This window comes from Paraburkholderia sp. UCT31, from assembly GCF_014397655.1.
Classification (GTDB): domain Bacteria; phylum Pseudomonadota; class Gammaproteobacteria; order Burkholderiales; family Burkholderiaceae; genus Paraburkholderia; species Paraburkholderia tuberum.
The window spans coordinates 113,919-170,749 of record NZ_VZQP01000012.1 but is presented as its reverse complement, the minus strand read 5'-3'; the positions used below and the strand labels follow the sequence as shown (position 1 = coordinate 170,749).

Annotated in this window: 49 protein-coding genes and 3 pseudogenes (2 of these 52 cut by a window edge); 32 read left to right on the top strand and 20 right to left on the bottom strand. The window is 65.1% G+C overall.

Going from position 1 to position 56,831, the window contains the following annotated elements; genetic code table 11:
* From F6X40_RS13105 to F6X40_RS13095, 3 genes are all read left to right on the top strand, one after another.
* Window positions 1-199, top strand: the 3' portion of a protein-coding gene (locus tag F6X40_RS13105; RefSeq protein WP_184059979.1) for a hypothetical protein. Its footprint begins 71 nt before the window's first position; the window shows 199 of its 270 coding nt (coding positions 72-270); its start codon lies off the left edge, out of view; it ends in the stop codon at window positions 197-199.
* A gap of 181 nt (window positions 200-380) precedes the next feature.
* Complete coding sequence (locus F6X40_RS13100; protein ID WP_187628151.1) at window positions 381-1,583, top strand: CpaE family protein; 1,203 nt, start codon at window positions 381-383, stop codon at window positions 1,581-1,583.
* Between the two features lie 291 nt (window positions 1,584-1,874).
* On the top strand, window positions 1,875-3,314 hold the full coding sequence (locus tag F6X40_RS13095; protein ID WP_187628150.1) for a nicotinate phosphoribosyltransferase: 1,440 nt from the start codon (window positions 1,875-1,877) through the stop codon (window positions 3,312-3,314).
* Between the two features lie 127 nt (window positions 3,315-3,441).
* Here F6X40_RS13095 and F6X40_RS13090 read toward each other — a convergent pair.
* Window positions 3,442-3,612: pseudogene (locus F6X40_RS13090) on the bottom strand (LysR family transcriptional regulator); the annotation flags it as partial.
* Between the two features lie 45 nt (window positions 3,613-3,657).
* Between F6X40_RS13090 and F6X40_RS13085 the strand changes: the two are divergent.
* A complete protein-coding gene (locus F6X40_RS13085) occupies window positions 3,658-4,137 on the top strand; it encodes a nuclear transport factor 2 family protein (RefSeq protein ID WP_184035513.1) in 480 nt (159 codons plus the stop codon).
* A gap of 120 nt (window positions 4,138-4,257) precedes the next feature.
* Here F6X40_RS13085 and F6X40_RS13080 read toward each other — a convergent pair whose 3' ends face one another.
* The 3 genes from F6X40_RS13080 to F6X40_RS13070 form a co-directional block, all read right to left on the bottom strand.
* Window positions 4,258-4,695 (bottom strand): GNAT family N-acetyltransferase, encoded by a 438-nt coding sequence (locus F6X40_RS13080; protein ID WP_187628149.1) that lies wholly within the window; start codon window positions 4,693-4,695, stop codon window positions 4,258-4,260.
* A 39-nt stretch (window positions 4,696-4,734) separates the two neighbouring features.
* Window positions 4,735-6,174 (bottom strand): MFS transporter, encoded by a 1,440-nt coding sequence (locus tag F6X40_RS13075; RefSeq protein ID WP_187628148.1) that lies wholly within the window; start codon window positions 6,172-6,174, stop codon window positions 4,735-4,737.
* Between the two features lie 294 nt (window positions 6,175-6,468).
* A complete protein-coding gene (locus tag F6X40_RS13070) occupies window positions 6,469-7,353 on the bottom strand; it encodes an oxaloacetate decarboxylase (protein WP_187628147.1) in 885 nt (294 codons plus the stop codon).
* Between the two features lie 200 nt (window positions 7,354-7,553).
* On the opposite strand from F6X40_RS13070, the gene prpR reads away from it, so the two are divergent.
* The 3 genes from prpR (at window position 7,554) to ahpF (ending at window position 12,058) form a co-directional block, all read left to right on the top strand.
* A complete protein-coding gene (prpR, locus tag F6X40_RS13065) occupies window positions 7,554-9,575 on the top strand; it encodes a propionate catabolism operon regulatory protein PrpR (protein WP_187628146.1) in 2,022 nt (673 codons plus the stop codon).
* A gap of 148 nt (window positions 9,576-9,723) precedes the next feature.
* A complete protein-coding gene (ahpC, locus tag F6X40_RS13060; protein WP_187628145.1) occupies window positions 9,724-10,287 on the top strand; it encodes an alkyl hydroperoxide reductase subunit C in 564 nt (187 codons plus the stop codon).
* 172 nt (window positions 10,288-10,459) lie between these two features.
* The gene (ahpF, locus tag F6X40_RS13055) at window positions 10,460-12,058 is read left to right on the top strand and encodes an alkyl hydroperoxide reductase subunit F (protein WP_187628144.1); all 1,599 of its coding nucleotides are present in this window, start codon (window positions 10,460-10,462) and stop codon (window positions 12,056-12,058) included.
* Window positions 12,059-12,169: 111 nt separating this feature from the next.
* Here ahpF and F6X40_RS13050 read toward each other — a convergent pair whose 3' ends face one another.
* Together F6X40_RS13050 and F6X40_RS13045 are read right to left on the bottom strand one after the other, a co-directional pair.
* A complete protein-coding gene (locus F6X40_RS13050) occupies window positions 12,170-12,583 on the bottom strand; it encodes a DoxX family protein (protein WP_187628143.1) in 414 nt (137 codons plus the stop codon).
* Between the two features lie 97 nt (window positions 12,584-12,680).
* Window positions 12,681-13,406, bottom strand: coding sequence for a pirin family protein (locus F6X40_RS13045; protein ID WP_187628142.1), 726 nt, complete (start codon window positions 13,404-13,406; stop codon window positions 12,681-12,683).
* Window positions 13,407-13,543: 137 nt separating this feature from the next.
* Between F6X40_RS13045 and F6X40_RS13040 the strand changes: the two genes are divergently transcribed.
* A complete protein-coding gene (locus F6X40_RS13040; protein WP_187628141.1) occupies window positions 13,544-14,455 on the top strand; it encodes a LysR family transcriptional regulator in 912 nt (303 codons plus the stop codon).
* Between the two features lie 14 nt (window positions 14,456-14,469).
* Here the strand turns inward: F6X40_RS13040 and F6X40_RS13035 are convergent, their stop codons facing one another.
* A complete protein-coding gene (locus F6X40_RS13035) occupies window positions 14,470-15,486 on the bottom strand; it encodes a 1-aminocyclopropane-1-carboxylate deaminase (protein WP_187628140.1) in 1,017 nt (338 codons plus the stop codon).
* A gap of 140 nt (window positions 15,487-15,626) precedes the next feature.
* Between F6X40_RS13035 and F6X40_RS13030 the strand changes: the two genes are divergently transcribed.
* The 9 genes and pseudogenes from F6X40_RS13030 to F6X40_RS12990 all read left to right on the top strand — a co-directional run bounded on the left by F6X40_RS13030 (window position 15,627) and on the right by F6X40_RS12990 (window position 28,016).
* Complete coding sequence (locus tag F6X40_RS13030; RefSeq protein WP_187628139.1) at window positions 15,627-16,166, top strand: Lrp/AsnC family transcriptional regulator; 540 nt, start codon at window positions 15,627-15,629, stop codon at window positions 16,164-16,166.
* 147 nt (window positions 16,167-16,313) lie between these two features.
* Window positions 16,314-17,072, top strand: coding sequence for a peptide-methionine (S)-S-oxide reductase MsrA (gene msrA, locus F6X40_RS13025; RefSeq protein ID WP_187613551.1), 759 nt, complete (start codon window positions 16,314-16,316; stop codon window positions 17,070-17,072).
* 355 nt (window positions 17,073-17,427) lie between these two features.
* Window positions 17,428-18,327, top strand: coding sequence for a MipA/OmpV family protein (locus F6X40_RS13020; RefSeq protein WP_184062403.1), 900 nt, complete (start codon window positions 17,428-17,430; stop codon window positions 18,325-18,327).
* Between the two features lie 107 nt (window positions 18,328-18,434).
* Window positions 18,435-20,570: pseudogene (katE, locus tag F6X40_RS13015) on the top strand (catalase HPII); the annotation flags it as partial.
* 261 nt (window positions 20,571-20,831) lie between these two features.
* Window positions 20,832-24,416 (top strand): response regulator, encoded by a 3,585-nt coding sequence (locus F6X40_RS13010; RefSeq protein ID WP_187628171.1) that lies wholly within the window; start codon window positions 20,832-20,834, stop codon window positions 24,414-24,416.
* A 34-nt stretch (window positions 24,417-24,450) separates the two neighbouring features.
* Window positions 24,451-25,296, top strand: coding sequence for a CheR family methyltransferase (locus F6X40_RS13005; protein WP_187628137.1), 846 nt, complete (start codon window positions 24,451-24,453; stop codon window positions 25,294-25,296).
* Between the two features lie 10 nt (window positions 25,297-25,306).
* Entirely contained in the window at window positions 25,307-25,951 is a 645-nt protein-coding gene (locus F6X40_RS13000; RefSeq protein WP_187628136.1) for a chemotaxis protein CheB, read from the top strand.
* 9 nt (window positions 25,952-25,960) lie between these two features.
* Window positions 25,961-27,088: a hybrid sensor histidine kinase/response regulator gene (locus F6X40_RS12995; RefSeq protein WP_184062395.1), complete on the top strand. Its 1,128-nt coding sequence runs from the start codon at window positions 25,961-25,963 to the stop codon at window positions 27,086-27,088.
* A gap of 103 nt (window positions 27,089-27,191) precedes the next feature.
* The gene (locus tag F6X40_RS12990; RefSeq protein ID WP_187628135.1) at window positions 27,192-28,016 is read left to right on the top strand and encodes a helix-turn-helix transcriptional regulator; all 825 of its coding nucleotides are present in this window, start codon (window positions 27,192-27,194) and stop codon (window positions 28,014-28,016) included.
* 61 nt (window positions 28,017-28,077) lie between these two features.
* Here the strand turns inward: F6X40_RS12990 and F6X40_RS12985 are convergent, their stop codons facing one another.
* Window positions 28,078-29,019 (bottom strand): LysR family transcriptional regulator, encoded by a 942-nt coding sequence (locus tag F6X40_RS12985; protein WP_187628134.1) that lies wholly within the window; start codon window positions 29,017-29,019, stop codon window positions 28,078-28,080.
* Between the two features lie 192 nt (window positions 29,020-29,211).
* Between F6X40_RS12985 and F6X40_RS12980 the strand changes: the two genes are divergently transcribed.
* The 5 genes from F6X40_RS12980 (at window position 29,212) to F6X40_RS12960 (ending at window position 33,782) form a co-directional block, all read left to right on the top strand.
* Entirely contained in the window at window positions 29,212-30,411 is a 1,200-nt protein-coding gene (locus F6X40_RS12980; protein WP_187628133.1) for an aromatic amino acid transaminase, read from the top strand.
* A 98-nt stretch (window positions 30,412-30,509) separates the two neighbouring features.
* The gene (locus F6X40_RS12975; RefSeq protein WP_187628132.1) at window positions 30,510-31,304 is read left to right on the top strand and encodes a class II aldolase/adducin family protein; all 795 of its coding nucleotides are present in this window, start codon (window positions 30,510-30,512) and stop codon (window positions 31,302-31,304) included.
* A gap of 73 nt (window positions 31,305-31,377) precedes the next feature.
* Window positions 31,378-32,361, top strand: a complete 984-nt coding sequence (locus F6X40_RS12970) for a 2-dehydropantoate 2-reductase (RefSeq protein WP_187628131.1) — start codon at window positions 31,378-31,380, stop codon at window positions 32,359-32,361.
* A gap of 211 nt (window positions 32,362-32,572) precedes the next feature.
* Window positions 32,573-33,352 (top strand): hypothetical protein, encoded by a 780-nt coding sequence (locus F6X40_RS42265; RefSeq protein ID WP_262421451.1) that lies wholly within the window; start codon window positions 32,573-32,575, stop codon window positions 33,350-33,352.
* Window positions 33,353-33,365: 13 nt separating this feature from the next.
* Window positions 33,366-33,782 (top strand): DUF4279 domain-containing protein, encoded by a 417-nt coding sequence (locus F6X40_RS12960; RefSeq protein ID WP_187619227.1) that lies wholly within the window; start codon window positions 33,366-33,368, stop codon window positions 33,780-33,782.
* 59 nt (window positions 33,783-33,841) lie between these two features.
* On the opposite strand, the gene F6X40_RS12955 is transcribed toward F6X40_RS12960, so the two are convergent.
* From F6X40_RS12955 to F6X40_RS12945, 3 genes are all read right to left on the bottom strand, one after another.
* Entirely contained in the window at window positions 33,842-34,036 is a 195-nt protein-coding gene (locus F6X40_RS12955) for a hypothetical protein (RefSeq protein WP_090809820.1), read from the bottom strand.
* A 21-nt stretch (window positions 34,037-34,057) separates the two neighbouring features.
* Complete coding sequence (locus F6X40_RS12950; protein WP_187628130.1) at window positions 34,058-35,794, bottom strand: FAD-dependent oxidoreductase; 1,737 nt, start codon at window positions 35,792-35,794, stop codon at window positions 34,058-34,060.
* A gap of 128 nt (window positions 35,795-35,922) precedes the next feature.
* Window positions 35,923-37,449 (bottom strand): PLP-dependent aminotransferase family protein, encoded by a 1,527-nt coding sequence (locus F6X40_RS12945; RefSeq protein WP_187628129.1) that lies wholly within the window; start codon window positions 37,447-37,449, stop codon window positions 35,923-35,925.
* A gap of 190 nt (window positions 37,450-37,639) precedes the next feature.
* Here F6X40_RS12945 and F6X40_RS12940 point away from each other — a divergent pair, with 190 nt between their 5' ends.
* Together F6X40_RS12940 and F6X40_RS12935 are read left to right on the top strand one after the other, a co-directional pair.
* The gene (locus F6X40_RS12940) at window positions 37,640-38,392 is read left to right on the top strand and encodes an SDR family oxidoreductase (RefSeq protein WP_187628128.1); all 753 of its coding nucleotides are present in this window, start codon (window positions 37,640-37,642) and stop codon (window positions 38,390-38,392) included.
* A gap of 99 nt (window positions 38,393-38,491) precedes the next feature.
* Window positions 38,492-38,728: pseudogene (locus F6X40_RS12935) on the top strand (SDR family NAD(P)-dependent oxidoreductase); the annotation flags it as partial.
* A 95-nt stretch (window positions 38,729-38,823) separates the two neighbouring features.
* On the opposite strand, the gene F6X40_RS12930 reads toward F6X40_RS12935, so the two are convergent.
* Both F6X40_RS12930 and F6X40_RS12925 read right to left on the bottom strand, forming a co-directional pair.
* The gene (locus F6X40_RS12930) at window positions 38,824-40,176 is read right to left on the bottom strand and encodes an epoxide hydrolase family protein (protein WP_184062379.1); all 1,353 of its coding nucleotides are present in this window, start codon (window positions 40,174-40,176) and stop codon (window positions 38,824-38,826) included.
* Window positions 40,177-40,434: 258 nt separating this feature from the next.
* Window positions 40,435-41,472 carry a GlxA family transcriptional regulator gene (locus tag F6X40_RS12925; RefSeq protein WP_187628127.1) on the bottom strand — a complete coding sequence of 346 codons (1,038 nt, stop codon included), beginning with the start codon at window positions 41,470-41,472 and terminating at the stop codon, window positions 40,435-40,437.
* Between the two features lie 106 nt (window positions 41,473-41,578).
* On the opposite strand from F6X40_RS12925, the gene F6X40_RS12920 reads away from it, so the two are divergent.
* The 5 genes from F6X40_RS12920 to F6X40_RS41845 all read left to right on the top strand — a co-directional run bounded on the left by F6X40_RS12920 (window position 41,579) and on the right by F6X40_RS41845 (window position 44,343).
* The gene (locus F6X40_RS12920; protein WP_187628126.1) at window positions 41,579-42,115 is read left to right on the top strand and encodes a tautomerase family protein; all 537 of its coding nucleotides are present in this window, start codon (window positions 41,579-41,581) and stop codon (window positions 42,113-42,115) included.
* Window positions 42,116-42,129: 14 nt separating this feature from the next.
* Entirely contained in the window at window positions 42,130-42,597 is a 468-nt protein-coding gene (locus F6X40_RS12915) for a hypothetical protein (protein WP_187628125.1), read from the top strand.
* Window positions 42,575-42,982: a hypothetical protein gene (locus F6X40_RS12910; protein WP_262421450.1), complete on the top strand. Its 408-nt coding sequence runs from the start codon at window positions 42,575-42,577 to the stop codon at window positions 42,980-42,982. Before F6X40_RS12915 ends, F6X40_RS12910 begins: the two co-directional genes overlap by 23 nt.
* Window positions 42,983-43,030: 48 nt before the next feature.
* Window positions 43,031-44,002 (top strand): alpha/beta fold hydrolase, encoded by a 972-nt coding sequence (locus tag F6X40_RS12905; RefSeq protein ID WP_187628124.1) that lies wholly within the window; start codon window positions 43,031-43,033, stop codon window positions 44,000-44,002.
* Between the two features lie 89 nt (window positions 44,003-44,091).
* A complete protein-coding gene (locus F6X40_RS41845; protein ID WP_222946057.1) occupies window positions 44,092-44,343 on the top strand; it encodes a LysR family transcriptional regulator in 252 nt (83 codons plus the stop codon).
* A 277-nt stretch (window positions 44,344-44,620) separates the two neighbouring features.
* On the opposite strand, the gene F6X40_RS12895 is transcribed toward F6X40_RS41845, so the two are convergent.
* Complete coding sequence (locus F6X40_RS12895) at window positions 44,621-45,322, bottom strand: carboxymuconolactone decarboxylase family protein (protein ID WP_187628168.1); 702 nt, start codon at window positions 45,320-45,322, stop codon at window positions 44,621-44,623.
* Between the two features lie 44 nt (window positions 45,323-45,366).
* Window positions 45,367-45,777 (bottom strand): cupin domain-containing protein, encoded by a 411-nt coding sequence (locus F6X40_RS12890; RefSeq protein WP_187628123.1) that lies wholly within the window; start codon window positions 45,775-45,777, stop codon window positions 45,367-45,369.
* Between the two features lie 114 nt (window positions 45,778-45,891).
* Between F6X40_RS12890 and F6X40_RS12885 the strand changes: the two genes are divergently transcribed.
* The gene (locus F6X40_RS12885) at window positions 45,892-46,797 is read left to right on the top strand and encodes a LysR family transcriptional regulator (protein ID WP_187628122.1); all 906 of its coding nucleotides are present in this window, start codon (window positions 45,892-45,894) and stop codon (window positions 46,795-46,797) included.
* A gap of 64 nt (window positions 46,798-46,861) precedes the next feature.
* On the opposite strand, the gene F6X40_RS12880 is transcribed toward F6X40_RS12885, so the two are convergent.
* Together F6X40_RS12880 and F6X40_RS12875 are read right to left on the bottom strand one after the other, a co-directional pair.
* A complete protein-coding gene (locus tag F6X40_RS12880; RefSeq protein WP_187628121.1) occupies window positions 46,862-48,841 on the bottom strand; it encodes an AI-2E family transporter in 1,980 nt (659 codons plus the stop codon).
* Between the two features lie 142 nt (window positions 48,842-48,983).
* Window positions 48,984-50,264: a DUF445 domain-containing protein gene (locus F6X40_RS12875; RefSeq protein WP_187628120.1), complete on the bottom strand. Its 1,281-nt coding sequence runs from the start codon at window positions 50,262-50,264 to the stop codon at window positions 48,984-48,986.
* Between the two features lie 207 nt (window positions 50,265-50,471).
* On the opposite strand from F6X40_RS12875, the gene F6X40_RS12870 reads away from it, so the two are divergent.
* Complete coding sequence (locus tag F6X40_RS12870; RefSeq protein ID WP_187628119.1) at window positions 50,472-51,677, top strand: exonuclease SbcCD subunit D; 1,206 nt, start codon at window positions 50,472-50,474, stop codon at window positions 51,675-51,677.
* Window positions 51,674-54,295, top strand: coding sequence for an AAA family ATPase (locus F6X40_RS12865; protein ID WP_187628118.1), 2,622 nt, complete (start codon window positions 51,674-51,676; stop codon window positions 54,293-54,295). Before F6X40_RS12870 ends, F6X40_RS12865 begins: the two co-directional genes overlap by 4 nt.
* A 34-nt stretch (window positions 54,296-54,329) precedes the next feature.
* Here the strand turns inward: F6X40_RS12865 and cobJ are convergent, their stop codons facing one another.
* The 3 genes in view from cobJ to F6X40_RS12850 are tightly spaced (each overlapping or abutting the next) and all read right to left on the bottom strand, a layout consistent with a single transcriptional unit that may run on beyond the window.
* Entirely contained in the window at window positions 54,330-56,084 is a 1,755-nt protein-coding gene (gene cobJ / locus F6X40_RS12860) for a precorrin-3B C(17)-methyltransferase (RefSeq protein ID WP_187628167.1), read from the bottom strand.
* A complete protein-coding gene (locus F6X40_RS12855; protein ID WP_184062360.1) occupies window positions 56,081-56,824 on the bottom strand; it encodes a precorrin-2 C(20)-methyltransferase in 744 nt (247 codons plus the stop codon). Before F6X40_RS12855 ends, cobJ begins: the two co-directional genes overlap by 4 nt.
* Window positions 56,825-56,831: the 3' portion of a precorrin-8X methylmutase gene (locus tag F6X40_RS12850; RefSeq protein WP_090809844.1), read on the bottom strand. Its footprint extends 620 nt past the window's final position; only the last 7 of its 627 coding nucleotides appear in the window; the start codon falls outside the window, past its right edge; it ends in the stop codon at window positions 56,825-56,827.

Below are 56,831 nucleotides of genomic sequence, written 5' to 3'. Positions count from 1 at the left end.
GGCATCGCGCGCGCGCTTTTTCGCGCAGGCGGCGGGCTCGTCGGTCGATCTGCTGACGCTCGTCGTCGCCGAGGCGCTCGAGCGCCGAGCGCAAGCCGAGATCCGCCGCGACCTGCTGCGCGACGCGCTGTACGCCATGCCGGTGCGCGCTGAACGCAGCGCGGCGCAGCGGCGCGACGACGATGAAACCGACGTCTGACGCTTGCCGCTCGTCGGCTCGCAGCGACCGCGCAGGAATTCGATAACACCGTTTGCCGGCTCATGGCTTTCACGGAGGAGCGTCGCGGTAAGGAACTCGCGCCGAAGCCTGCGTCGTCAATCGTGAACAGACGACTGGAATAAAAGCCCGCGCATGACGCGCCAAGCGCCGCAGAGCTGCCATGATCGACATCTTCCTGATTGCCGCGAGCATCGAAAACGCGCAGCGAATCGTCGTGCGGCTCGAAGAGAGCGGCGTGCGTTACCGGCTGCACACCGCCTTCGGCCCGGCCCGGCAACTGCCGATGCACGCGCGCGTGGTCCGCGGCGCCGACCTGCTGATCGTCGACGACGCCAATCTGAGCGTCCGCGGACTAGACGGCATCGAGGAAACGCTCGCCTGCGCGCCGACGCTCCATTGCATGCTGGTGACGCCGGCGCCGTCCACCGCGCTGATCGGCGCGGCGCTGCGCGTCGGCGTGCGGCAGGTGCTGTCGTGGCCGCTCGATCGTCAGGCCGTCGTCGATGCGCTTGCGCAGATCGAAGCGCGGCGCCGCGAGCCCGAGCGGCGCCACGCGCGCGTGGTCACGCTGGCGTCGAGCAAGGGCGGTAGCGGCACCACGCTGATCGCGGTCAACCTCGCGTGCGCGCTCGCCGCGCGGCGTGAGCGGCGCGTGCTGCTGATCGACCTGAGCCAGCAATTCGCCGACGCGAGCCTGCTGATGGCGAATCGCCCCCCGCCCATGACGCTCGTCGATCTGTGCTCGCGCAACGAGCAACTCGACCCGGCGCTGTTCGACGCGTGCGCGATGCACGTGTGCCCGAACCTGGATCTGCTCGCCGGCGCCGGCGATCCGTTGAAGGCCGCCGAACTGCTGCCCGGTCAGGTGGACCGGATTCTGACGCTGGCGCGCGAGCGCTACGACGCGGTGCTGATCGACGTCGGCCCGAGCCTGAATCCGTCGACGATCCGCGCGCTCGCGCATAGCGACGCGATCTGCATGGTGGTGCGGCAGAACCCGCTGTACCTGCATGGCGCGCGCCGCATGCTCGATATCTTTCGCGAACTGGGGCATCCGTCCGGCAAGGTGCGGGTCGTCGTCAACCAGTACGACAAGGACGCGCAGATCAATCTGCCGATGCTCGAACGCACGCTCGGCGCGAGGGTCGCGCATCAACTGCCGCGCGACGATCAGCACGTCAACGATGCGCTCAGCCGCGGCGTGCCGCTCGTCGCGTGCGCGCGCGACAGCGGGCTCGCGCAAGGTATCGTGCTGCTCGCGAACATGCTGTGGCCCGCGGGTGCGGAGCGGCGCAGGAGCATGCTCGGCAGGTTGCTCGCGACGTGGCCGAATCTGCCGCCGCAATTGAAGCCGGGGGGCTAGGACGACGTCTACTCGCTGCTCTAGCCCGGTCTTCTGCTGGTGAACCTCGAGATCCGGAACATGATCGTCTGCGGCTGCGGTTGGCGCTGCGGGCCAGACTCATCCTGCGCGAAGAGAAGCTACAGTCCGACGACGAGCGCTATCGCGCATACCGTAGTAAGGTGAGGTACAGGGTCATCCCCGGCATAGTCTGTAGGCGTAAAGCCGCGGCCTCAGAGTTTCGAAAGCGTCGGGCAGGCTCGCGCCGTCCGGTCACTCCAGCGAGAAAATCACGTGAGGGCAGCACCGTCCATGCAAAACGCGCAGGGTTTCAGCGACCTCGCGTCGATCCTCTCCAATCCGATTCTGAATACGGATTCGTACAAGGCGTCGCACTATCTGCAATATCCGCCCGACGCGACGGCGATGTTCTCGTACATCGAATCGCGCGGCGGACGTTACGGCCGCACGCTGTTCTTCGGCTTGCAGATGCTGCTGAAGGAGTACCTGTGCCGGCCGGTTACCGGCGCGATGATCGACCAGGCGCGGAGCTTCTTCAGCGCGCACGGCGAGCCGTTCAACGAGGCGGGCTGGCGCTACGTCGTGCAGCGATACGGCGGCCATCTGCCGGTGCGGATTCGCGCGGCGCCCGAAGGCTCGGTCGTGCCCACGCACAACGTGCTCGTCACCGTCGAATGCGACGATCCGCAGGTGTTCTGGCTCACGTCGTATCTGGAGACGATGCTGATGCGCGTGTGGTATCCGATCACGGTCGCGACGCAAAGCTGGCATCTGCGCCAGACGATCCGCGCGTATCTGCTGAAAAGCAGCGACGATCTCTCGCAGCTACCGTTCAAGCTGCATGATTTCGGCGCGCGCGGCGTGTCGAGCGCGGAGTCGGCGGCGATCGGCGGCGCGGCACATCTCGTCAGCTTCATGGGCTCGGATACGGTGCTCGGCGTGGTTGCGGCGAATCACTACTACCGCGACCGCATGGCCGCGTTCTCGGTGCCGGCGGCCGAGCACAGCACGATCACGTCGTGGGGCCGCGAGCGCGAAGTCGACGCGTATCGCAACATGATCGCCCGCTTCGGCAAGCCGGGCGCGATCGTTTCGGTGGTGTCCGACTCTTACGACCTGTTCGCCGCGCTGAACGCATGGGGCGGCGAGCTGAAGCAGGCCGTGCTCGATTCCGGCGGCATGCTCGTGATTCGCCCGGACTCCGGCGATCCGTGCACGATCGTCCTGCACACGCTGCGCTCGCTGGAGGCTTCGTTCGGGTCGCAGACCAACAGCAAGGGGCGGCGCGTGCTCGACCATGTGCGCGTGATTCAGGGTGATGGCGTGAACCCGGATTCGATCGTCGCGATCCTCGCCGCGATGGACGAGGCCGGCTTCGCCACCGACAACATCGTGTTCGGCATGGGCGGTGCGCTGTTGCAGCAGATCAACCGCGATACGCAGCGCTTCGCGATGAAGTGCTCGGCGATCCGGCTAGGCGACACGTGGCTCGATGTGTCGAAGGATCCAGTCACGGATCACGCCAAGCGCTCGATGAAAGGCCGGCTCACCTTGCTGCGCCATCGCCGCACCGGCGAGTACCGGACGGTCACGTTGCCGATCGCGTGGGACGGGAGCACGGTGGAGGGCGAGTGGGATGAAGCGCTCGAGACGGTGTTCGATGCGGGCCGCTTGCTGGTCGATACGTCGCTGGCCGAGATTCGAGGCCGCGCATATGCGGACGAAGGCTGATCCAGCTTTCTGACGCATCGGCATGGTCACGAGCGGGCGGGTCATCAGCGCCCAGTGCTGCATGAAGGGCAGACCTACCGCAATATCCGACAGGACGCCGACCCCGATCAACGTAGCGACGCTGCCGTCAGCGTGAATCTTTACCATCGCGCGCGAAGCGCAGGAACGCCTTGACGGCGGGCGCTCGCTCGTGCCGACGAAACGCGAGCGCGATTTCGGACCCAATCGCCCGGCCGGCGATGTCACGGTAGACGACGCCCGGCAGCGCGATGCAATCGGCGAGCGTATGCGGCACGACTCTGCGCGTGCATGACGCGCTCCCGCAATACACGATACGACATCAATGAGCCATCCCAACACCGAGCTGATCGAACGTTTCTACACCGCCTTCCAGCAACGCGACGCCGAGACCATGGTCGCCTGTTATGCCGACGACGTCGTCTTCAGCGACCCCGCTTTCGGCGAGCTGGTCGGCGACGAAGCGCGCGACATGTGGCGCATGCTCGTCAAGCATGCGCAAGACTTCACGCTGACCTTCAGCGACATCGAGGCGGACGACCATACCGGCCGCGCGCAGTGGGTGGCGCGCTACCGTTTCGTCCAGACGGGGCGCGACGTCGTGAACCGGATCGAGGCGCGTTTCGTGTTCCGCGATGGGCTCATCGTCGAGCATCGCGACCGCTTCGATCTGTGGCTGTGGATGCGCCAGGCGATGGGCGTGCGCGGCACGCTGTTCGGCTGGTCGCCGTTCGTGCAGCGGATGCTCAGGCAGCAGGCGCGCCGAGGGCTGCTGCACTATCGCGGGCAGTTGAAGCGCGACTAGGTGCGCGCGGGCGGCGCGCCGGTGCTTGCCGGCGATAAGTGGATCATGACGAAGTGGATGCGCGGGCGCGCGTACGGCTGAGGCTGGGTCCCATCAGTGGGAGGCGTGCCGAGGCGGGGCCTATTCGGCCGCTTTGTAAACATCCGGTCGGTGCAGCTCCATATACCGCTCGGGGTTCTCGAGCGACGTGAACCCATGCGGCGCATAGACGTGATGCGCGTCGGTCGTGACCAACATGATTCTGCGCAGCGTGACGAGCGAAGGGCTCGCAAAGATATGTTTCATCAACGCCGACGCATAGCCCTGGCCGCGATACGCGGGCAGCACGAACAGGTCGCATAGGTAGGCGAAGGTCGCCTCGTCGGTGACGAGGCGCGCGAACGCCATCTGCTTGCCGTCGACAAACCCACCGAAGCAGAGCGACCCGGCGACGGCGCGCTTGAAGGTCGCGCGTGGCATGCCTCGCGCCCACGGCGTTTCCTGCGACAGGAATATGTAGACGAGGTCGAGGTCGAGATCGTCGATGCGGCTGGAAATCGTCAGTTCGCCTGCTTGCACGGCACGTCTCCTTTTGATCGCGCAGCGCTTGCGCGACCCCTAGCTCTTCGCCGGAGTTTCGCCGCCGCGCGAACCCCCACCGATACTCTGCCCAGCATTGCGGGCGAGCCCCATATATCCAAGCACGGACAGCAGCGTCAGCACGCCCGCGAACAGGAACGCGAGGCGGAAATCGTCGAGCGTGAACACGTGGCCGGTCGTCTCGCCGTTGAACAGCGCCGCGACGCGCAGCGACACCGCGCCGAATGCGATGCCGAGACCGATCGTCATCTGCGCGGCCGCGCTCCACAGCGTACTCGCCGCGCTCATCTGCGGCTGCGGGATGTCGGCATAGGCGAGCGTCGCGAGCGTGGAGAACTGCATCGAGCGCGCGACGCCGTACACGAACACGACGATCAGCACGAACACGAGCGGCACGTCCGGCGTCAGCAGTCCGCACGCGATGATGAAAATGCCGGCCACCGCCACATCGACGATCGACACCATCCGGAAGCCATAGCGCTGCAGGATGCGCGTGGTCAGCGCCTTCATGCCGAGATTGCCGAGCGCGCTCGCGAGCAGCAGCAGCCCCGAGCGGAACGCCGACAGCCCGAAACCGACCTGGAACAGCAGCGGCATCAGATAGGGCACCGCGCCAATGCCAATGCGCGTGAACGAGCCGGTGATGACCGTCACGGAAAACGTCGGCACCTTCAGCGTCGATACGTCGACGAGCGGATACGGATGACGCTTCGCATGCTGGAACGCGAGCGCGCCGACCAGCAGACCGCCCGCCGCGATCGAGACCGCGAGCCACGGATCGGTGGCCGGCTGGCTCGCGAGTTCTGCGCCGTACAGAATCGCGGTCAGCGCGACGCCGCTCAGCAGCAGGCCGACGACGTCGAGCGGCTTGCGTTCGGTGCCGCGCAGGTTCGGCACGATGGCGAGCGCGACGGCAATCGCCGCGAGGCCGAACGGCACATTCAGCAGGAAGATCCAGCGCCACGACGCGTAGGTCGTGATGAAGCCGCCGATCGGCGGGCCGACCACCGGCGCCGCGATGGCCGGCCATGTGATCGTCGAGATTGCCTGCATCATGCGAGCTTTCTCGGTGCTGCGGACCACGATGAGACGGCCGACCGGCACCATCATCGCGCCGCCGATGCCTTGCAGCAGCCGCGCGGCCGTGAACTCGGGCACGTTCTGCGACAGTCCGCACAGCACCGACGCGACCGTGAACACGCCGATCGCGCTGACGAACACGGTGCGCGCGCCGCAGCGGTCGGCGACCCAGCCGCTCGCCGGGATGAAGATCGCGAGCGCGAGCATGTAGGCGGTCATGCCGAGACTCAGGCTGTTCGGGCCGACGCCGAACGAACGCGCCATCTGCGGCAGCGCGGTGGCGATCACCGTGGTGTCGAGGTACTCCATGAAGAAGGTAGCCGCGACGATGTACGGCAGCCAGCCGACGTGCGCGGTGCGGGTGCCGCTGCAGCTCATCGGGCGAGCTCCCGTGCTGCGCGCGTGCGCGCTGAAAGACAATTGACGAGCCCGCGCGGGGCGCGTGAAGAGTTTGACTTCATGGTGCTTGCGACGACCTTTCGTTTGCGTTTTTGTGCTTCTGCCGGCAGCCGGGAGAGCGGCCCCGCGGACGAGGCCGGCGCCGCGAACGGTCGCGGCGGGCTGACGCGAACATCAGCTTGCCTGATTGCCAGCCCTGAATCCTAACGCAATAACGGGTTCCATATCGCGCAGGCATGCAGCGCGTCGCACCGCCGCGCCGCCGCCCGAGCGTCAGTCCTTCCCCGCGTACTCCTTGTCCAGCCGGTCATACAGCGGCTTGTTGACGAGCCGCTGGCGCTCGCTGAACGGCGCGACGATCGTCGCGTCCTCGTCGAGGCGGCCGTTGCTTTGCAACCTGCCGAGCGCGCGCTGCATGCCGAGCACCGCGCCCTGCAGCGCCGCATTCGCGTACAGCACGATGCCGTAGCCGAGCTTCGCGAGCGCGTCGCGCGACTGCACCGGCGTCTTGCCGCCGATCACGATGTTGATCAGCTGCGGCACATTGAACAGCCCCGGCAGACGCTCGATGTCGGCGAGCGATTCGGTCGCCTCGATGAACAGGATGTCGGCGCCCGCCTCGATGAAGCGATGACCGCGCTCGATCGCGTCCTCGATGCCGTGGACTGCGGCCGCGTCGGTGCGCGCCATGATCTGCAGGTTCGCGTCTTCGCGCGCGTCGACAGCCGCGCGGATCTTGCCGACCATCTCGCTCGCCGCGACGACTTCCTTGCCCGAGAAGTGGCCGCATTTTTTCGGCATCACCTGATCTTCGAACTGGATCACGTCGGCGCCGCTGCGCTCCAGCACGCGCACGGTCTGGCGCACGTTCAGCGCGTTGCCGAAGCCGGTGTCGGCATCGACGATCAGCGGCAGCGCGACCGCGTCGCGGATGCGCGCGGTGTGCTCTGCGACTTCGGCAAGGCCGATGAAGCCCAGGTCGGGTAGACCGAGCGACATGTTCGTGACGCCCGCGCCGGTGATGTAGACCGCCTCGAAGCCGGCGTCCTCGATCACGCGCGCGCTCATCGCGTTGAACGCGCCGGGCACGAGCAGGCCCTGACGCTGATTGACCTTGGCGCGGAAGGCGGCGCGGCGGGTGGCGGAAGTGGTGGTCATGATGCAGGTCTCCAGAAGGGAAATCGGTAAGGGAACGCGGCCGACATTCCGCAGGAAGCGTGCCATTGAATGGCAGTTCGCCGGTCGTGCCGCTGGAACAAGGGTTTGCGCGATATGAACTGCTGCCTGAACGTTCATGGCACAATCGGTGGAACGTTTCATGAAACGTTTCGAGGAACGTTTCAATCAAGGAGAGCCGCGTGTCCACGTTCACCCCATTTGTCGCCAATCCTGGCCCCGCCGTCGATGCCGGGCGGCCCGGTGTCGCACTCGTCAGTATCAGCCGACTGCAGTCGCTTTGCGAGGCGGTGGCGCCGCGCTACGCGGGCCGGGCGAAGTTCTTCACGGTGCGGGAGGGCTACGGCGCGGCCGTCGCCGCGCTGCAGGCTTACGTGGACGCAGGTTCGGTCGACGTCGTACTGTCCGCCGGCTCGAACGGCGCGTACCTGCGCGAGAACCTCAGCGTGCCGGTGGTAATGGTCAAGGTGAATGGCTTCGACGTGTTGAGCGCGATCACGCGCGCGACCGCCACATGGCCGCAGGCGCGCATCGGGCTCGTACTGCACGAAGCAATCGCGCAGGAGCTGGCCGACCTGAGCCCGCTCTTGAACGTCGATCTGCGGCAGCGCGCGTATCGGTCGATCGACGAAGTGCGGCTCGCAGTCGATGAACTCGCCGCGCAGGGCTGCCGCGTGGTGGTCGGCGCTGGCATGGCCTGCGATCTGGCGCAGCAGGCCGGCATGGAAAGCGTGTTCCTGTATTCGCTTGCCGCGGTCGAGGAAGCGTTCGAGCGCTCGGTCGAACTGGCGCGGGTGAGCCGCCAGAAGGAATCGAAGCGGGTGCGCCTGAACACGATCGTCGCGCATCTGCGCGACGGCGTCGCCGCGTTCGACGAAGCCGCCCAGCTCGAAGCCGTCAACCCGGCAATGCTCGAACTGCTCGGTCTAGGCGCCGCGCAGGCGGTCCCAAACGACGACGAGGACACCCCCGCACGAGTGGCGCGCGCGCTCGCGCCGCTGCTGCGCGAGACGCGCGCCGCCGACCAGCCGGTCGACGAACGCATCGAACAGATCGGCGGCCGCGCACTGATCGTCGGCTGTGTGCCGATCGTCGAGCAGGGCGCGCGCGCCGGTTTCGTCGTAACGGCGCAGGACGCGCTCGTTGCGCAGCGGATCGACCGTTCCCTGCGCACCAGCCAGCGGCCGAGGCATCTGGTTGCGCGGCACCGGCTCGACGATCTGATCGGCGCTTCGGCGGCGCTCGAACGCGTGCGCCGGCTCGCGCGCGCCGGCGCCGCGCACGACGCGACCGTGCTCCTGAGTGGTGAAAGCGGCACCGGCAAGGAACTGGTCGCACAGGGCATCCACAACGCGAGCCGGCGGCGCGGCAATCCGTTTGTCGCGTTCAACTGCGCGGCGGTGCCCGAGGGGCTGATCGAAAGCGAACTGTTCGGACACGAGGAAGGGGCGTTCACGGGTGCGCGGCGCGGCGGCAAGCCGGGGTTGTTTGAAATCGCGCACACCGGCACTATTTTTCTCGATGAGATCGGCGAAATGCCGGCCGCGCTGCAAAGCCGGCTTTTGCGCGTGCTGCAGGAGCGCGAGGTGATGAAGCTCGGCGCGGGCCGCGCGACGCCGGTCGACGTGAGGGTGATCGCTGCGACGCACCGCGATCTGCACGCGCTCGTCGAGGAGGGCGCGTTTCGCGCGGACCTGTATTTCAGATTAAATCTGCTTCAGATAAAATTGCCGCCGCTGCGCGAACGCCGTGCCGATATCGCGCCGCTGGCGCGGCACCTGTTGGAGCGCAGCGCGCTGCAGTACGGCTTGTCGGCGGCGGGGCTCGAGCGGGTGCTCGTGTTTCTCGCCCCGCTTTTTGCGGATTACGCGTGGCCCGGTAACGTCCGCGAACTGGAAAATCTCCTGGCCCGCGCGGCGATTTATATCGGTGAGCCAACCAACGAGATGTCCGGGAACTTGACTGCCGACGCCTTGCCAGACCGGCAGGCCGTGTTTCCCGAGTTCTTCCGGATCAGGGCGGTCGAGGTCGAGCAGATCACACAGGCGCCTCCGGGCCCTGCGCCCGGCAGTACGGCTCCGCGCGCTACCCCCAGCCGTGAGGCTGCGCTGCGCGCCCTCGAACAATCGGGCGGCAATCGCGCCGCCGCGAGCCGAGCGCTCGGCATTGGCAGAACCACGCTGTGGCGGCTTCTGAAGGGCTGAAACGCCCGGCAAATCGTCCGATAGTTTCGACCGACGAAATGAATAGTTCGAGACTATCGAACTCATTAACACAATCCGCTTTACCTATTAAGCGTAGTCTGACATACTGATTCAACTTTCCAACCCCCTCAAAGAGAGGATTCAGCAAATGCCGATCATCAACAGTCAAGTCAAACCGTTCAAAGCACAGGCTTTTCACAACGGCGATTTCCAGACCGTCACTGAAGAAAGCCTGAAGGGCAAGTGGTCGGTTTTCGTGTTCTACCCGGCCGACTTCACGTTCGTGTGCCCGACCGAACTCGGTGACCTGGCCGATCGTTATGAAGATTTCAAGAAGATCGGTGTGGAAATCTACAGCGTGTCGACCGATACGCACTTCACGCACAAGGCCTGGCACGACACGTCGGATACGATCCGCAAGATCAAGTACCCGATGCTGGCTGACCCGACGCTCGCTATCTCGCGCAACTTCGACGTGCTGATCGAAGAAGAAGGCCTCGCGCTGCGTGGCACGTTCGTGATCAACCCGGAAGGCGAGATCAAGCTGTGCGAAATTCATGACAACGGCATCGGCCGTGACGCTGGCGAACTGCTGCGCAAGGTTCAGGCTGCTCAGTACATCGCCAAGCACCCGGGCGAAGTGTGCCCCGCCAAGTGGACGCCGGGCGCGCAAACGCTGACCCCGTCGCTCGACCTGATCGGCAAGATCTAAGGTCCGCGCAGCTCACGCTGCACCCGCAGTCTGCATCTGCCGGGATCTTCCCGGCGCTTCACCGCGCGAATCGCCTGATACGGCGCTTCGCGCGTCCCCGGGCCCAACACGTCCTATCCGGATGCGTGCGGCGCCGGGACACCCACACCCCTCGTCACGGAATCGCAACGCCATGCTTGACGCCAATCTCAAGACTCAACTGAAGTCGTACCTCGAAAAAGTTAGCAGGCCTATCGAGCTCGTCGCGTCGGTCGATGACAGCGCGAAGTCTCAGGAGCTGCTGGCCCTGCTGAACGACATCGCGACCTTGTCGGAGCGCGTCACGGTGATCGAGCGTCGCGGCGACGACGAACGCAAGCCGTCGTTCTCGATTGGCGAAGCGGGCAAGGAAACCGGCATCCGTTTCGCCGGCATTCCGATGGGGCATGAATTCACGTCGCTCGTCCTCGCACTGCTGCAGGTCGGCGGCCACCCGGTCAAACTCGACGATGCGGTGATCGAACAGATCCGCAGCCTCGACGGCGACTATCAATTCGAAACGTATTTCTCGCTGTCGTGCCAGAACTGCCCGGAAGTCGTACAGGCGCTGAACGTGATGGCGTTGATCAATCCGCGCATCCGTCACGTCGCGATCGACGGCGCGCTGTTCCAGAACGAAGTCGACGCGCGCCAGATCATGGCGGTACCGACGATGTTCCTGAACGGCGAAACCTTCGGCCAGGGCCGCAGCGGCGTGAAGGAAATCCTCGCGAAGCTCGATACCAACGCCGGTGCGCGCGCCGCGAAGGAACTGGAGAACAAGCCGGTGTTCGACACGCTGATCGTCGGCGGCGGCCCGGCGGGCGCGGCGGCGGCGATTTACTCGGCGCGCAAGGGCATTGCGACCGGTGTCGTGGCCGAGCGTTTCGGTGGCCAGGTGCTCGACACGCTGGCGATCGAGAACTTCGTCTCCGTGACCGAAACCGAAGGACCGAAGTTCGCGACCGCGCTCGAACAGCACGTGAAGACCTATGACGTCGACATCATGGACGTGCAGCGCGCCGAAGCGCTGATTCCGGGGCGCATCATCGAAGTACGTCTGGCCAACGGCGCGGTGCTGAAGGCGAAGACGATCATCCTCGCGACCGGTGCGCGCTGGCGCGAAATCAACGTGCCGGGCGAGCGCGAGTATCGCAATCATGGCGTCGCGTACTGCCCGCACTGCGATGGCCCCCTGTTCAAGGGCAAGCGCGTCGCGGTGATCGGCGGCGGCAACTCGGGCGTCGAGGCCGCGATCGACCTCGCGGGTCTCGTGCGCGAAGTGACGCTGCTCGAATTCGGTGCGACGCTGCGTGCCGACGAGGTGCTGCAACGCAAGCTGCGCAGCCTGCCGAACGTGACGGTCGTCACGCAGGCGCAGACCACGGAAATCACCGGCGACGGCAAGAAGGTCAACGGTCTGGTCTACAAGGACCTCGCTTCGGGCGAAGTGAAGACGGTCGAACTCGAAGGCGTGTTCGTGCAGATCGGTCTCGTGCCGAACACCGAATGGCTGAAGGGCACGGTCGAGCTGTCGAAGCATGGCGAGATCGTCGTCGATGCGCGCGGCGCGACGTCGGTGCCGGGCGTGTTCGCCGCCGGCGACGTGACCACGGTGCCGTTCAAGCAGATCGTGATCGCGGTGGGCGAGGGTGCGAAGGCATCGCTGTCCGCATTCGATCACCTGATCCGCAACAGCGAAGAAGTCGCGGCGGTCAGCGAAGCGGAAGCGGAAGCCGAAGCAGCGGTTTGATTCGGTAGCTCAGAGAGGCAAACCGCGGCCCGCGGGCCGCCGTTTCAGTTTGCGCATGCAACAAGGCCCGCATTCGTGCGGGCCTTTTTCGTTAAAGCACGGGAATCGGTATCACCGCCGGTCGAACGAATACTTGCCGGGGCCGGTCACGCACAACAGCAGCAACCCGCCGATGATGCCGATGTTCTTGTAGAAATGAATCATATTGTCGTACTGCATCGCGCCCGTCATGTTCCAGTAGTGATGGCCGATGATCGCGGTGCCGAGCGTATACACCGCAAGCAGCAGCGCCAGCGGTCGCGTGAAAAATCCCACTAACAGCGCGACGCCCACCACAAGCTCCATCACCACCGCGATAACAGCCGACAACGCCGGCACGGGCGCGCCGATCGACGTCATATAAGCGACGGTGCCGGCAAAGCCGGTCAGCTTCGACCAGCCGAACATCACGAACAGCACCATCAGCAGGATTCGAGCGACGAGAACGACGACGTCTTTCTGGTTTTCAAACAGTGTGTAGCGCATGATTTTTCCCGATAGGGTAGAGGGATGAAGCTCGCTGGAAATCGTCGTCCAGCGAGCCGCGTTCAGGTTTGAGTCAATAGCGGCGCAAGCGGAGCGCTTATGCCCACAACGCCGAGGTTTCGATATTACGCAGGTCGAACACGAGCACTTCCGCATCGCGGCCCTGCGTGAAGGTCAGCGCTTCTTCACCCTGCACCCGCGCGCCGTCACCCTCGCCAAGCTCGACGCCATTCACCGTAACGCTGCCGCGCGCCACCTGAACATATGCATAGCGGTCCTTCGCGAGTTCGAGCCGTGCGGTTTCCTCGCCGTTGAACAGACCGGCATACACGCGCGCATCCTGTTGCAACTGCAGCGAACCGTTCGCACCGTCCGGCGACAGCACGAGCCGCAGTACACCGCGCTTGTCGGCCGCGCTGAAGTGCTGTTGCTGATAGCGCGGCTTCGTGCCTTGCTGGGCCGGCGCGATCCAGATCTGCAGGAAGTGCACCGGCTCGCTCTTCGAATGGTTGTATTCGCTGTGCGCCACACCGGTGCCCGCGCTCATCAACTGGATGTCGCCCGGCACGATCACCGAGCCCGTGTCCATCGTGTCCTTGTGTTCGAGCGCGCCTTCGAGCACGTACGAAAAGATCTCCATGTCGCGATGCGGATGCTTGCCGAAGCCCTGCGCCGGCGCCACACGGTCGTCGTTGATCACGAGCAGGTCGGAGAAGCCGTTCTGCTTCGGATCGTGATAGTTCGCGAACGAAAACGTATGGCGCGAGCTGAGCCAGCCGTGTTCCGCGCGGCCACGTTGGTTGGCGTGTCTGATTTCGAGCATGCTCTTTCTCCTTGAGTTTTGTCGTGCGATCCGGGCCAGATGTTTGGCTGCGATCCATGAACGACAGTGTAGGTCAATCAGGATGGATATAATCATGATAAAACCGGAAACACTGTCGCATTGGAGTGGACAATACGATGCAACTCGATGACATGCGCATCTTCGTCGCGACCGTCGACGCCCACAATTTCACCGCCGCGGCCAACCGGCTGTCGCTGTCGAAACAGTTCGTGAGCCGCCGTGTGATGGCGCTCGAGGAAGCGCTCGGTGTGCAACTGCTGATCCGCAACACGCGCAAGCTGGCGGTGACCGATCTGGGTCAGGAGTTCTACGAGCGCGCGAAGCGCATCCTCGGCGAGGTCGAGGACGCCGAGCAGGCCATGTCGCTGCGCCGCGCCGGGCCGCGCGGGCTGCTACGCGTGAGCGCGCCGATGTCGTTCGGCATGACGCATCTGTCGCCGCTCGTCGCGGCGTTTCTGCGCGAGCATCGCGACGTGCGCTTCGACATGGAGCTGAGCGACCGCGCCGTCGATGTGGTCGGCGAAGGCTTCGACATGGCGATCCGCATCGGCACGCTGGCGGATTCGTCGCTGATCGCGCAAAAGCTGATCGATGTGAAGATGGTCGCGTGCTGCAGCCCCGGTTATCTGCGCCGGCGTGGCAGCCCGACCGTGCCTGGCGATCTCGCGAACCACGAATGTCTGCTGTACGGCCACGGCGGCGCGGTGAGCTGGGACTTCAGCGTCGAGGGCGTGGTGAAGAGCGTCGAGGTGCGCGGGCCGTTACGCGCCAATAACGGCGATCTGATTCGCGATGCGGCCGTCGCGGGACTTGGAATCGTTCGGCTGCCGGATTTCATCGTCGCCGCTGCGCTCGCAAGCGGACAACTCGTGCCCGTGCTCGAAGCGTTCCTGCCATCGGCGACGGGCGTCTATGCCGTGTATCCGCAGCATCGGCAAAGCTCGGTCACGATCCGGGCATTCGTCGAGTTTCTGCGCAGGCATCTAAGGAAGAAGCTCGCGACCGAACCGCGGACGCCCGTCGGCTAATCCCCTAAACCCTATCAACCGTTGCGGAAGATAAAGCTGTACGCGCTCAACGCCGGCACGCCGCCCAGGTGCGCATAAAGTACGCGCGAGCCGGCCGGAAATTCGCCATTACGCACCTTGTCGATCATGCCGTGCATCGACTTTCCCTCGTACACCGGATCGGTCAGCATGCCTTCGAACCGCGCACACAGACGGATCGCCTCGAGCGTGCCATCGTTCGGCAGACCGTATTCCGGGCCGCCGTAGCGCTCGTCGAGCACGATGTCCTTCGCGGTGATGTCGCGGCCCAGTTCGACGCTCTCGGCGGTCCGCTTCGCGATGCGCGTGATCTGCTCGCGTGTCTGCGCCGGTTTCGCCGATGCGTCGATACCGATAACCCGATCGGCGCGGCCGTCGGCGGCGAAACCGACGACCATGCCAGCCTGCGTGCTGCCCGTCACCGAGCACACGACGACGTAGTCGAACTTGAAGCCTAGTTCGGCTTCCTGCTGACGCACCTCTTCGGCAAAGCCGACGAAGCCGAGGCCGCCGAGCGGATGGTCCGAGCAGCCGGCCGGAATCGCGTACGGCTTGCCGCCGGCCGCGCGCACGCTGTCGAGCGCGTCTTCCCAGCTCTTGCGAAAGCCGATGTCGAAGCCGTCCGGCACGAGCCGCACGTCGGCGCCCATCATGCGCGACATCTGGATGTTGCCGACGCGGTCGTACACCGCATCCGAGTAGTTGACCCAGTTCTCCTGCACGAGCACGCACTTCAGGCCCAGATGCGCGGCAACCGCCGCGACCTGGCGCGTCTGGTTCGACTGGATGCCGCCGATCGACACGAGCGTGTCGCAGCCCTGCGCGAGCGCGTCGGGGATCAGATACTCGAGCTTGCGGGTCTTGTTGCCGCCGAACGCGAGGCCGCTATTGCAGTCCTCGCGCTTGGCATACAGCTCGACCTTGCCGCCGAGATGCTCGCTCAGACGCTTGAGCGGTTGAATTGGCGTCGGTCCGAAGGTGAGCGGGTAGCGGGGGAATCGTTGCAGGTTCATCGCGGCTCCGTGGTGGGGTGATTTCCATGAGTTTATGTTAGGAAAAACCGCCAGAAATGAGCTTGCGAAAAAAATCGCGTGGACGTATTTTTCGAAATCAAAGAACGTCCGGTTCCTAACAAAACTTCGTACACATGGTCATGAGCGCAACGAAAGTTCGTGCTGGAGCGGCACCTTCGGGCATCGGCGCGATCCCCTCCGCCTCGCCGGCTGATCCCCACCACCCGCTCGATCGCATCGATCGCGCGATCCTGCGGCAGTTGCAAACCGACGCGTCGATTTCGAACGTGGCGCTCGCCGCGAAAGTGAAGCTGAGCGCGCCGGCGTGTTTGCGGCGCGTCGAACGCTTGAAGAAATCGGGGCTGATTCGCGGCGTGGTCGCGCTGCTCGATCCAAAGGCGGCCGGCGCGGGCATGCTCGTGATCATCGGCGTGGTACTGGATCGCTCGACGCCCGAGTCGTTCGCCGAGTTCGAGAAGGCCGCGCAGAAAGTGGCCGGCTGCATGGAGTGCCACGTGGTGACCGGCGAGTTCGACTATTTCATGGTGATCCGCACGCGCGACAGCGACAGCTTCAATCGACTCCACGCCGAGCAGTTGCTGTATCTGCCGGGCGTACGGCAGATCCGCTCATTCATGGTGCTGAAGGAAATCCTGTCGACCACGAAATTTCCGCTGTGAGCCGCGCGGCCGCGCCGCCGGCCGCGAAAGCGCGCATGCTGTCATAAACGCCGCGCCCGCGCGACCAAGCTTCGGCGCACCCGCATGCGGCCGTGGCAGCACCGTACCAAAGCGGGCGGGCGCCGGCACTTTTCCGGAGCGACCATCATGACTCGCAACAGACCGCAATTCCTTACATCGTTCGGCGGCAGCTCGAAACGCACACGCGCGGCCGTGTTGTCGCTGCTGCTAGGCGCGGCCGCGCTCGCGTTGCCGCTCGCGCAGCGCGTCGCGTTCGCGGCGGAGAGCGCGGTCGTGATCGCGCCGCCCGCGCTCGACGAACCGATCCCGGCCAGCACCGCGCACGAGGAAACCGCGGTGTTCGCGGGTGGCTGCTTCTGGGGCGTCCAGGGGGTGTTCCAGCATGTGCGCGGTGTCACGCGGGCGGTGTCCGGTTACTCGGGCGGCTCACGCGACACCGCGCAGTACGAGACCGTCAGCGGCGGCGAGACGGGGCACGCGGAATCGGTGCAGGTCACGTTCGATCCTGGCAAGGTCACCTACGGCCAGTTGCTGCAGGTGTATTTCTCAGTGGTTCAGGACCCGACCGAGCTGAATCGTCAGGGGCCCGACAGCGGCACGCAATACCGCTCCGCGATCTTTCCGCTGAACGACGCGCAACGGCACGTCGCGCAAAGCTACATTGCGCAGCTCGACAAGTCGCACGTGTTCCCCGCGCCGATCGTCACGAAGACGGAGCCGTACAAGGGCTTCTATCCGGCCGAGTCGTATCACCAGAACTATCTGACCTTGCATCCCGATTCGGCCTACATCGTGTTCAATGACATGCCGAAAATCGCCAACCTGAAACGCCTGTTCCCCAACCTGTATCGCGACAAGCCGGTACTCGTCGAAGCAGGGCAATAACCCCTCCGAACGGCGGCGCCAGCGGCGCCGCCGCAGCGCCGGACCGTCTTCGGGTTACGCCTTGGGTCGCGCTCGTCATCAATCTTCCACAGAGTTGGCGCGTATCTTGCGCAGCAATGTTCCGTTGGCCATTGTCCACGTCACCGCGGCGTGCAAGGACTATGCGCAGTGGCCACACGAGCGCGGGGGTCATGCGGGCTCGTCGCGCCTCGTGCGCATCGCGCTGCCCGCTTCATCGACTGGAAAAATTACACGCCGTAAGTAACAGCGCGGCGGTCGTCCGCGTTGTTGGGTCCGCGCAGGACCCCGGGCGAAAACCTAACCTCATCGCGACGAGCGAAATTGGAGGCTTGCGGTGGTCAACAGCCGTAGAAAGAAGCGGGGCGCCATGCCTCGCCATAAACAAACCGGCATCGCGGCTAGCTCGCTCGTCGCCGCGACCTTGGGCGCGATGGCCTGCGTGCCGGGTGTGGTCTTCGCGCAGACGCCGTCGCCGCTCGGCGAATGGCAATATTCGGTGGGCGTTCCGCTGCAGAAGATGTGGCAGCCGAACATTCCCGACTGGCAACTGCGCTTCGGCGTGGCCACATCGTTCCAGCCGCGCTTCGAAGGATCGGACCGCTATCACCTGGTGGCCGGCCCGAGCATCGACGTGCGCTACAAGGATCTGTTCTTTCTGTCGAGCGGCGAAGGTTTCGGCGTGAATTTCGCGCAGGGCGAGAACTGGCGCATGAGTCTCGCCGCGGTCTACGACCTCGGGCGACGCGGCCAGGACGATCCGCAGGAACTCAACGGGCTCGGCAACATCAACCCGGCGCCCGGTCTGAAGCTTTCGGGCGAGTACGTCGTGTCGAAGGATTTTCCGCTCGTCCTGCGCGCCGATATCCGCCGCTATTTCGGCGGATCGAACGGCTGGATCGGCGATCTCGGCGCCTATATGCCGATGCCCGGCAGCACCAGGCAGTTCTTCTGGTTCGCCGGCCCGAACGTGGTGCTCGCGGACTCCAATTACATGAACAGCTGGTTCGGCGTCAATCAGGAGCAGGCCGCGCACTCGCAGTATCCGCAGTATCACGCGAGCGCGGGCTTCAAGTCGGTGGGTTTCGGCGTCAGCGCGATCTGGCTGTTCAGCAAGCACTGGTTCGCGACCGCCGACGGCGCGTTCGAGCAGCTCGTCGGCAGCGCCGGCAACAGTCCGATCACGCGCAGCCGCGCGACCGGCGTCGCCGACGTGTCGATCAACTACCGGTTCTGACGCACCGCCGCCGCGCAGCCACTGCGCCGTGACCTGGTGGGTATAGCCCTTGCTGACTCTGTGATCGCGCGCCGCGACGCCTCCGTCGCCGCGCGCCCGAACACAAGGAGTCGATCCCCATGGCAGGTAAAGCGAATACCCGGAAGGCCGCGGCCCAGGCAAACGGGGCAGCGCAGTCGAACGACGCGAAATCGAACGATCTCGAACGCAATCGCGTGAAGCCGCAAGGCGAGGCCCTGAGGACCAATCAGGGCGTCAAGATCGCCGACAACCAGAACACGTTGCGTGCGGGACCGCGCGGTCCATCGCTGCTGGAAGATTTCATCATGCGTGAAAAGATCACGCACTTCGACCACGAGCGCATTCCCGAACGGATCGTGCATGCGCGTGGCTCGGCCGCGCATGGTGTCTTCAAGGTCTACGAATCGATGCGCGAGTACACCAAGGCCGCGTTTTTGCAGGACCCGGCCGCCGAAACGCCGGTCTATGTGCGTTTCTCGACCGTGCAAGGTCCGCGCGGCTCTGCCGACACCGTGCGCGACGTGCGCGGCTTCGCGACGAAGTTATACACGCAGGAAGGCAATTTCGATCTGGTCGGCAACAACATGCCGGTGTTCTTCATCCAGGACGCGATCAAGTTTCCTGACTTCGTGCATGCGGTGAAACCGGAAGCACCGAACGAAATGCCGACCGGCGGGTCCGCGCACGACACGTTCTGGGACTTCGTCTCGCTCGTGCCCGAATCGGCGCACATGGTGCTGTGGACGATGTCGGACCGCGCGATTCCGCGCAGCTTACGGACGATGGAAGGCTTCGGCGTTCACACGTTCCGCTTCGTCAATGCGCAGGGCAAAGCTCGTTTCGTCAAGTTCCACTGGCGTCCCGTGCTCGGCTCGTATTCGCTGCTGTGGGACGAAGCGCAGAAGCTCGCGGGCAAGGACCCGGACTTTCACCGCCGCGACCTATGGGAAGCGATCGAGCGGGGCGATTATCCGGAGTACGAACTGGGGGTGCAGATCGTCGAGGAAGCCGACGAGCACAAGTTCGATTTCGACCTGCTCGATCCGACCAAGCTGATTCCGGAAGAGCTGGTGCCGGTGAAAATCATCGGCAAGATGACGCTCAATCGCAATCCTGACAACTTCTTCGCCGAGACCGAGCAGGCCGCGTTCCATCCGGGGCATATCGTGCCGGGCATCGATTTCACCAACGATCCGTTGCTGCAGGGGCGTTTGTTCTCGTACACGGACACTCAGATCAGCCGCCTCGGTGGCCCGAACTTTCACGAGATTCCGATCAACCGGCCGGTCTGTCCATCCGTCAACAATCAGCGCGATGCGATGCATCGGCAGGCGATCCATGTCGGCCAGGCGTCGTACGAGCCGAACTCGCTGAACGACGGCTGGCCGAAGGAAACCGATCCGGCCGCTGAAGATGGCGGCTTCGACAGCTATCAGGAACGCGTCGAGGGCACGAAGATTCGCGTGCGCAGCGACTCGTTCGCCGATCATTTCTCGCAGGCCGCGTTGTTCTACAACAGCATGTCGCAGCCGGAAAAAGACCATATCGCGGCGGCCTATCAGTTCGAGCTCGGCAAGGTGACGAAGCCCGAGATTCGCGCGCGTCAGGTCAACGAGATTCTCGCGAACTTCGACGCCGATCTCGCCGCGAAGGTCGCCGAAGGACTCGGCTTGCCGGCGCCGAAACAGGGCACGGCGAAACTCGTCGGGCCGAAGACGTCGCCGGCGTTGAGTCTGCTCAATCGCGTGAAGCCCGGCATCGAGACCCGCAAGATCGCGCTGCTCGCCGCACCCGGCTCCGATGGCGCGGCGATCAAACAGTTGCAGCAGGCGCTCAAGGCCGAAGGCGCAACGCCGATGCTGATCGCGCCGACGCTCGCCGGGATCGATGGCCTCACGCCCGACGCGACGATCGCCGGGCTGCCATCGGTGATGTTCGACGCGGTGATCGTCGTCGGCGGCGAGAAGGGGGCGAAGGCACTGTCGCAATCGGGCGATGCGCGGCACTTCGTGCTCGAAGCGTTCAAGCATCTGAAGGCGATCGCGGCGCTCGGCGCGGGGCGCGACCTGCTCGCGGCCGCGCAGCAGTTGCCTGCGCAGTCGGACGGCGTCGCGACCGGCGAGGACTCGCAGTCCGCCGACGTGTTGAAGGCGTTCATCAAGGCCGCCGGACAGCATCGCGTGTGGTCGCGCGCGGCGCAGGCGGAATCGGTGCCGGCCTGAGCGGGCCGAGCCGGTTGCGCTGATGCGCTGCCGCGTGAGCCGCTGAACGGTGCTGAGCGTAGCTGAAACGCGGCGCGTCGATGCGCGTCGATGCAGGAATCTGGCCGGTGTTAGCCGGCCAGGTTGGTTTTGCATTCGGCGTCGCGCGCGTGCGGGTCGTCCTTGTATGATGACAGCGGTCGCATCGCGGCACTCAACACCGTGCGCAGACCCGAAAAATATTCTGCATCGACCCGATTCGCCATGCCACTTACAGAAAAAATGACCGCATCGCAGGCCGTCGATCAACTCCGTTTCCGCCGCATCCTTCGCCGCAATATCGCGCTGCCTTTGGGCGTCGGCCTCGTCACGATGGCGCTGTTCGTCGGCTTGATCGCGTATCTCGTGTCGACGATGAACTGGGCCGAGCACTCCGAGCGCGTGATCGGCGACGCCAACGAAATGCTGCGGCTCGCGGTGGCTCGCGAATCGTCGATGCGCGGCTTTCTGATCACCGGTAACGAGAGTTTCCTCGCACCGTATGAAAACGGCGGCCCGAAATTCAAGGCACAGCTCGAAGCGTTGAAACAGCAGGTCGCCGACAACCCGCCGCAAATCGAGCGGCTCAAGCAGATCGAGGCCTTGCAGGAGCGTTGGAGCCGCTTCGCCGAACAGATCATCGACGCGCGCCGCCGCAACCAGGACTATGAGAGCGCGATCGCAGCGGGGCGCGGCAAGCTCGAATTCGACGAAACGCGCCGCGAATTCGGCGATTTTCTCGACGTCGAATTGCGCTTGCGCCAGCAGCGCGTCGAAGCGACGCGCAACGTGACGGCGACGCTGGTCGGCGTGTTTCTGCTGTTCAGCCTCGTCGTCAGCGGCCTGCTCGCGTGGCGAGGCCGTCGCGAACTGCTGGACCTGTCCGAGATCTATGACGACGTGCTGCGCCGTCAGGCCGAACAGACCGCGCTGCTCGAGCAGCAGGTCTGGTTGCGCTCGGGCCAGCGGCTGCTCGCGGACAAGGTCGTCGGCCAGACGAGCGCGCCGCTCGTCGGCCGCGCGATGCTCGAGTTTCTCGCCCAATATCTTGATGCGGTCGTCGCCGCGCTGTACGTGCGCGACAGGCAGAGTGGCACGCTGCGCCGCGTCGCCGCGTACGGCTATAGCCGTGACAGCGAGCAGACGGCCGCTCTGAGTTTCGAGGAGGGTGAAACGCTGGTCGGCCAGGCCGCGCGCTCGCGCCGCACGCTGGTGCTGCGCGACGTGCCGGCCGATTACGTGCGGGTCGTGTCGGCGACGGGCAGCGGCGCGCCGCGCAATCTGCTGATCCTGCCGATCGACAACGACGGCCAGGTCAACGGCGTCGTCGAAATGGGCTTCCTGCGCGAGGTGACGCCGCGCGACGAAGCGTTCATGGAGCTGATCCGCCACAGCATGGGCAATTTTCTCGAGGCGGCGCTGTATCGCGAACGCCTGCAGGATGCGCTCGCCGAGACGCAGCAGCTGAACGAGGAGTTGCAGGTCCAGCAGGAGGAGTTGCGGGTCTCCAACGAAGGGCTCGAGGAACGCGGCCGCGCGCTGCTGGAATCGCAACGGCGCCTCGAAGCGCAGCAGGCCGAGCTCGAACAGACCAACGTGCGGCTCGAGGAATACGCGCTGCGGCTGGAGCGGCAAAAATCGGATCTGCTGCGCGTGCAGAACGATCTGGCGGCCAATGCGGAGCGCCTCGAACAGTCGAGCCGCTACAAGTCCGAGTTCCTCGCGAACATGTCGCACGAATTGCGCACGCCGCTGAACAGCTCGCTGATTCTCGCGAAGCTGCTGCAGCAGAATCGCAGCGGCAATCTGACCGACGAGCAGGTGCGCTACGCGGAGACGATCCACGCGTCGAACAGCGATCTGCTCGTGCTGATCAACGACATTCTCGACCTGTCGAAGGTCGAGGCGGGTCAATTGACGGTCGAGCCCGAAACGGTGTCGATCGAGGCGACGCTGCAATCGCTCGAAGAAATGGTTCGTCCGATCGCGGCGACCAAGCACTTGCGTCTCGCCTTCGACACGTTGCCGGGCACGCCCGATACGTTCGTCACCGATGGCCAGCGGCTCACGCAGATCCTGCGCAACCTGCTGTCGAACGCGGTGAAGTTCACCGAGCGCGGCGAGGTCACGCTCGAGGTCGCCAGGGTCGAGGACAACGTGCTGCGCTTCGACGTGCGCGATTCGGGCATCGGTATTCCGGCCGACAAGCTCGACATGATCTTCGAGGCGTTCCAGCAGGCCGATGGCTCGACGAGCCGTCAATATGGGGGCAGCGGCCTCGGGCTGTCGATTTCGCGCGAGTTCTCGCGGCTGCTGGGCGGGCGCATCACGGTGGCGAGCGAAGTCGGCAAGGGCAGCGTGTTTTCGCTGTGGCTGCCGCTCGATGCGCGCGAGGCGCGCGTGAGCGCGGACGGCGCGATGACGAGCGTCGCCACGCTGAACGCGCTGAACGCGGGCATGGGCGCGCAGGCGACGGCGCAAGCGCCGTTCCTGCGCACGCCGCTCGACACCGCACCCGCCGCGGTGATTCCGCCAGCGAATGGTCTGGCAAGCCGGGCGCCGCCCACCGCGTCGCGCGAAGCCTTGCTGCCCGGCGCCGCCGAGCCCGCCGCCGCGTCGATAGCCGACGATCGCGACCATCGCACCCGCGCGGGCCGTCTGATCGTCGCGGTCGAAGACGATCCGCCGTTCGCCGCGATTCTGCGCGATCTCGTGCACGAACTCGACTTCGACTTCGTGCACGCGAGCGATGCCGCGAGCGGCCTCGCGCTGGTGCGCGACATGCGGCCGGCCGCGGTGCTGCTCGACGTCGGTCTGCCCGACCGCTCGGGCCTCACGGTGCTCGAATGGCTGAAGAACGATCCGCTGACTCGCCACATTCCGATCCATATCGTGTCGGCCACCGATCACGCCGACAAGGCGCTGCATCTGGGCGCGATCGGCTACACGCTGAAGCCGACCGCGCGCTCGACGATGGAGGCCGCGATCCGCCGCCTCGAAGCGCGGCTGCAACAGCGCCTGAAGCGCGTGCTGGTGATCGAGGACGACGCGCCGATGCGCGAAAGCATCCGCGCGCTGCTGCAAAGCGAGAACACCGAGATCGTCGCGGTCGCGACGCTTGCCGAGGCGTTCGAGCAACTGTCGGCGCTGACGTTCGACTGCGTCGTCACCGATCTCGCGCTGCCGGACGGCACCGGCTACGATCTGCTCGAACGCCTCGCCGCGAACAGCGCGCATGCATCGCTGCCGGTGATCGTCTACACGGGCCGCATGCTGTCCGACGAAGAGGAGCACCGGCTGCGCCGCTACTCGAAGTCGATCATCATCAAGGGCGCGAAATCGCCGGAGCGTCTGCTCGATGAAGTCACGCTGTTTCTGCATAGCGTCGAGTCGTCGCTCGCGCCGGAGCAGCAGCGCATGCTGCGCACGGTGCGGCAACGCGACAATGCGTTCGAGGGCCGCACGATCCTGCTCGCCGAAGACGACGTGCGCAACATCTTCGCGCTGTCGCACGTGCTGGAGCCGCTCGGCGCGAAACTGCTGATCGCGCGCAACGGCCGCGAGGCGCTCGACGAACTGGAGAACGGGCCGGAAGTGCATCTGGTGCTGATGGACATCATGATGCCCGAGATGGACGGCCTGACCGCGATGGGCGAGGTTCGCCGCAATCCGCGCTTCGCGCATCTGCCGATCATCGCGCTGACCGCGAAGGCGATGGCGAACGATCGCACGCGCTGCCTCGAAGCGGGCGCCGACGACTACGTGTCGAAACCGATCGACGTCGACAAGCTCGTCGCGCTGTGCCGCGTGTGGCTGCGGCAGCGCTGACGGCGCGAGCGTAAGCACGGAAGCGAGCAACGCGATGAAACCGTCCGCATCTGAGGCACCGCACCGCATCAGCGATTTCGACATCGAGCTGCGGCTGCTGCTCGAGGCGATCTATCTGAAGTATCAGCACGACTTTCGCCACTACGCGATGTCGTCGCTGCGCCGCCGCCTCGCGCAGGCGCTCGATGAATTCAACGTGGAGACGCTGTCGCAATTGCAGGACCGCATCATGCGCGACGGCTACGAGTTTTCGCGGCTGTTCCGCTACCTGACCGTGCAGGTCAGCGACATGTTTCGCGATCCGTCGTATTTCCTCGCGCTGCGCGAGCACGTGCTGCCGCGTTTGCGCACCTACCCGTCGATCAAGGTGTGGGTCGCCGGATGCAGCACCGGCGAGGAGCTGTGGTCGCTGAAGATCCTGTTCGACGAGGAGGGTCTCACCGAGCGCACGCTGTTCTACGCGACCGACATCAACCCCGACGCGCTCGCGCGCGCGGAGGCGGGCATCTACGCGCTCGAACGCATCCAGGGCTTCACGCAGAACTATCTGGCGGCGGGCGGCACGCGTTCGCTGTCGGACTACTATCATGCAGCGTATGGCGGCGCGCGCTTTGCCGGCTCGCTCAAAGAGCGCGTGGTGTTCGCCGATCACAGCCTGTCCACCGACGAAGTGTTCCTCGAAGCGCATCTGGTGTCGTGCCGCAACGTGCTGATCTATTTCGATCGCGGCTTGCAGGATCGCGCGTTGGGGCTGTTCGAGGACGCACTGGTGCGGCGCGGCTTTCTCGGCCTGGGCAGCAAGGAAACCCTGCGGTTTTCACATCACTACCCGGCGTTCGACGAGTTTCGCGCGGCCGAACGCATTTATCAGAAGCGTTAGCGAGGTCGCGATGCCACGCTCGACCAGTGAACCCCCGCCCACCCAGGCCGCCGACGCCGGCACCGCCGCGCGGACACACGCGCGGCGCGGCTATCAACTGGTCGTGATCGGCGGGTCGGCGGGCGGCATCGAGGTGCTCAAGGTGCTGCTCGCCGCGCTGCCCGCGCGCTTCGCGGCAGCCGTGATGATCGTCGCGCATCTGCCGCCCGATTCGCCGAGCTATCTGGTGCCGGCGATCGCGCATCGCTGCGCGCTGCCGGTGCTCGAACCCGATGCGGGGGAGCTGATTCTGCCGGGCCGCGTGTACGTCGCGCCGCCCGGTTATCACATGCTCGTCGAAGTGGACCGCACGGTCGCGCTGTCGACCGCTGCGGCGGTGCGCTTCTCGCGGCCGTCGATCGACGTGCTGTTCGAATCGGCCGCCGCGGTGTACGGCGAGCGGCTGCTTGCGATCCTGCTGTCCGGCGCCAACGACGACGGCGCGCAGGGGCTCGAATGCGTGCGCGCGCTCGGCGGCGCCGCGTGGGTGCAGGACCCCGGCAGCGCCGGTGCACCGGAGATGCCGCGCGCGGCGATCGAGCGCGGCGCGGCCGACGCCATCTACAATCCCGAAACCCTGGCGAAGCGCCTTGCCGCGCTGCCGACTTCCCTCTGAACCGGTGCCATGACGAACTCACCAGTGAACATCCTGATCGTCGACGACATCGTCCACAACATCACCGCGCTGGAAGCGTTGCTCGCGCGGCCCGACGTCGCGGTGCTGGTCGCCGACTGCGGCACCGCCGCGCTCGATCTGCTGCTCAAGCACGAAGTCGCGCTGGCGATTCTCGACGTCAATATGCCCGGCATGAACGGCTTCGAGCTGGCCGCGCTGATGCGCGGCAGCCCGCGCACGTCGCACGTGCCGATCATCTTCCTGAGCGCGACCGCGCAGGACGCGTCGCGCACGTTCCGTGGCTATGAGGCGGGCGCGGTCGACTTCCTGTACAAGCCGTTCGATCCGCGCATCCTGCAGTCGAAGGTCGACGTGTTCGTGCAGCTGGAGCAGCAGAAGCGCGAGCTCGCCGCGCAACTGGTGACGACGCGCCAGATGCTCGAAGCGAACGAGATGCTGATGGCGGTGCTCAGCCACGATCTGCGCACGCCGCTCGGCGCGGTGCTGGCGTCGGCGGAATACCTGATGCGCACGGCCGCCGACGAGCAGGCCGCAACCGTCGCCGCGCGCGTGAAGAACAGCTCCCTGCGCATGGCGCGGATGGTCGATCAGCTGCTGAACCTCGCGCGCCTGCAGGGCGGACGTCTGCCGTTGCAGCCGCGCTCGATCGAACTCGCGACGCTGTGCCGCTCGGTCATCGACGAATTCGCATCGCAGAAGAGCGGCAAGCAGATCGTGTTCACCTGCACCGGCAAGACGGCCGGCGCGTGGGATACCGATCTCGTGTGGCAGGCGGTGTCGAATCTCGTCAGCAACGCGCTCCATCATGGCGCGCCGGAGGGCGATATCGGCGTGGAGGTCGATGGCGACGCCGAGGATTGCGTGCGCCTGAAGGTGTCCAATCGCGGCACGATTCCGGCGGAGGTGTTTCCGCATCTGTTCAAGGCGTTCGTGTCGAACGGCAACGGCGCGCGCTCGCGCGAAGGGCTCGGGCTCGGTCTGCATATCGTGCAGGAGATCGCGCGCATGCATGGCGGCGGCGTCAGCGTCGTATCCACGGACGAGTCCGGCACGACCTTTACGATCGAATTGCCGCGGACGGTGGCGTTGCAGCGGGGGTCGTTTACCCGGCGATAAAGCATCGCCAGGCCGGCGATCACGCCGGTAGGCCAGCGCCGCGTGCCCGCTGTGCTACGCTTGCCGCAACCCAATTCACGCAGCGCAAGCACGAATCCCCATCATGCGTTCCTGGCGCCTCGCATCACCGCAGCGCAGCGGTCAGATCAGCACCGCGCGCGCCACCGACCTCGTCATGGCGATCTCCCATCCGGATGCCGACGCGCTCGCCGCGAGCATTCTGCTGACGGTTGGCGAATCGTTGTCGCTGCCCGTCTCGCAGTGCACGATCTTCGCGTATGAGTTCGACGCGCGACCCCGTACGGTGTCGGCGGCCGACCATCGCGGCGGGCACTTTCTGCGTGACGTCGCCGAACGCTACGCCGCGCATTTCTATGCGCTCGACGGCAATCGCGCGATCATCGGTCAATCGAACCACAGCCGGCGCACCGCTTCGCGCGATGCGCTGGTGCTGCATCAGCAGCGCGGCGACGAAATCGAAAACGAAGCGTACCGCGCGGCCTGCTACTCGCAGCCGAACGTATCGGACCGGCTGTCGTTGCTCGTGCAGCCGGCGGATAGCGTGTGGCTGTCGATCAACCTGTATCGCGACCGCGCGTACGGCGTGTTCGCGCCGGGCGAACTGGAGCGGATCGAAAGCGTCGCGCCGCTGTTCGCGCATGCGGCGAAGGGCCAATACGCGCTGAACGGGCAACATCAGCAGGGCACCGGTGCGGCGATGCTCGCGCGCGTGCGGCGCGCATGTCCGACTCTGACGCCGCGCGAGCTCGACGTGTTGCGTGGCACGCTCGATGGCGCGAGCGCGGCCGAGATCGCCGGGCAGATGGGCGTGAAGCCGGCGAGCGTCGTCACGTACCAGAAGCGCGCGTACGCGCGGCTCGGGATTTCAAATCAGCGACAACTGTTCGCGCTGTGTATGCAGCCCTAGCTGCACATCTGTCGAAACTCGCGCCGAAGCGCGGCGCGTCGCATCGCGCTTCGAGTCCGCTTCAACTGCGCTTACCCCGCGCCTCGGCCTGCGTCTCCCGATCCCAACGTTTCAACCACGGCATCACGAAATCCGCGAAGCCGTCGGCCGATGGCGACAGCGCACGCTCGGTCGACCGATACACGCACACCTCGCGAATCGTTTCAGGATCGACGATGCGCTTCATCACGAGCCCGAAGGTCCGCGCGAGCGGTGCGACATAGGCTGGCGCGAGCGTGACCGCCAGCCCTCGCGCGGCGAGGCCGAACGCGGTGGTCACGTTGTCGACGACATCGACGGGAATGATGCGCGCCTCGACCGGCAGATTGGCGAGCATCTGGTCGACCGCGCGCTCGTGGTCGCGGCCGGTCGCGACGATCGGCACGTCGCGCAGATGCTGCCACTGCACGCGGCGGCGCGCGGCGAGCGGATGCGCGGCCGAGCACCACATGACCCACGGACTCGCGAACGCGGGCTCGGAGCGCACGCGCGGCCCGCTTTGCCGATCCGGGCCGATCGCGAGATCGATGTCGCCGCTCTCGACGCGCTCCACCAGTTGCTCGACCACGGTATCGCAGACGCGCACGACCACCTTCGGTTTGTCGCGCGCGTATTCGGCGATCGCCGCGGGCAGCGCCGTCGACGCGATGACGAGCGGCGCGCCGACCCGCACGATGCCGGCCGCGCGGTTGCGGATATCGTCGGCGGATTGGGCGGCTGCGCGCACGTGGCGCAGCACCGATTCGGCCGACGCCAGAAAGTCCTGCCCCGCGCTGGACAGCGCGACGCGCCGCGTGGTGCGATCGAACAGCCGGAAGCCGAGCTCCGTTTCGAGTTCGGCAAGCAGCTGGCTGACCGCCGACGAGGTCAGCCCGAGCCGCTGCGCCGCCGCGCCGATGCTGTGCAGATCGACGATGGCGAGGAACGCTTCGAATTGACGGATCGTGACGCGGGTAAGAGGCATACGATCGATTCTAAAGAAAAACTTACGAATCATGAAAAATCGATTGATTGTGCGCGGCGCGTCGACGACCGACACTCGTGCGGGTCGACTTGGCCCGGCAAACCCGCTTAGACTCAAGGTTTGCCCTGTCGTCCCGCGGCGCGCGGACGACCGCTACAACAGGCCTGCAGAGGCCGTCTTCAAGGACCCGTCATGTTCGACCATATTCCCGCCTATCCGGGCGACCCGATTCTGAGCCTGAACGAAGACTTTCAGCTGGACCCCCGGCCGAACAAGGTCAACCTCAGCATCGGCATCTATTTCGACGACGCCGGCAAGCTGCCGGTGATCGACGCGGTGCGCCGCGCCGAAACCGCGCTGCTCGACGCGATCGGCCCGCGCTCGTATCTGCCGATGGCGGGTCTGCCGCTCTATCGCGACACCGCGCAGGCGCTCGTGTTCGGCGCCAGCAGCGCGGCGCGCGCCGAAGGCCGGATCGCGACGCTGCAAACGCTCGGCGGCTCGGGCGCGCTGAAGGTCGGCGCCGATTTCCTGAAGCGCTATTTCCCCGGCTCGCAAATGTGGATCAGCGATCCGAGCTGGGAAAACCATCGCGTGGTGTTCGAAGGCGCGGGCCTCACGGTCAACACCTATCCGTACTACGACCCGCAAACGGGCGGCCTGCGCTTTGCCGAAATGCTCGCCGCAATCGACGCGCTGCCGGAAAAGAGCATCGTGCTGCTGCACGCGTGCTGCCATAACCCGACGGGCGTCGATCTGAGCCCGCCGCAATGGGCGGAACTGGTGCCGGTTTTGCAGCGCCGCAAGCTGATCGCATTCGTCGACATGGCCTACCAGGGTTTCGGCGCGGGCCTCGAAGAAGACGCCGCGCCGGTGCGCCTGCTCGCCGACGCGAACGTGCCGCTGATCGTCGCGAACTCGTTCTCGAAGAATTTCTCGCTTTACGGCGAGCGCGTCGGCGCGTTGAGCGTGGTCTGCAAGAGCGCCGACGAAGCGGCGCGCGTGGCGGGCCAGCTGATGTCGGCGGTGCGCGCGAACTACAGCAATCCGCCGACGCACGGCGCGCGCCTCGTCGCCAACGTGCTCGCCGATGCGACGCTGCGCGCGTCGTGGGAAGCCGAGCTCGGCGCGATGCGCGAGCGCATTCTGGCGATGCGCAAGGTGATCCACGCCGGGCTCGACGGACGCGTCGATGAAGTGATGCGCGCGCGCTATGTCGCGCAGCGCGGCATGTTCACGTATACGGGCCTGTCCGAAAGCCAGGTCGAGCGTCTGCGCAACGAATACGCGGTGTATGTGCTGCGCTCGGGCCGCATGTGCGTCGCCGGGCTGAACGCGCGCAACGCGGACTATGTCGCGTCGTCGATCGCGGCGGTGGTGTCGGGCGCCTGAAGCGCTCCCGCGCTCGGGCCGCTGTTGCGGCACGCGTGAATATGATGTGCGGCGCGCACGGGCGCGCCGTCACAACGACAATTTTGGAGACACCGACGATGGCCACGACCCTCGAAGCGCAACCGGCGAGCCCGCCCAGGTCTGCCGTGATGCATCCGGACGAATGGCAGGCGCGCGTGCAACTCGCCGCCTGCTACCGGATTTTCGATCTGCTCGGTTGGACCGAGATGATCTACAACCACATCACGCTGCGCGTGCCCGAAAGCGTCAGCGGCCCGGAGCGCCAGTTCCTGATCAATCCGTTCGGGCTGCACTACAGCGAAGTGACCGCGAGCAATCTGGTGAAGATCGACGCGCAGGGGCGTGTGCTCGACGGCTCGCCGTATCCGGTGAATCCGGCTGGCTTCGTGGTGCATGCGGCGATTCACGAGGGCTTGCCCGACGCGCACTGTGTGATGCATACGCATACGACGGCGGGCGTCGCGGTCGCCTGCCTCGAAGAGGGCCTGCAACAGACCAACTTCTATAGCGCGCAGTTGCACGACCGGATCGCGTATCACGACTTTGAAGGCATCACGATTCATGCGGAAGAGGGGCCGCGGCTGCTCGCGCATATCGGCGACAGACAGGCGGTGATCCTGCGCAACCACGGTCTGCTATCGTGGGGCCGAACATTGCCGCAGACCTTCGCGATTCTGTGGACGCTGAATCGCGCGTGCGAAGTCCAGGTGGCGACGTTCTCGATGGGCCGCGCTCGGCCGGTGCCGGAGGAGGTCGCGATTCGCTGTTCGCGCGACGCGCTGCAGTTCGATCCGCGCCACGGCGCCGGACAGGACGTGTTCGATGCGCTGGTGCGGCGGGTCGACCGGATCGATGCGAGTTTCCGGCAATGATTGAAGCCACGCGTAAACGAGAGCGCGACAATCAACGCTGCAATAATCACAGCAACAGGCAAGGATTCAGGCGATGAAAGTAGCGATCTACGGCGCCGGCTCGATCGGCGGCTGGATGGGAGTGAAGCTCGCGCAGGCGGGGCATCGGGTCAGCGTGGTCGCGCGCGGCGCGACGCTCGACGCGGCGCGCCAGCATGGTTTGCGGCTGATCGAAGGCGGCGTGATCTACGCCGAGCAGGTGAAGGCGAGCGACAAGCCGGCCGATCTCGGCGTGCAGGAACTCGTCGTGATCGCGGTGAAGGGCCCGGCGATGGCGACCGTGGCCGCGCATATCAAACCGCTGCTCGGCCCCGAGACGATCGTGCTGACGGCGATGAACGGCGTGCCGTGGTGGTTCTGCGACGGCCTGGGCGGCGAACTCGCCGGCCAGCGCCTGAAGACGATCGATCCCGACGGCGCGATCACCGCCGCGATCCCGGCCGCGCAGACGGTCGGCTGCGTCGTGCATGCCAGTTGCCTGATCGACGCGCCCGGCGTGATCCGGCATCACCAGGGCAACGTGCTGATCGTCGGCGAGGCGTCGGGCAAGCCGAGCGAGCGTGTCGAGCTGCTCGCCGCGCTGTTGCAGGCGGCGGGCTTCCATGCAACGGCTTCGGCGCAGATCCAGCGCGACGTGTGGTTCAAGCTGTGGGGCAACATGACGATGAACCCGGTCAGCGCGATCACCGGCGCAACGACCGACCGGATCCTCGGCGACGAACTCGTGCGCGGTTTCGTCACGCACATCATGCTGGAGGCGAAGGAAATCGGCGCGCGCTTCGGCATCCCGATCGACCAGGCGCCCGACGACCGTCACGCGGTCACGCTGAAACTCGGCGCGATGAAGACATCGATGTTGCAGGACGTGCAGGCCGGCAAGGCGGTCGAACTCGATGCGCTGGTCGGCGCGGTGCGCGAACTCGGGCAACTGACGCGCGTGCCGACGCCCTATACGGATGCGTTGCTCGGACTCGCGCGGCTGCATGCGAGTACGTTGGGCTTGTATCCGAGGCAGTGAGGTTGTCGTTAAGCCCTCGGTTCGAAGAACGAAGAAACGCCGCGCGTTGACCGCGCGGCTTTTTTTGGGGTAACGAATTATCGAGGAATGGTGAGAAGCGTAAACACGTCAAGGTTACGTTTGACGTGCGCCTGCTACCAGATCAAGCCGGGGTTTTTTGGGATGATGACTTGATGCACAATCGCGCTTCCTCAACTGACTGTGAGGCACGATGACTTCACTTTCTGACGGCTCTCATCGCGACATTCGCGAAAGGCGACACGGACAGTTCTTTTGGTGGAGCCTGAACAAATCGTTCTACCTTCACATCGAGTCTCCCCATATGTTGGACGTTGACCGGTGGTTCCATTTTGCATTGCGGGCCCGCGAACCCCGCGAGACACTCAGCGACATCATGCAGGGCATGGCGGAGGCGCACGCAGCGTGGCTGCAATACGCCCCCTCCGTGCTGCTGTCCCATCAGTCGCACGAATTGCGCGACATGCTCGGCCGAAGCAATAACGTCTTTCACATGAACAGGATGAACGACCATGCTGTAGCAAAGGCCCTCTACAACGAAGTGAAGAACGGTAGCCTGCTCTTTGTGCCTGACCGGGACGAGATGCGCAAGTGTGTGCGGGCGATACGGGAGCAGCGGGAAAGGAGTTCCACGGCAGCGTCCGCGCGCGCACAACAACCGGCCGACGCCGACATCGCCAGCTCGCTCTATGGCAACAGCCCAGGCGTGCCGCAAAATCTCGGCGGTGCACAACCGTTCGTCTACAAGCCGGATGCGTTGAGCGATGACATTGAACAGCTCGCGAAATCGACGAACAACCCTCGCTATGCTGCAAAGATGCTTGGGTATCACCAGGACACTTTCGGGGAAATTCTCCACAGGTTCAAGCCCGACAACGGGCTTGGGCCTGCCGATAACGTCATCTGGCATGACAACGGCGATGTGTATTTTAACGGTGACTACATCGCAAACTTTCACGATTGGGCTAACTAACTGGGGGCCGCCAATGACAAATCTCCCTCTTGCATACGCGACGTTTCACGTTATGGGCGATGCAGTCGAGCCCACTTTCTGGACAGAGTATTTTGGATTGTCGCCCGACACGGCCATAGCGAAAGGAGAGCCCTTTGTGACGCCATCAGGGCGTCTTGGCGGTCCCGGACGTGTCGGCTTGTGGGGCGTGAGCAGCAAGCGGCACGTACACAGCGATGACCTCAGCCCGCATCTTCGCTATCTCACCCAAAGACTAAATCTTACTCGCGGCGATCTTCCAAAAGTCGTCGCCGAAAAAGGCGTGAGACTTCGCTTTTTCTGCTACTGGCGCAATCAAAGCGGAGATCGCGCGCCGGATATTCCACAGGATATCCGCGCGATGATGGAAGCCCTCGGCGGGACCATCGAGATTGACGAGTACCGCGATTGACGACGCAGACGCGACTCAGAATGATCCACCCGTTACCGCCTCCAGGGAGGCGGTTTCTTTTACCCGCGCCAGGCCGTGGCGGCAGCCGGCAGCTTCGCCGCTTCGATCAACGACAACGCGCGCCGCGAGTCGTCGAGTTCGGTCAGGCACAAGAGCGCGAGGCGCGCGAGATACAGCGACGCCTGCGCCTCGCCTTCGTGGGTCAGCGTGTTGCACAGCGTCGTATAGACGAGGTCGAGATCGGAATCGGTCATGATGTCGAAGGTCCTTGCGCGTTAGTTCTGCTGTGTCAGCGTGGCATCGAGCGCGCGCAGAACGGCCACCGCGCTGCCGTTGCGCCAGCGCGCGAGCACGTGGCCGTCGGGGCGGATCAGATAGACGGTGCCGGGCCGTGCGCCGAGCATGTCGTGCAGGCGGCCGGTTGGGTCGATCGCTCGCGGGCTGTTTGCCGATTGCGCTTCGGCCGTGACGATGTCGATCACGTTGAACGGAATGTCCCGGCTGGCTAGCGTGCTTTGCAGTTGCCGCCACGCGTCACCATCGTTCGCGTGGTCTGCGTCGAAGCGCAGCGCCGTGAAGCACGGTCCGAGCAGATCGGTTAGATGAATGCCGAGCCGTGCGCCATCTTGCGATTGTTTGAGCAGCCTGCCCTCGGTCAGCACGGTACCCGGCGCGGGGCCGCGATCGAACGCATCGGCTCCGTCGCCTGCGAAGTTCAGCGGCGATTGCCGATACGCGATCGCATGCGTCTGGCGCGGATTGATCAGCGGCCGCACCGCCGCATGCCGCTCGGCGAGCCCGAGCACGGCCGTGCGCAGCAAGTCGAACGCGAAGGTCGGCGGCGCCATGAATTCGGTACTTTTCATGCCGTAGCTCAGGTTCTCGCGCGCCGCGTACACACGTTCGTCGCTATAGCTATCGAGCAGCACTGACGACGCGCTCCCATTGATCACGCAGCCGAGCTTCCAGCCGAGATTGTCGGCGTCGTCGATGCCGGAGTTCGCGCCGCGCACGCCGAAGATCGGCACCAGATGCGCGGCGTCGCCCGCGAATAGCACGCTGCCATGCCGATAGCGTTCGAGCGTCAGCGCATTGGCCTTGTAGATCGTGATCCAGATCGGCGACCATGCGCCGGCTTCGCCCATCGAGTCGAGCAAGTTTTGCACGCGCGGTATCACGTTCTCGGGCAGCACGGCGGCGTCGGGGTCTTCGTCGTCGCGTAACTGATAGTCGATGCGCCACACGTTGTCAGGCTGCTTGTGCACGAGCACCGTCGAGCCCGGATTCGACGGCGGATCGAAGTACGCGAGCCGTTCGGTCGCGCGCGTGCTGTCGAGTTCGATATCGACGATCACGTAGCGGCCTTCGTAGGTCGTGCCTGTGAGCTTCAGCCCGAGCAGGTCGCGGATCGTGCTGCGTCCGCCGTCGCAGGCGACGACCCACGCAGCGTCCATCTGCCAGCTTTTGCCTTGCGGATCGGCAGGATCGGCGCTGCGCAAGGTCAAGGTCGCGCCGCCCTGCGCCCGTTGCTCGAGGCCCGTCACACGCGTTTGCCAGCGCACGTCGATCAGATCGGCGTGCCGTTCGATCTCGTCGAGCAGCAACTGCTCGATCTGATACTGCGCGATATTGATCATCGGCGGCAGCGACTGCTCGTCGTCCTGATGCATCGCGAAGCGGAACACCTCGGTGTCGCGATAGAAACTGCGCCCGCCGGTCCACGCCAGCCCCTTTTGCAGAAAACCGTCGACGACGCCCAGCCGCTTGAAGATTTCGAGGCTGCGTCGCGAGATGCAGATCGCGCGGCTGCCGGTGCACACGCTGTCGTCGGCCTCGATCAGCACCGAGCGCACGCCCTGGCGCGCGAGTGCAAGCGCGAGCGTCATGCCGACCGGACCGCCGCCGACGATCGCGACGGCGCGCGCTTGTGGATCGCGTCCGTCGATGAGCGGCGGCACCACGGCCGGATAGCGGCGCGGGGCGAACGGATAGGGCTTGAACGGGCGGGTCATGCGTGTCTCCAGTTTGCTTGCGTTATCGGTGCAGTATGCGTCGGCGTTCGCGCGCGGCTGTCCTCATTTTGGGTACGACGCCGCGCGCGAGCGTGATGAGTGGTAGAGACCTGGACCTTCGCCGCTCGTTAGCCGCCCAGACAGGCGCGCAAGCTCCGCGCGAGGTGGCCCGCTTCACCTGCATCGGCGATGTTTGCGAAGCCCATCACAACGCCACGCGACGTGCTACGCGTGCGACCATTCGCGTACCAGACCGAGAGCGGCAGAACGGCGAGCCCCGCTTCGCGGGCGCGCGCCGCAACCGCGACGTCGTCGACCGGGCCATCAGGGCCCTCGACGAACTGTGCCGCGAACTGGATTCCCCCTGGCGGCAGTTCGACGATCAGCCGTTCGCCGAACGCCTGCTCCAACGCGCGCACGATCAGCACGCGCCGCTCGGCGTATAACGCACGCATGCGCTTCAGATGTCGCGCAAAATGCCCCCGCTCGATGAAGTCGGCCAAAGCGGCCTGCAACAGGGTTGGCGATCCGGCGTTCATGCTGCGCGCCACCCGCCCGACGCGCTCGACGGCCCGCTCCGGCACCACCGCATACGCGAGCCGCAAGCCGGGAAACATCACCTTGCTGAATGTGCCGCAGTAGATCACGTGATCGCGACGATCGAGGCTCTTCAATGCCGGCAATGGCCGGCCCAGATAGCGGAACTCGCTGTCGTAATCGTCTTCGACGATCCAGCTGGACGCTTGCTCTGCCCAGCCCAGCAACGCCATGCGTCGGGGGAGCGATAACGTGTGCCCGAGCGGGCTCTGGTGCGACGGCGTGACCAGCGCGAAGCGCGCCTGCGGATCCAGCCGTGTGCCGTGTTCGACGTCGATCCCATCTTCGTCCACCGGCACTGCGACGAGCCGCACGCCGGTTTCGGCGAGAAAACCGCGCGCGAGCAGATAGCCCGGATCTTCGTACCACACGCTGTCGTTCGGGCGGGCGAGGCTGCGCAACACGAGCTCGAGCGTCGCACGGTAGCCGCCCGTCACGAACACCTGGTCCGGCAGGCAGGTCACCCCGCGCGACAGCCCAAGATACGTGGCGATGTGTTCGCGAAGCGGCCGGTAGCCGACAGGATCCGGGTACGCGAGCATCGCGCGCTCGCCGCTGCGCGCGCGATGCGAAACGAGACGATTCCAAACCTTGAGCGGAAACGCGTCAAGCGCGGGCAGCCCGGGTTGCAACGGCCGGGGCTCACCGCTCATGGCGGCGGCAATGGCAAGCTGGCGCGGCGCCGGTCGAGCGCCGTGCGATTCGGCTGGCGTCTGAGCTGCGGCAGCCGCTTTAACGCTCTGCGTGCTGTTCGAACTCTTTGTGCTTTGCGTACGCGAGCGCGTCACTGAAGCGGGCAGCGAGGGCGACACGAACGTGCCAGCCGCACCGCGCATCTGGAGGTAGCCTTCGTCGACGAGGACCGTATACGCCAGTTCAACCGTGCCGCGCGCCGTGTTCAGTTGCGTAGCGAGGCTGCGCAGCGCGGGCACGCGATCGCCTGGACGCAGATGCCCTGCGGCGATCGCGGTTCTGAAGCGCGCGCAGATCTGCAGGTAGATCGGCAACTGGAGCTGCCGATCGATATCGACGGTGAATGCGGTAGGCGATACGGTCATCACAGTCTTGCCGGCGAGCAGACCGGAATCAGGATGTCCTGGTCCGATCGACAATTCTTGGCACTTTTCGATAGTTCATGATCTTCTCACAATAGCCTCACACGATGCGACGGCGGCGAGTTCTTTGCCGCGATGCAACGGCCGCCAGTCGCCTGCCCGTGTCAACTGACTCTGATCCGGAGAATGTGCCATGAAGATCGTCGTAATCGGTGGTTCCGGCCTGATCGGCTCGCGCCTCGTCACGCTGCTCGGCGAGGCGGGTCATGAGGCACTTGCTGCGTCGCCGCGTACCGGTGTGAACGCCGTGACGGGGGAAGGTCTGAGCAACGCGCTAGCGGGCGCGGACGTCGTAGTGGATGTGGCGAACGCGCCTTCCTGGGAGCCTCAGGCGGTGCTCGACTTTTTCCGCACCTCGACGCGCAACCTCGGCAAAGCCGAAGTGGCTGCAGGGGTACGCCATCACGTCGCGCTTTCCATCGTCGGCTGCGACCGCACGCCGGAAAATGCGTATTTCGTTGCCAAGGTCGCGCAGGAAGAGGCGATTGAAGCGGCGGGCGTGCCCTATACGATCGTGCGCGCGACCCAGTTCATGGAATTCATCGGCGCGATTGCTGATTCCGGCACAGAAGGCGGGACGGTGCGCGTTGGGGACGGACTGTTCCAGCCGATAGCCGCGGACGACGTCGCAGCGATCCTCGCGCAGGTCGCTCTCGCCACGCCACTGAACGGCACAGTCGATATCGCGGGCCCGGACCGTGAACCGTTTGCCGCCATCATCAGACGTTATCTGAAGTCCGTCAGCGACCCGCGCCCTGTTGTGACGGATCAGGGTGCGCGCTATTACGGCGGCCGCGTCGAGGAGCAGTCGCTCGTACCGCTCGGCGAGGCGCGGATCGGCCGCGTGAGCCTGGACGAGTGGCTGGCGCAAACTGAAGAGGGGTGATGTCAGGTCGATGCGAAAGCAGAATCAGCATGTCCGCGTTTTGCTTGATATTGCGCTCGGCCCTTCTGGCGGCCAGCGCAAGCCCGTTATTAGCGTGAACAGGCCCTGGCGATCGAGTACGCGAGGAAAGGGATTCGCGTGAATGCGGTCGCGCCGGGGATCATCAAGTCGCCGATGCACGCGCCGGAAACACATGAGGCGCTGGGCGCCTTTCATCCGCTGGGGCGCATGGGCGAGATGAGCGATATCGTCGACGCGATTCTCTTCCTTGATTCGGCACCGTTCATCACGGGAGCAATTCTGCACGTCGACGGCGGGCAGAGCGCCGGTCGCTAGCCTTCCCCGGGTACCGTGAGCCGGTGCCCTTTCGTATCCCGATAGCGAATACAGCATTCGCGAGGTCCCGGGATCGTGCGTTGCACCTTCGCACTTCAGGCGCGCAAAGGCCTTAATCCTGTGCGCACTTCATTCGCGAAGATCATCGGTTCTTCCCATGCCGCGAAGTGCCCGCCCGTTTCGGGCTTGTTGAAGTAAATCAGGTTGTGATAGGCCTTTTCGGTCCAGCTCTGCGGCGCCTGGTAATTTTCTCCCGGAAACGCGCTCACAGCGGCAGGCACATTGACGTCGGCCGCGAGGAAGAAGTTCGCGTGCGATTCCCAATAGAAGCGCGCCGCCGAAACCCCCGTATTGGTGAGCCAATAGAGTGTGATGTCGTCGAGTACGTCATCGCGGGTTAGCGCGCCTGCCGAATGACCGTTGACGGGATGTCCGAGCACGGCCGCGCTCAATGCCGCAGCAGGCTGCCCGTAGCCATCGCCGTGGTCGAGCAGCCACGACGCCAGCGCGACGGGCGAGTCGGCGAGGCCGTACAGCGTCTGCGGGCGTGTACCCATTTCGAACGCGTAGCCGCGCTTCTTCTTGAAGTTGGCGCTCAACTGTACATAGGCGTGCTGCTCCTCGTCCGATAAGCCGGCAGGCATCGCGTCGCCCGCGGCCAGCGACTTCAGAATTTCTGCGGGAACGGAAGCAGGGAAGTTCACGTGGATGCCCATCAGTTCGGGCGGCGCCTGTTTGGCCATGACGTTCGTCACGATGCCGCCGAGATCGCCGCCCTGTGATGCGAAGCGCTCATAGCCGAGCCGCTTCATCAACGTGACCCACGCGCGGGCGGTGCGCTCCGGACCCCAGCCCGTGGTGGCAGGTCGCGCCGAAAAGCCATAACCAGGCAATGATGGAATCACGAGATGAAAGGCATCCGAAGCCGGCACGCCATACGCAGTAGGATCGACGAGCGGGTCGATGATCTTGAACTGCTCGATCACCGAGCCGGGCCAGCCGTGCGTCACGATCAACGGCATCGCGTTGTCGTGCTTCGAGCGCACATGGAGGAAATGGATATCGAGTCCGTCGATCTCGGTGACGAACTGCGGATACGAGTTCAGCCGCGCCTCGCATTTGCGCCAGTCGTAGCCGGTCGCCCAGTATTGCGCGAGCCCCTGAATGGTGGCGAGCTGAATACCCTGCGATTCGTCGGCAACCGTCTCACGATCCGGCCAGCGTGTGGTCTTGATGCGATGCCGCATGTCGACGAGCTGCGAGTCGGGAACGTGAACGTGGAACGGGCGAATCGCGGACTTGTCGCCGTTCGCGGGTTCCGTGATTTTGCCGACTGCCGGGTTCGTATCTGCGAAGGCGAGTCGGCTCAGCGAGCCCGCGGCGAGCGCCGCGGCGGCCATACCGACGAAGTGTCGGCGCGATGAGGATTGGGGCGTGTCTTTTGACATGGAAAACATCTCCTGCGTTGATCAGCCTGTTGCGTTGCGGGCGAAGTCTGCGACGTGCAGCTTCACGAAGTGCGGCGCGGCGTTCCGCTCGCGATCGGCGTATTTGAGAGGATGAACGTATCCCGTTCGTGTCCAAAAGCTGGTTATTTGTAAGCGTGCGTATCCCGATCTTATTTGCAAATAAGTTGGGATACAAAGGGAAGATGCGGGGAGAGAGGGAGGGCAGAGACGAGGACGGTGGCGTGATGTGGCGAGGCCTCAGCCGGTTTTGCTGGCTGATTCGGCTTTCATATTCTTCGCCGCGCCCCGCGAAAACCGCATTTGATATTCGCTCGGGGACAATCCGGTCTTGCGCTTGAACAATTGCCGAAATGTGCTGCTATCGCCATAACCGACACGTTGACTCACCGCCTCGAGCCCAATTGGCCGCGTTTCCAGCAAGCGTTTTGCGACCTCGACGCGCAGATTTTGCAGATACGTCAACGGTGCCAGCCCGACCGCTTCCTTAAAACGGCGATTGAGCGTGCGTTCGCTGACAGCAAGCGACGCTGCCAGATCGCTCAAACGGAATCCCTGCTGCAACGTAGCCTCCATCTGCTGCTGGGCGCGCGCGACGAGCGTGTCGGTATGCCCATGTTCGTCGAGAAGCGTTGCAAAGGAAGCCTGCGAAGTCCGGTTCATGTCGATCAGCAGCGCCTTCGCGGTCATCGCGGCGAGTTTTTCGCCGGCGAATGTTTCCACGAGCCGCACGGCGAGATTCAGATACGACGTCACGGACCCGCCAGAGATGATGCCGTCCTGCTCGATCAGCAGTTCCTGTGCGCGAACTTCGACACGCGGATAGCGGCGCCCGAAGTCCGACGCTCTCGCCCAGTGCGTCGTTGCGGCGCGGCCATCCAGCAGGCCGGCCTCGGCGAGCAGATAATTGGCCGTGCAATAAGCCGCCAGCACGGCGCCGGCCTTGCGTTGGCGCCGCAGCGCGGAAGACAGCTCGTTCAACTGCTCGCGGCGCCCTATGAACTCGTCGATGTTCGAGAAAAACGGTGCCGTCAGCAGAACGGCATCCGCCCGTTTGCGCGGGTCGATCTTTCCGTCGACGTGAACGGTCTGACCCGACGCAGCCGTGACGGGATGTCCGTCGAGTGATTCCACCCGCCATACGAACACGGGCGCGGATGTCGTGCCCGCTCCAGCCTTGCGAGTATGGAACCGATTGGCCGCGCTGAAGACGTCAACAGGGCCCGCGACGCCGGACGCGAGGATTCCGTCATAGACCCAGATGCGGATGATGGCCATTTGCGTGTCTGAAATTCCCTGAATAATGGCGATGCTGCCACTTCTGGCCGCACCAGTAAACCCCGATCATGGCCACATCCAATGAACTGAAAGCAGGAGCAGAACCATGCCAATGATCGATGCACTGTGGCCCGAGGACGCCTTGACGCCCGAGTCCGAAGCTCGCCTCGTCAAGGAACTGACCGACATCCTGATCGAGGCGGAAGGGTACGATCCCGCCAGTCCGCTCGCCCAGCGTGTCACCGTGTTCCATCTTCATCGGCCTGCGGCGATCTACATCGGCGGTGAACGCACGAACACGATCCGCTACCGGATCATTCCGTCTGCACCTGAGGGGCAATACACCGACGAATCGCGCCGCTCGCTCGTCAGACAGGTCACGGAAGCAGTGGCGCGCGCGGAGAACCGGCCGTTCGACGACGTCGCGCCGCGCGTCTGGGTCTTCCCAACCGAGATACCGGATGGCGCCTGGGGGACGCGCGGCGCGATCTGGATGCTGCCCGATATTCATGCGCTGCTGGCGGGCGAGTCGGAGCGCGACGCGGGCGTTGGACGGCTTGCGCGACGCCGCCTCGAAAAAGCGCGCATCACGCTCGAAGCATTGCTCGATGCCGCTGGCGCTGGCAGCACGAGCAAACCATAACCGGAGCGCCCAGCATGAAATTCAACGACACAGCCCCCGTCATGGCATCCGCTGGCGCTCCGCCGCTCTGGCTAACGAGCCTCGCTGAAAACGCGACGCTCGAAGCCTCCGTGCTGAAGCGTCCGATCGAAGGACGAGCCGATATTCTCTCCGTGATCAAACACGCGGTCTCGCTGTACGAATTCCAGCATCACAGCTACAAGGGCACGATTGGCGACGGTTTATATATGGAATCCTATCGCTCGCAGATCCAGGGGGTGCCGATCGAGACGGTGGTCGTCGCGCATATGAACGGGCAAGGCGAGACGGAGTCCGTGGTCATCAATCATCGCCCACTCAATGCGATGCTGCTGTTTTCGAAACTGATGGGGGAGTGCGTCGAAGAGCGCTTCCGCGATTGCTATCTGACGGGACCGGAAGCAGCGGCGCTGAATATGTTCAGCCGCTGTTCGGAGCCGAATGATGAAACGGCTTTTTCCTGATTTGACAACAGCGTCCGTGCTGGTCGCTTCTGCTGGAGTTTCCATGGCGCATACCACTCAGATGCCAACCACGCCAACCACGAAGATATTGGCGATTGGCACCTTTCCGCCGGACACGGACATGCAACTTGTCCAACACTTCCTTCCGAGCGAGGCTCGCGAGACGGCGCAGCTCTACCTCGAGGGCAAGATTGATCAGTGGTATTCACTGCAAGACCGGGCTGGGGTGGCATTCATCCTGAACGTTACCGACGTAACTCAAGCGCATGAAATGCTTGAGGCCCTTCCTTTAGGGAAAGCGCACTTGATGACATTCTCACTGCTCCCAATTGGCCCACTGAAGCCGTTGAGTAAGCTTTTGAATTCGCCTTCCCCCCAGCAATGAAGTGCAATTTACCTGGCGCAATTTCGCACTAAAACGGGAACCACGATCATGTTCAAACCTGTAACGGAGACGACAGTCTTCTCCGCGGTAACTGCGGGCATTTCAGCATGCAGCATTGTGCCCACGTCATCCTCGTCGGCGCCGAAGGTTGAAGTCGGCGAGGTGCAGGTCAATCCTGACATCAAGCTGCGTCATATGGTCTATCGGCCCGCGCATCCAAAGGGTACGGTACTGTTCCTGCATGGTTTCCCGGAGACGATGTATGCGTGGAAGCCGATTGCCGAATCCCTGTCCAGCGACTACGAGGTGCATGCGTTTGACTGGCCGGGCTACGGACAGTCCTCGCGTCCAGGCGCCGATCGCTTTTCCTACGCGCCGAAGGATTATGCGCATGTGCTGGAAGACTATATCCGCACTTCTGGCATCGACAGTGCGAAGCTGTTGATTTATGCGACCGATATCGGGGCCTTGCCTGCGCTGCTGGCAGCATTGGAGCAGCCGAATATCGCCAGGCAAATCATTGTTGGCGATTTTGCCCCGTTCAACCGCCCGCAGTACATGTACGACAGCCTGCAGGGCCTGAAGTCAAAGCCATCGTCTGACGCCGTCCATGCCGCGATGAACCAGAACCGTGACGAAATCCTGGCAAACACGTTCTTCCGCGGCATGTCGGCGAAGGAGCGCTACGCATTGTCCGAGGAGTTCAAGGACGATATGGCGAAAGGGTGGGGCGGTGATGTCACGTCGGCAGACGCCTTCTTCCACTATTACTCGTACTTCACCCGCGACCAGGACTCCTTCGAAGCCAACATGGCAAAGCTGAAAGTCCCCGTGAAGGTGGTGTGGGGCGAGCAGGATTTCTATATCAAGAAGGAAATGGGCGTTGAGTACGCGAACCGTAACGGTGTGAAGCTTTCGATTTTTCCTGAACTCGGCCATTTTCCGCATCTGCAAGCGCCTGAACAGACGGTGAGCGAAGTTCGGGCCGCGTTTAGCGCGGGCAATCCTGTGAGTGACTAGAGCGAGCGCGCCGTCGATGCAGAGGTGGTTTCCGATGGTTCGACTATGATTGCCGTCGACGATGATGTCATTCAGGTATCGTCGAAAACATGGATATCGGCGGCTTTGATCTCAATCTGCTGAAGGCGTTCGACGCGCTTTATGCTGAGCGTCATGTAACGCGCGCGGGACTGCGCATTGGTCTCAGTCAATCGGCGATGAGCGGAGCGCTCACCCGCTTGCGGGAACTGTTCGACGATGAACTGTTCGTTCGCGCGCCGTCGGGCATCCAGCCGACTCTGCGTGCGTGCGATCTTGCCGTTCCGATATCCGATGCGTTACGACTGATACGCCAGCGTTGAGGACTTCGCGGCTGCGTCGCATCTGCTGGTATCTCCCGAAGGCGACCGAGCGAGTCTGGTTGATCGCGAACTCGCGAACCTGGGGCTCGAAAGGCGCGTGGCCCTGAGCCTGCCGCAATTCCTGGTTGCCCCCTTCGTCATCGCCGAGACCGATCTTGTCGCGACGGTGGCCTCTCGTGTGGCCCGACGCTTCGCGGCGAGCGGGCTCGGCATCGCCGTACATCAGCCGCCGATCGGACTGCCCCGCTGGACGCTCGCGATGCTGTGGCATCGACGTTTATGCCGCTCGCTTCGCGAATACATCCTTGAACACGGGCATCGCCGAAAAGACGTTCGGCCAGCCTGCGTAAAAGGCGAGCTGCGTCAGCATTTCGGACGCCTCGTCCTTCGTCAGACCGTTGTCCATGGCACGGCCGAGGTGATACGGAATCTGCGCGACCTGACCGCTGGCAACCAGGGCGCTCACCGTGACCAGGCTCCGGTCGCGTGGAGCGAGTCCTGGACGCAGCCAAAGGTCGCGGAACAGCACATCGGTCGTGTACTGAACAACGCCGGGAGCGACCGAGCCGAAGCTTTGCTCGACCGCCTGCGCACGCTGTTGCTCTGCGACTTCGTTCAGTGGTAGCGGCTCGACCTCGGCCCGAGGGACCTGATCGATACCGATGCCACGTTCATCGAAGATACGCTTCGCGACGACAGCCGCTGCGGTCGCGTTTCCCCAGCCGGAATAGAAGGCGAGGTGCGTGATCATTTCCGAAATCTCGGCAGGCTTCACACCGCTATCCAGCGCCAACCGGAGATAGAACGGCATCTCGATGGTCTGGTTGCGGGCGATGAGCACCGACAGCGTCACGATGCTCCTGTCTCGCGGTGACAGTTGCGGCCTCTTCCAAAGGCCGCCGAGCACGGTCTGGCTCGTATAACGCGCGAATGCCGGAGAAACGAGAGTGAGATCAACTTGTGACAATGGATCTTGCATGTTTCCAGTCCTTTCGATTGAGGTACAGGCAGCGAAGAACCGCATTACACCTGCTCGCCGCTGCCGAGGTACTGCTCGTCCGTGACCTTCTCCAGCCATTCGACGTTCTTGCCGTCGAGCGCTTCCTGAATGGCGATATGTGTCATCGCGGTCGTCGAAGTTGCGCCATGCCAATGCGTGTGGCCAGGCGGGCACCAGATCACGTCACCAGCCCGGATTTCGACGCGCGGCTCGCCTTCGCACTGGGTCCAGCCACAGCCGGCCGTAACGATCAAAGTCTGGCCGAGCGGGTGGGTATGCCAGTTAGTCCGTGCTCCCGGCTCAAAAGTGACGCTCGCGCACGAAACGCGTGCCGGCGGAGGCGGAGCGTTCAGCGGGTCGAGCCGCACCGTGCCCGTAAACCATTCTTCAGGGCCTTTCTTCGAGGGCTGGGTGCCCGCACGTTTCAATTCCATGACTGTTCCTCGTCGGTATCGTCTGGGCGATATGCCACTGCAGCTAATCTAACTCCTGGTAATTGATGCGACTAGATGGCAATATCGGGATGCCCTTATGCTGTGGAGCATTAATTGAAAGAGGATTTCAACGATCTGGTCGGCTTCATGAACGTCGCGCGTGAGCGCAACTTCACGCGGGCGGCCGCGCAACTGGGAGTCTCGCAGTCGGCCTTGAGCCGGACGGTTGCCGGCCTTGAAAAGCGGATGGGCCTTCAGTTACTGATGCGCACTACCCGGAGTGTCTCGTTGACGGAGGCAGGCGAACGGCTACTGGCGGCGATTGCACCGCGCTTTCAGGAAATCGAAGCGGAGGTCGATTCTTTGCGCGCGATGACGAGCCGCCCAGGCGGAACTGTCCGGATCACGACCACCGACTACGCGGCAAACTCGTACGTTTGGCCGCGTCTGCAACCGTTGCTGCGCCAGTATCCGGATCTGAAGATTGAATTGGTCAATGACTACGGGTTAGCCGACATCGTCGCGGATCGGTACGACATCGGCGTGCGGCTAGGCGACCAGGTGGCCAAAGACATGATCGCGGTGCGAATCGCGCCTGATATGACGATGGCAATCGCGGGCTCTCCAGGCTACCTGCAATCGAGCGCACCGGCGAAGACGCCGCAGGATCTAACGCTGCACAACTGCATCAATCTTCGATTGCCGACGCGAGATTCACTGCTCCCGTGGGAGCTACGGAAGGGGCGGCGAGAACTGCAGGTGCGGGTCGAAGGGCAGCTCACCTTCAATAGTGTCTACCAGATGATGGACGCAGCGCTTGGCGGGTTTGGGCTCGCGTACGTGCCCAAAGACCTGGCTGAGGTGCATGTCCGGGCCGGGCGCTTGAATTGGGTGCTGGAAGACTGGTTTCCCACGTTCGTCGGACATCACGTCTATTACCCTGGTCGCCGCAAATCATCCCGGGCAGTCGAGCTTGTGGTGGACGCATTGAAGAGCGGTTATCAGCGCCGAGCGCAGTGACCGGCAAATGGCGATCACGACGCAGATTTTCACCACTGCGGTCACGGCGTCAGCCCACCCAGCCTCAGCCGGCGCTGGCCGTCTGCGACGGCTGCCGCATGGGCTGCCCAGCCGTCGCCGCGTGACATGCCTCGATCATCGCGCGGAACGTCGGCGACGCATGCAGCTCGCCGCCCGCGTCGAGTTCGACGCTGCCGTCCGGCGCGTCGCCGACGCCGACGCCGACCACCAGCGTCGCGCGTGGTCGCCATTCGCGCGTGCGCCGCAGCATGTTGCGCAGGTACAGCGGCGACTCGGGCGCGTCGAGCGACACGATGCAGATGATCGACGTGTCCTTGAAGCTCGGCTCGTCGGCGCGTGCGCTGCGATAGCCCGAGTGCGTCGCCATCAGCGGCGCGAAGCCCTGGCGGTTCAGCAGTTGCACGGCGATCGCGGTCGTCACTTCGTCGAACGCGCCGCGGCCGGGCACGCACAACACCGCGGCCTTGCCCGCTCCGTCCGGCTGTTGCGAGCGCATGAGCAGATCGCTGCGGTATCGCTCCGTGGCACCCGCGCCCGGCGACGCCAGATCCGGCGTCCCGGCAAGCAGCGCGCTACCCGCGTCCGCCGGTTCGGCAGGCGACAGCGAATCGCGCAGCCCTTCGGCGATATCGAGGTTCTCGACGATATCGACGAGCGCGTCGTTGATCCGCTGCAACTGGTCGGGCATCAGCACGCCGCGCTGCGCGTCGTTGCGCGCGAGCCGCAGGCCTTCGAGCGCGACCTTGTCGTAGTAGTCGATCAGCGACATCTCGCGCAGCAGCCGTTCGGCCTGCACGATCGCCTCGTGCGGATCGTCGGCGAGCAGGCGCTGATAGAAGTTCTGCGCGGGCGTCAGCGCGGGCTGATCGCCGAGCAGCACGGTCAGGAAGTTCAGCCGGTCCGCGTAGCGCCCGAGCGTGACGACGCACAGCGTGAGCGGCGTCGACAGCACGAGGCCGATCGGCCCCCACAGCCAGCTCCAGAAAATCGCCGCGACCACCACCGCGAGGGGCGACAGGCCCGAGCGATGACCGTACAGCAGCGGCTCGGCGATCTGCCCGGCGACCACGTCGACGACGATGAACAGGATCAGCGTGAGGACCGCCATCGTCCATTGCGGCTGGATCGCGGCCGCGAGAAAGAATGCGAGGATCGCCGCGATCCAGATGCCGATGTACGGCACGAAGCGCAGCAGCGCGGCGATCACGCCGAACAGCAGCGCCCCCGGCACGCCGATGATCGCGAGCCCGATCGCGATGATGCCGCCCGCGCTCAGATTCACGCCGAGCTGCGCGACGAAATAGCGTGACAGGCGCCCGGCGGCGTCGTTGATCGCGGTAGTCGTGCGGTGCAGGTCGCGCGAACCGAACAGGCTGATCAGACGGTCGCGCAAATCCTCGCGCTGCAACAGGATGAAGATAGTCACGACGAGCACGATGAAGGTCGTCTCGATCGGCGCGATGGCCGGCGTCAGCGCGCGCTGCGCGAGTTGCACCGGCGTCGGCGCGGGCTCGTGCACCTCGACCTGTTGCGGCACCTGCGGCGCGTTGCGCGCGGCGCGGCCGGTCGGGCGCGGCGGCGCGGGGCGCGATGGCGCCACGCGCTGCAGCGCGCTGGCAGCGCTGCTCATCAGGGCGTCGGCGCGGCCCACGGTCTTTTCCTGCACGGTTTCGATCTTCTGCTCGATCGCTTCCTGGTACTGCGGCAGCGCGTTCGCGAGCTGCACGAGCTGCGCGCCGATCAGCGCGCCGACCGCGAGCAGCGAGGCGAGAGCGAACAGCACCGCGATGAAGATCGACGGCAACTGGCCCATGTGCAGACGCCGCAGCATCTGCACGAGCGGCGCGAGCAGGAAGCTCAGCAGCACCGACAACGTGATCGGAATCAGTATCTCCCGCCCGAAGTACAGCCCGCACACGACCACCACGCCGGTGATCAGCGACACGAGGCCATGCAGGCCCGGCGTGCCCGGCGGGTAAACGCGGTTGGGCCGCCCTTGCGGCGGCGGTAGCGATATTTTCATGTAAGCAGAATTCCGGTTGGGACGCGTTGACGACCGAGCGGAGCACTGGTCGTCAGCAAGACAGATGCCCGAATTGTAGGTGGTTTGGCGGGAGGGGGCTCACGCGTGGCTGCGCGTTGAGTCGCTCAATGCGCTCGAGTCGTCAGCCGACATGCACCCGCAGCATCTCCAGCAACAGCGAACTCACATACAGCAACAAGCCGATAAATCCGCCGACGATCGTCCCATTGATGCGGATGTACTGCAGATCCTTGCCGATATTCATCTCGACCTGGTGCGACATCTCGTGCGCGGGCCAGTTCTTCACCGTATCGCTGATATGGCGTGTGAGGAACCGCGCGAAGTCCGGCGCCATCGCGCGCGCCGCTTCCTCGAGGTGATCGTTCAGCGATTGCCGCAGCGCTGGATCGCGCGCGAGTTCGCGGCCGACCCACGCGCCCATCGCAGCGACACGCGCATGCAGTGCCGAATCGGCGCTTTGCAGATCGCGCTTGAGCCACGCGCGCAGCTCGCCCCACATGTCCTTCACGTAGCTGCCGAAAGCCTCGCCTTCGACCAGATAGCGCTTCAGTGCTTCGCCTTGCTGCAGGAACACGGGATCGGTCTTCAGCCGCACGATCAGCTTCTGCACCGCGTGGTCGAACTTGTCGCGCAGCTCGTGCGTGGGGTTCTGCGCGATCTGTTCGAGCATACGGTTCGCGGCGCTCGCGATCGCCTCCGCCCCCTTGTCGCCGAGCCATACCGACGGCAGAAACTTCTCCATCGTCGGATACTCGCTTTTCACCCAATCGACGATGCGCGCGGCAATGAATTCGCGCGCCGGCGCCTCGCGCAGCACCGCGATCACCTGATCGATCGCGGTGTCGAGCAGTTCCTGATGGCGGCCGTCGCGCGTCAGCGTGTCGAGAATCGCGCCGAGCGATTGCGACAGATCGACCTTCGCGAGCACGTCGCGCAACCCCTCCCTGATGAAGTTCTGAATGCGCGCGTCGTCGGCCACGTCGAGGATGCCGCCGGTGAGCCGCACCACGTAGTCGCCGAGGCGCGCGGAGTTGGCCGATTCGCTGAGCCACGCGGTGATGGTCTGCGCCGGATCATACCGGCGGATCAGACCGACCAGCGACGGCACGTCGAGAAACTTGTCCTGCACGAAGTGCGCGAGGTTGTCGGCGATCTTGTGCTTGTTGCGCGGGATGATCGCGGTGTGCGCGGACACGAGCGGAATCGGCACGCGGCGAAACAGCGCCGCGACCGCGAACCAGTCGGCGAGCGCGCCGACCATCGCGGCCTCGGCGACGGCCTTGATGCCGTCGACCCACAGGCCGCGCGGCAGGAATGCGGCGACGACGAAAACGCAGGCGGCCGCGAGCAGCAGCAGTAAAGGCGTGCGCTTGGCCTTCTTCAGTTCGGTGGTCTTGTCCATCGGGCGCGGTTGATCGTGTCGGGCGGGGGCTGGAAAGTCGGCGGGCTCGGCCGGTTCGGTTGCAATGATGCGGTACGGCCCGCGCGCGCGTCCAGCCTGGATACGCGCGCGCAATACGCGCCGGCGCTTCGGCAAGGTAACATTCGCGATTGGGCTCCTCGGCGAAATCAACGCAAGAGGACGCAACGCAATCGCAATGGAGGCACAGTGATCAGGTTTCTGCACACCGCGGACTGGCAGATCGGCACGCAATTCGGTCAGTTCGAACCGGACGAGGCCGCGCACCTTGCCCAGGCGCGCTTCGACACGGTGCGCCGTATCGCCGAAGAAGCGGCCGCGCGCAACGTCGACGCGGTGCTCGTCGCGGGCGACGTGTTCGATCTGCAGACGGTGTCGGACACCGTGATCCGACGTTTGTTCGCCGCGCTGCAAGCGTTTTCCGGAGCGTGGGTCATGCTGCCGGGCAATCACGACGCGGCGCTCGTCGAAAGCGTGTGGACCCGCGCGCAGCGGCTCGATTGCGTGCCGCCGAACGTGCGCCTCGTGCTCGAAGCCGGCGTCGTGCTGCTCGACGCGTGCCGTTGCGCGCTGCTGTGCGCGCCGCTCACGCAGCGCATCACCTACGACGACACCACCGCGTTCTTCGATTCCACCGATACTCCGCCCGGCTATCACCGCGTGGGGCTAGCGCATGGCAGCGTCGGCGGCATTCTGCAAGACGGCATCGACTCGTCGAATCCGATCGCGCCGACGCGCGCCGCCAGTGCGCGGCTCGACTATCTGGCGCTCGGCGACTGGCACGGCCATCTGCGCGTCGACGAACGCACGTGGTACGCGGGCACGCACGAGCAGGACCGTTTCCGCGCGAACGAGCCGGGCTTCGTGCTCGACGTTACCGTCAGCGATCCCGGCGCGGTGCCGCAGGTCGCCGCGGTGCGGGTCGGGCAATACCGGTGGCATCGCTGGGACGAGACGATTTCGGTGCCGACCGATGTCGATGCATTGAAAACCCGCCTCGCCGAACTCGGCGCGAATGACGTGCTGCGCATCGAGGTCGGCGGCACCGCGGCGCTCGCCGATGCCGAGGCGCTGCATGTCGCGGTCGAACAGGCGCGCGCCCGCGTGCGCGCGTTGCGTGCCGATCTGGGCAGTCTGCACGTGCTGCCGACCGCCGACGATCTCGCCGAACTCGGCGCGCAAAGCGGCTATCTCGCGAAGGTGGTGGCGCGGCTGCGCGGCCTGCAGGAAGACGCGCAGGCCGATCCGCAAGAGGCGCGGCGCGCGGCCGAGGCGTTGCTGCTGCTGGCGCGTTTTCAGCGCGACCAGCGGCAACGCGATTCGCAGGCCGCACCACCCGCGCAGACGCGCGAGCGGCAGCAACCTGAAGCGCCGCGTGAAGGAGCCCCCGCATGAAGCTGCAACGTATCGCGATTCAGGAATTCAGGCAGTTCGGCGGGCAGATCGTGATCGACGATCTGCAGCCCGGTCTCAATCTGTTCATCGGCCCGAACGAGGCCGGCAAAAGCACGATTGCCGAGGCGGTGCGCACGGTGTTCCTCGAACGCTACAAGGCGTCGCATCTGAAAGACCTGTTGCCGTGGGGGCTCGCGAGCGGGCAGCCGTCGGTCGAGGTCAGCTTCGAGCTCGATGGTGTGACGTGCCGTCTGTCGAAGCAGTTCGTGTCGCGTCAGCGTTGCGAGCTGAGGATCGGCCAGGCCGTGTATAGCGAGGACGAAGCCGAAGACAAGCTCGCCGCGCTGCTCGGCTTCTCGCGCGCGGCGCGCGGTCCGATGAAAGCCGAGAACGCCGGCGTGCCGGGTCTGTTGTGGGTGCAGCAAGGCGGCACACAGGAGATGCGCGATTCGACCGGGCACGCGGCGCAGTATCTGCGCGACGCGCTCACGCAACTGTCGGGCGGCCGCGAAGCGGGCGGCGAGGACGCGCTGATCGCGGCCGTGCAGCGCGAGCTGCGCCAACTGCTGACCGCGCGCACGCAGAAGTCGACCGGGCCGCTCGCCGAGGCGGAGCAGAAGCTCGCCTCGCTGATCGCGAGCCGCGACGAGCTGCAACAGCAGCGCCAGCAGTTCGACGACAACATCGCGCGCCTCGCCGCCCAACAGCAGGCATTCGACGACGCCGAGCGCAGGCGTCCGTGGGAGCTTCACGAGCAGAAGGCCGCGCTCGCGCAGCAACGTGCCGCGGCGGTCGAACAACTCGAACGCGGTCTCGAAGGGCTCGCGCAGTCGCTGCAGATCGGCGAGGCCGAACTCGCGTTGTCGGTGCAGCAGGAGCAGGGCGCGCTCGAACTGGAGGCGGCCATCGCGCGCGAACGCGAGCAGCTCGACGCGGCGCGCGTCGAGGTCGCGGCCGCGCAAACCGCGCATGCGCAGGCGCAAAGCCGTGTGGCGCAGTTCGAGCAGGCGTCGGCCGAGGCGAACCGCGCGCTCGAACTCGCGAACGCGGCCGTGACCGCCGCCGATCTGCGCAGCCAGGTCGATTTCTATCGGGCGGAGAGCCAGCGGCTCGAAGCGTCGATCGGCGAGGCGGACAAAGCGAACGCGGCGGTGTTGCAGGCCGCGCGCGACGCGGCGGCGCTCGAACTCGACGAAGCGCAGTTCAAGCGCCTCGTCGCGCTCGACGGCGAACGGACCGTGCTGCGCGCGCGGACCGAAGCGGCGATGACGCGCATCGAGTACAGCTTGAATGGCGAATTGAGCGTCGGCGATCAGACGATCAGCGGCACGGGCGTGCTGCATGTCGACGATGAAAAGCGCATCGGCCTCGGGAAGCTCGGCGAATTGCGCGTGATTCCGGGCGTGTCCGATCTGTCGGCGCGGTTGTCGGAGCTGGCGTCGCTCGAGGCGAAGCACGCGCAGTCGCTGCGCTCGCTCGGCGTCGCGTCGGTGGGCGATGCGCAGGCGCGTCGCGAGCAATGGAAAACGCTGGTCGCGCAACAGAAGAGCCAGGCCAGGATACTCGAGGTCCATGCGCCGCAAGGCATCGATGCGTTGCGCGCGGCGCTGGCATCGACGGCGGCGCGCTTGCAGGCGTCGAGCGAGCGCCTTGCCAGTCTGCCCGACGTGTCCGCGGCGCCACCGCTCGACGACGCGCGCCGCAACGCCGACATCGCGCGCGACGCGTTGGCGACCGCGCGCAAGGTGCTCGCGCAGGCGGCGGGCGCGCAATCCAGCGGCGTTGCGAAGGCCGATTCGCTCACGGCGCAGTTGCAGCGTAAAGAAGCGCAGCTGCACGACGAAGCGTTTCGGCGCAAGCGCGCGCAGTGGCAGGCGCATATCGTCGAGCAACGCGTCAAGGTCGATGCGCTGAAGAACCAGCGCGGCGAGCGCGAGCGCGAACTCGATGCGGCGCGTCTGGACGACCCCGTGGCGGAGGCGAAGCGCTATCGCGCATCGGCGGACCTCGCGCGCAACGAGCAGCACGAGCGTCAACTGCGGATCGCGGAGCTGCGTAGCCAGCTCGAAACGATGGGCGCATCGGGCCTCGGCGAACGGCTTGCCGCGCTCGAAGCCCAGGTTGAGCAGGCCACGCGTCGCAACGACGAACTGCGCCTGCGCGCGAGCGCGCTGAGTCTGCTCGACGAAGTGCTGGTCGACGAACGCGACGCCGCGCTCGCCCAACTGCGTGCGCCGTTGACCGAGCGGGTCGGTCACTACCTGAAGCGGCTTTTTCCGCAGTCGAGCCTCGCGCTCGGCGACGATCTGATTCCGGCGATGCTCGATCGCGACGGCCGCGCGGAACTGCTCGATGCGCTCAGCTTCGGCACGCGCGAACAGCTCGGCATCCTGACGCGGCTCGCGTATGCGGATCTCTTGCAGGCCTCAGGCCGGCCGACTCTGCTGATGCTCGACGACGCCGCGGTACACACCGATGCCGCGCGCCGCGACGCGCTCAAACGCGCGTTGATCGACGCGGCGACGCGGCATCAGATTCTGGTGTTCACGTGCCATCCGGAGTTGTGGGACGACCTGGGCGTCAGGCAGCGGGCGGTGCAGGATCTGAAGGTGGCGTGAGCGGGGCGGGCCGGTACCACCCGGTACGGTCCGCTTACTCGTACCACCGCGGCGTGTACACCCACTGCGCGCCGTGATGACCGCAAGCGAATCTTCTCGTCAGCGACGAGCCGACGATCACCATCGTGCGCATATCCACATCGGCCGAGCGAAGCTCGCCGAGCGTCAGCGTGCGCAGCGTGCCGCCGGGCCGGCCGATATCGCGACCCAGCACCACCAGGGTCGATGGCACGCGATACTCCCGCACGATGTCGAGTGCCTGGTCGAGTTGCCACGGACGCGCGCGCGAAATCGGGTTGTAGAACGCCATCACGAGATCGGCTTGCGCCGCATGGCGCAGGCGGGTTTCGATGATCGTCCACGGCTTCAGGTTGTCCGACAGCGACAGCATGCAGAAGTCGTGGCCGAGCGGCGCGCCGGCCTGCGCGGCGGTCGCGAGCGCGGCCGACACGCCCGGCACGATCGATAGTTCGACGGCCGCCCATGCATCGTTCCGGGAAACTTCGAGCGTTTCGAGCACGGCGGCCGCCATCGCGAACACGCCGGGGTCGCCCGACGACACCATCACGACCGCGCGGCCTTCGCTCGCGAGCTCGAACGCGTGCCGCGCGCGCTGCATTTCCTCGCGATTGTCGGAGCCGTGCACGCGCTGACCGGCGCGCAGCGGGCCGGCCATTTTCACGTAGGTGTCGTAACCGAGGATGTCGGTCGCTTCGTTCAACGCGGTGCGCGCGGCCGGGACCATCAGCTCGGCCCGGCCGGGGCCGAGGCCGATCACGGTCAGACGGCCGCGGGCACGGCCGAGCGTCGCGGGGTCGATGGCGAGCGGGGAGAGGGCGAGCGCGACGCCGGGGTGTGCGTCGTCGTGCAGCGTTTCGTGGGGGACGCGTAGCGCGGTATGCAGCAACCTTGCGGCACTCGATTCGCCCGGTTCGGCGCTGGCATCGGCGAAGCGCAGCGGCACCTCGAGAAGCCTTGCCGCTTGCGCAAGCGCCGGGTCGGCCATGCTCGTCGATGGCGCGAGCAAGGCCGCAAGCGAAAGCATCGCGAGACCCTGCGCGTTCAGTGCCGCGCGCACGTGCGCGACGATCGCGTCGGCGGCATCGGCATCGTCGCTGGCGACAGCCGCCACCACACTGCGCGGATGAATCACGAGTTCGTCTTCACGCCCATCCCACGCGCGCGGCGTCACGCGAATCGCGAGACGCGCCGACGCCGAGCGCGGCAGTTGCGCGTCGTCGAGCCACGGCGCGTCGCCTTCGATGCGCGTGCTTTCGCCCGCGAGCAGATCCGACACGAAGCGCTTGCCCTGACCCAGGTCGGCGAGCGCATAGCCATCGGGCGGATTGAGCACGCAGGTGCCGAAGCGCAGCTCGCCGCTCGTCGTGATCGCGGGCTGTACGGCCAACGCCGCGGCGATGTCGCGCGCCATTACGTTGACGCCCGCGAGGCCGCCGAGCAGCGGCACGACCGCGCTGCCGTCCTCGGCGACCGCGAGGACCGGCGGCTCGGCGCCTTTGTTCGACAGCAGCGGCGCGAGGCAGCGAATCACGATGCCGGCCGCGCACAGCGCGACGATCGGCGTGCCGCGCGCATACAGCTCGCGCAGATGCGCGCCGAGTTCGCTGTACGAGACGTCGGCGTCGGCGCGCCCCTGCAGCGCATGGACCTGGCAGTCCGTGGCAACGCCGGCCGCGGCATGCGCGCCGCGCTCGACATACGACGCCTGAATCCGCCGCGCGGTCGCAAGCGCGCCCGTACCGAGAATCACGATGGCGGGCCCGTTCATCCTTGCCATTTTTGCCCCGGCACGACCAGCAGTGAGAAATACGGCGACGCCATCGGATCGACTTCCGCGAGCGGCACGATGCGCTGATTTCGCATCGTCGCGCGTTCGACGTACAGCGCGCGCTGCGCGAGTCCGAGTTCGTCGAGCACGCGCCGTACCTTGTCGAAATTGCGGCCGAGTTTCATGATGACCGCCGCGTCGGCGTCGGCCAGACGGCGGCGCAATTCATCTTCGGGCAGCACGCCCGACAGCACCGACAAGCTCTGGTTGCGATAGACGAGCGGCGCGCCGAGCACCGCCGCGCCGCCGAGCATCGAGCACACGCCGGGCACCACCTCACTGTCGTAGCGCGCCGCGAGCCGGTCGTGCAGATACATGTACGAGCCATAAAAGAACGGATCGCCTTCGCAGATCACCGCGACGTCGCGGCCCGCGTCGAGATGGCCCGCGACGATTTCGGCGGCGGTGTCATAGAAGTCCGCGATGATCGCTTCGTACGACAGCGGCGGTTCGAGTGCTTCGGTGGTGACCGGATAGACGAGCGGCAGATGCTGCTGCGCGTCGTGCAGATACGCCTCGATGATGCCGAACGCGTTGCCCTTCTTACCCTTCGCGACGAAATATGCGACCACCGGCGCCGCTTTGAGCAGCCGCAGCGCCTTCAACGTCAGCAATTCCGGGTCACCGGGACCGACGCCGATGCCGTACAGCCGTCCGCGACTCGTTAGCTGGCTCGCCATTTATTCG

Bases quoted from the DNA above. Each gene is read 5' to 3' on its own strand.
- F6X40_RS12975 (WP_187628132.1), top strand. From the start codon at position 30,510: ATGGCCACGACCCTCGAAGCGCAACCGGCGAGCCCGCCCAGGTCTGCC.
- F6X40_RS12955 (WP_090809820.1), bottom strand. From the start codon at position 34,036: ATGACCGATTCCGATCTCGACCTCGTCTATACGACGCTGTGCAACACG.
- F6X40_RS12945 (WP_187628129.1), bottom strand. From the start codon at position 37,449: ATGACCGTATCGCCTACCGCATTCACCGTCGATATCGATCGGCAGCTC.
- F6X40_RS13070 (WP_187628147.1), bottom strand. From the start codon at position 7,353: ATGACCACCACTTCCGCCACCCGCCGCGCCGCCTTCCGCGCCAAGGTC.
- F6X40_RS12920 (WP_187628126.1), top strand. From the start codon at position 41,579: ATGCCAATGATCGATGCACTGTGGCCCGAGGACGCCTTGACGCCCGAG.
- F6X40_RS12990 (WP_187628135.1), top strand. From the start codon at position 27,192: ATGCGTTCCTGGCGCCTCGCATCACCGCAGCGCAGCGGTCAGATCAGC.
- F6X40_RS13045 (WP_187628142.1), bottom strand. From the start codon at position 13,406: ATGCTCGAAATCAGACACGCCAACCAACGTGGCCGCGCGGAACACGGC.
- F6X40_RS12890 (WP_187628123.1), bottom strand. From the start codon at position 45,777: ATGGAATTGAAACGTGCGGGCACCCAGCCCTCGAAGAAAGGCCCTGAA.
- F6X40_RS12855 (WP_184062360.1), bottom strand. From the start codon at position 56,824: ATGGCGAGCCAGCTAACGAGTCGCGGACGGCTGTACGGCATCGGCGTC.
- F6X40_RS12865 (WP_187628118.1), top strand. From the start codon at position 51,674: ATGAAGCTGCAACGTATCGCGATTCAGGAATTCAGGCAGTTCGGCGGG.
- F6X40_RS13035 (WP_187628140.1), bottom strand. From the start codon at position 15,486: ATGAACCTGCAACGATTCCCCCGCTACCCGCTCACCTTCGGACCGACG.
- F6X40_RS12940 (WP_187628128.1), top strand. From the start codon at position 37,640: ATGAAGATCGTCGTAATCGGTGGTTCCGGCCTGATCGGCTCGCGCCTC.
- F6X40_RS12925 (WP_187628127.1), bottom strand. From the start codon at position 41,472: ATGGCCATCATCCGCATCTGGGTCTATGACGGAATCCTCGCGTCCGGC.
- F6X40_RS12910 (WP_262421450.1), top strand. From the start codon at position 42,575: ATGATGAAACGGCTTTTTCCTGATTTGACAACAGCGTCCGTGCTGGTC.
- F6X40_RS12960 (WP_187619227.1), top strand. From the start codon at position 33,366: ATGACAAATCTCCCTCTTGCATACGCGACGTTTCACGTTATGGGCGAT.
- ahpF (WP_187628144.1), top strand. From the start codon at position 10,460: ATGCTTGACGCCAATCTCAAGACTCAACTGAAGTCGTACCTCGAAAAA.
- F6X40_RS13085 (WP_184035513.1), top strand. From the start codon at position 3,658: ATGAGCCATCCCAACACCGAGCTGATCGAACGTTTCTACACCGCCTTC.
- F6X40_RS12880 (WP_187628121.1), bottom strand. From the start codon at position 48,841: ATGAAAATATCGCTACCGCCGCCGCAAGGGCGGCCCAACCGCGTTTAC.
- F6X40_RS42265 (WP_262421451.1), top strand. From the start codon at position 32,573: ATGACTTCACTTTCTGACGGCTCTCATCGCGACATTCGCGAAAGGCGA.
- F6X40_RS13095 (WP_187628150.1), top strand. From the start codon at position 1,875: ATGCAAAACGCGCAGGGTTTCAGCGACCTCGCGTCGATCCTCTCCAAT.
- ahpC (WP_187628145.1), top strand. From the start codon at position 9,724: ATGCCGATCATCAACAGTCAAGTCAAACCGTTCAAAGCACAGGCTTTT.
- F6X40_RS13030 (WP_187628139.1), top strand. From the start codon at position 15,627: ATGAGCGCAACGAAAGTTCGTGCTGGAGCGGCACCTTCGGGCATCGGC.
- F6X40_RS12905 (WP_187628124.1), top strand. From the start codon at position 43,031: ATGTTCAAACCTGTAACGGAGACGACAGTCTTCTCCGCGGTAACTGCG.
- msrA (WP_187613551.1), top strand. From the start codon at position 16,314: ATGACTCGCAACAGACCGCAATTCCTTACATCGTTCGGCGGCAGCTCG.
- F6X40_RS12970 (WP_187628131.1), top strand. From the start codon at position 31,378: ATGAAAGTAGCGATCTACGGCGCCGGCTCGATCGGCGGCTGGATGGGA.
- F6X40_RS12915 (WP_187628125.1), top strand. From the start codon at position 42,130: ATGAAATTCAACGACACAGCCCCCGTCATGGCATCCGCTGGCGCTCCG.
- F6X40_RS13010 (WP_187628171.1), top strand. From the start codon at position 20,832: ATGACCGCATCGCAGGCCGTCGATCAACTCCGTTTCCGCCGCATCCTT.
- F6X40_RS12980 (WP_187628133.1), top strand. From the start codon at position 29,212: ATGTTCGACCATATTCCCGCCTATCCGGGCGACCCGATTCTGAGCCTG.
- F6X40_RS12995 (WP_184062395.1), top strand. From the start codon at position 25,961: ATGACGAACTCACCAGTGAACATCCTGATCGTCGACGACATCGTCCAC.
- cobJ (WP_187628167.1), bottom strand. From the start codon at position 56,084: ATGAACGGGCCCGCCATCGTGATTCTCGGTACGGGCGCGCTTGCGACC.
- F6X40_RS12875 (WP_187628120.1), bottom strand. From the start codon at position 50,264: ATGGACAAGACCACCGAACTGAAGAAGGCCAAGCGCACGCCTTTACTG.
- F6X40_RS13000 (WP_187628136.1), top strand. From the start codon at position 25,307: ATGCCACGCTCGACCAGTGAACCCCCGCCCACCCAGGCCGCCGACGCC.
- F6X40_RS13100 (WP_187628151.1), top strand. From the start codon at position 381: ATGATCGACATCTTCCTGATTGCCGCGAGCATCGAAAACGCGCAGCGA.
- F6X40_RS12930 (WP_184062379.1), bottom strand. From the start codon at position 40,176: ATGTCAAAAGACACGCCCCAATCCTCATCGCGCCGACACTTCGTCGGT.
- F6X40_RS12950 (WP_187628130.1), bottom strand. From the start codon at position 35,794: ATGACCCGCCCGTTCAAGCCCTATCCGTTCGCCCCGCGCCGCTATCCG.
- F6X40_RS13005 (WP_187628137.1), top strand. From the start codon at position 24,451: ATGAAACCGTCCGCATCTGAGGCACCGCACCGCATCAGCGATTTCGAC.
- F6X40_RS12895 (WP_187628168.1), bottom strand. From the start codon at position 45,322: ATGCAAGATCCATTGTCACAAGTTGATCTCACTCTCGTTTCTCCGGCA.
- F6X40_RS41845 (WP_222946057.1), top strand. From the start codon at position 44,092: ATGGATATCGGCGGCTTTGATCTCAATCTGCTGAAGGCGTTCGACGCG.
- F6X40_RS13050 (WP_187628143.1), bottom strand. From the start codon at position 12,583: ATGCGCTACACACTGTTTGAAAACCAGAAAGACGTCGTCGTTCTCGTC.
- F6X40_RS12985 (WP_187628134.1), bottom strand. From the start codon at position 29,019: ATGCCTCTTACCCGCGTCACGATCCGTCAATTCGAAGCGTTCCTCGCC.
- F6X40_RS13040 (WP_187628141.1), top strand. From the start codon at position 13,544: ATGCAACTCGATGACATGCGCATCTTCGTCGCGACCGTCGACGCCCAC.
- F6X40_RS13075 (WP_187628148.1), bottom strand. From the start codon at position 6,174: ATGAGCTGCAGCGGCACCCGCACCGCGCACGTCGGCTGGCTGCCGTAC.